The 55,528-nt window shown below is 69.4% G+C and carries 55 protein-coding genes and 1 tRNA gene (1 of these 56 cut by a window edge); 18 read left to right on the top strand and 38 right to left on the bottom strand.

The features are described 5' to 3' along the window. On the bottom strand, positions 1-291 hold the 5' portion of the coding sequence (locus ACWEMY_RS18620; protein ID WP_375930007.1) for an Abi-alpha family protein. 585 nt of this gene lie to the left of the window's left edge; the window shows 291 of its 876 coding nt (coding positions 1-291); the start codon lies at positions 289-291; its stop codon lies beyond the left edge, outside the window. A 285-nt stretch (positions 292-576) separates the two neighbouring features. Between ACWEMY_RS18620 and ACWEMY_RS18615 the strand changes: the two genes are divergently transcribed. Both ACWEMY_RS18615 and ACWEMY_RS18610 read left to right on the top strand, forming a co-directional pair. After that, positions 577-1,944, top strand: coding sequence for a hypothetical protein (locus tag ACWEMY_RS18615; RefSeq protein ID WP_375930008.1), 1,368 nt, complete (start codon positions 577-579; stop codon positions 1,942-1,944). Beyond that, positions 1,935-2,771, top strand: coding sequence for an Abi-alpha family protein (locus tag ACWEMY_RS18610; RefSeq protein WP_452391025.1), 837 nt, complete (start codon positions 1,935-1,937; stop codon positions 2,769-2,771). The genes ACWEMY_RS18615 and ACWEMY_RS18610 overlap by 10 nt, the downstream gene beginning before the upstream one ends. Here the strand turns inward: ACWEMY_RS18610 and ACWEMY_RS18605 are convergent. Next, positions 2,768-4,558: an ABC-F family ATP-binding cassette domain-containing protein gene (locus ACWEMY_RS18605; protein ID WP_452391024.1), complete on the bottom strand. Its 1,791-nt coding sequence runs from the start codon at positions 4,556-4,558 to the stop codon at positions 2,768-2,770. The genes ACWEMY_RS18610 and ACWEMY_RS18605 overlap by 4 nt on opposite strands. A 172-nt stretch (positions 4,559-4,730) precedes the next feature. Continuing rightward, on the bottom strand, positions 4,731-5,666 hold the full coding sequence (locus ACWEMY_RS18600; RefSeq protein WP_452391023.1) for a 4-(cytidine 5'-diphospho)-2-C-methyl-D-erythritol kinase: 936 nt from the start codon (positions 5,664-5,666) through the stop codon (positions 4,731-4,733). A gap of 128 nt (positions 5,667-5,794) precedes the next feature. Between ACWEMY_RS18600 and ACWEMY_RS18595 the strand changes: the two genes are divergently transcribed. Next, entirely contained in the window at positions 5,795-5,998 is a 204-nt protein-coding gene (locus ACWEMY_RS18595) for a heavy-metal-associated domain-containing protein (RefSeq protein WP_452391022.1), read from the top strand. A gap of 361 nt (positions 5,999-6,359) precedes the next feature. Here the strand turns inward: ACWEMY_RS18595 and rsmA are convergent, their stop codons facing one another. From rsmA to ACWEMY_RS18570, 5 genes are all read right to left on the bottom strand, one after another. Continuing rightward, positions 6,360-7,241: a 16S rRNA (adenine(1518)-N(6)/adenine(1519)-N(6))-dimethyltransferase RsmA gene (rsmA, locus tag ACWEMY_RS18590; protein ID WP_452391021.1), complete on the bottom strand. Its 882-nt coding sequence runs from the start codon at positions 7,239-7,241 to the stop codon at positions 6,360-6,362. Positions 7,242-7,275: 34 nt separating this feature from the next. Then, positions 7,276-8,430, bottom strand: a complete 1,155-nt coding sequence (locus ACWEMY_RS18585; RefSeq protein WP_452391020.1) for a lipase family protein — start codon at positions 8,428-8,430, stop codon at positions 7,276-7,278. Positions 8,431-8,498: 68 nt separating this feature from the next. Further along, positions 8,499-9,650, bottom strand: a complete 1,152-nt coding sequence (locus ACWEMY_RS18580; RefSeq protein ID WP_452391019.1) for an alpha/beta fold hydrolase — start codon at positions 9,648-9,650, stop codon at positions 8,499-8,501. A 90-nt stretch (positions 9,651-9,740) separates the two neighbouring features. Then, positions 9,741-10,868, bottom strand: coding sequence for a transglycosylase family protein (locus ACWEMY_RS18575; RefSeq protein ID WP_375930016.1), 1,128 nt, complete (start codon positions 10,866-10,868; stop codon positions 9,741-9,743). Between the two features lie 160 nt (positions 10,869-11,028). Then, the gene (locus ACWEMY_RS18570) at positions 11,029-11,883 is read right to left on the bottom strand and encodes a TatD family hydrolase (protein WP_452391018.1); all 855 of its coding nucleotides are present in this window, start codon (positions 11,881-11,883) and stop codon (positions 11,029-11,031) included. Between the two features lie 81 nt (positions 11,884-11,964). Here ACWEMY_RS18570 and metG point away from each other — a divergent pair, with 81 nt between their 5' ends. Further along, positions 11,965-13,533: a methionine--tRNA ligase gene (gene metG, locus ACWEMY_RS18565; protein ID WP_452391017.1), complete on the top strand. Its 1,569-nt coding sequence runs from the start codon at positions 11,965-11,967 to the stop codon at positions 13,531-13,533. Positions 13,534-13,593: 60 nt separating this feature from the next. Here the strand turns inward: metG and ACWEMY_RS18560 are convergent, their stop codons facing one another. The 4 genes from ACWEMY_RS18560 to rsmI are packed head-to-tail and all read right to left on the bottom strand — an operon-like array spanning position 13,594 to position 16,359. Next, entirely contained in the window at positions 13,594-14,346 is a 753-nt protein-coding gene (locus ACWEMY_RS18560) for an isocitrate lyase/PEP mutase family protein (protein WP_375930019.1), read from the bottom strand. Between the two features lie 48 nt (positions 14,347-14,394). After that, positions 14,395-14,970, bottom strand: coding sequence for a PIN domain-containing protein (locus ACWEMY_RS18555; protein WP_452391016.1), 576 nt, complete (start codon positions 14,968-14,970; stop codon positions 14,395-14,397). After that, a complete protein-coding gene (locus tag ACWEMY_RS18550) occupies positions 14,970-15,488 on the bottom strand; it encodes a helix-turn-helix domain-containing protein (RefSeq protein WP_452391015.1) in 519 nt (172 codons plus the stop codon). Before ACWEMY_RS18550 ends, ACWEMY_RS18555 begins: the two co-directional genes overlap by 1 nt. Positions 15,489-15,531: 43 nt before the next feature. Beyond that, positions 15,532-16,359, bottom strand: coding sequence for a 16S rRNA (cytidine(1402)-2'-O)-methyltransferase (gene rsmI / locus ACWEMY_RS18545; RefSeq protein WP_452391014.1), 828 nt, complete (start codon positions 16,357-16,359; stop codon positions 15,532-15,534). A 181-nt stretch (positions 16,360-16,540) separates the two neighbouring features. Here rsmI and ACWEMY_RS18540 point away from each other — a divergent pair, with 181 nt between their 5' ends. Further along, the gene (locus ACWEMY_RS18540) at positions 16,541-18,139 is read left to right on the top strand and encodes a dolichyl-phosphate-mannose--protein mannosyltransferase (protein ID WP_452391028.1); all 1,599 of its coding nucleotides are present in this window, start codon (positions 16,541-16,543) and stop codon (positions 18,137-18,139) included. Here ACWEMY_RS18540 and ACWEMY_RS18535 read toward each other — a convergent pair. Further along, the gene (locus ACWEMY_RS18535; RefSeq protein ID WP_452391013.1) at positions 18,136-18,492 is read right to left on the bottom strand and encodes a GntR family transcriptional regulator; all 357 of its coding nucleotides are present in this window, start codon (positions 18,490-18,492) and stop codon (positions 18,136-18,138) included. The two genes, ACWEMY_RS18540 and ACWEMY_RS18535, sit on opposite strands and share 4 nt — an antisense overlap. A gap of 4 nt (positions 18,493-18,496) precedes the next feature. Then, on the bottom strand, positions 18,497-19,738 hold the full coding sequence (gene arcA, locus ACWEMY_RS18530) for an arginine deiminase (RefSeq protein ID WP_452391012.1): 1,242 nt from the start codon (positions 19,736-19,738) through the stop codon (positions 18,497-18,499). 129 nt (positions 19,739-19,867) lie between these two features. On the opposite strand from arcA, the gene soxR reads away from it, so the two are divergent. Beyond that, positions 19,868-20,353, top strand: coding sequence for a redox-sensitive transcriptional activator SoxR (soxR, locus tag ACWEMY_RS18525; RefSeq protein ID WP_375930025.1), 486 nt, complete (start codon positions 19,868-19,870; stop codon positions 20,351-20,353). Positions 20,354-20,357: 4 nt separating this feature from the next. On the opposite strand, the gene ACWEMY_RS18520 is transcribed toward soxR, so the two are convergent. The 7 genes from ACWEMY_RS18520 to ACWEMY_RS18490 form a co-directional block, all read right to left on the bottom strand. Continuing rightward, entirely contained in the window at positions 20,358-20,945 is a 588-nt protein-coding gene (locus ACWEMY_RS18520; RefSeq protein WP_452391011.1) for a hypothetical protein, read from the bottom strand. Next, a complete protein-coding gene (locus ACWEMY_RS18515) occupies positions 20,926-22,263 on the bottom strand; it encodes a WXG100 family type VII secretion target (RefSeq protein ID WP_452391010.1) in 1,338 nt (445 codons plus the stop codon). The genes ACWEMY_RS18520 and ACWEMY_RS18515 overlap by 20 nt, the downstream gene beginning before the upstream one ends. Positions 22,264-22,343: 80 nt before the next feature. After that, positions 22,344-23,333 carry a GAF domain-containing protein gene (locus ACWEMY_RS18510; protein WP_452391009.1) on the bottom strand — a complete coding sequence of 330 codons (990 nt, stop codon included), beginning with the start codon at positions 23,331-23,333 and terminating at the stop codon, positions 22,344-22,346. Between the two features lie 8 nt (positions 23,334-23,341). Beyond that, the gene (locus ACWEMY_RS18505) at positions 23,342-25,159 is read right to left on the bottom strand and encodes a putative bifunctional diguanylate cyclase/phosphodiesterase (RefSeq protein ID WP_375935466.1); all 1,818 of its coding nucleotides are present in this window, start codon (positions 25,157-25,159) and stop codon (positions 23,342-23,344) included. 68 nt (positions 25,160-25,227) lie between these two features. Continuing rightward, a complete protein-coding gene (locus ACWEMY_RS18500) occupies positions 25,228-27,378 on the bottom strand; it encodes an Rv1355c family protein (protein ID WP_452391008.1) in 2,151 nt (716 codons plus the stop codon). A 310-nt stretch (positions 27,379-27,688) separates the two neighbouring features. Beyond that, entirely contained in the window at positions 27,689-28,129 is a 441-nt protein-coding gene (locus ACWEMY_RS18495) for an AraC family transcriptional regulator (RefSeq protein ID WP_452391007.1), read from the bottom strand. After that, positions 28,126-28,569 (bottom strand): GyrI-like domain-containing protein, encoded by a 444-nt coding sequence (locus ACWEMY_RS18490; protein ID WP_189025953.1) that lies wholly within the window; start codon positions 28,567-28,569, stop codon positions 28,126-28,128. The genes ACWEMY_RS18495 and ACWEMY_RS18490 overlap by 4 nt, the downstream gene beginning before the upstream one ends. A 175-nt stretch (positions 28,570-28,744) precedes the next feature. Here ACWEMY_RS18490 and ACWEMY_RS18485 point away from each other — a divergent pair, with 175 nt between their 5' ends. Beyond that, entirely contained in the window at positions 28,745-30,964 is a 2,220-nt protein-coding gene (locus ACWEMY_RS18485; protein ID WP_452391006.1) for a hypothetical protein, read from the top strand. Here the strand turns inward: ACWEMY_RS18485 and ACWEMY_RS18480 are convergent. Beyond that, entirely contained in the window at positions 30,957-31,859 is a 903-nt protein-coding gene (locus ACWEMY_RS18480; RefSeq protein ID WP_452391005.1) for an alpha/beta hydrolase, read from the bottom strand. The two genes, ACWEMY_RS18485 and ACWEMY_RS18480, sit on opposite strands and share 8 nt — an antisense overlap. A gap of 356 nt (positions 31,860-32,215) precedes the next feature. On the opposite strand from ACWEMY_RS18480, the gene ACWEMY_RS18475 reads away from it, so the two are divergent. After that, the gene (locus tag ACWEMY_RS18475; RefSeq protein ID WP_452391004.1) at positions 32,216-33,700 is read left to right on the top strand and encodes an MDR family MFS transporter; all 1,485 of its coding nucleotides are present in this window, start codon (positions 32,216-32,218) and stop codon (positions 33,698-33,700) included. A 62-nt stretch (positions 33,701-33,762) separates the two neighbouring features. Here ACWEMY_RS18475 and ACWEMY_RS18470 read toward each other — a convergent pair whose 3' ends face one another. From ACWEMY_RS18470 to ACWEMY_RS18440, 7 genes are all read right to left on the bottom strand, one after another. Further along, on the bottom strand, positions 33,763-34,254 hold the full coding sequence (locus tag ACWEMY_RS18470; protein WP_452391003.1) for a nitroreductase/quinone reductase family protein: 492 nt from the start codon (positions 34,252-34,254) through the stop codon (positions 33,763-33,765). Next, positions 34,251-34,724: a flavodoxin family protein gene (locus tag ACWEMY_RS18465; protein ID WP_375930038.1), complete on the bottom strand. Its 474-nt coding sequence runs from the start codon at positions 34,722-34,724 to the stop codon at positions 34,251-34,253. The genes ACWEMY_RS18470 and ACWEMY_RS18465 overlap by 4 nt, the downstream gene beginning before the upstream one ends. A gap of 177 nt (positions 34,725-34,901) precedes the next feature. After that, a tRNA-Ala gene (locus ACWEMY_RS18460) sits at positions 34,902-34,974 on the bottom strand. A 97-nt stretch (positions 34,975-35,071) separates the two neighbouring features. Further along, positions 35,072-36,073 carry a divisome protein SepX/GlpR gene (sepX, locus tag ACWEMY_RS18455; protein ID WP_452391002.1) on the bottom strand — a complete coding sequence of 334 codons (1,002 nt, stop codon included), beginning with the start codon at positions 36,071-36,073 and terminating at the stop codon, positions 35,072-35,074. 136 nt (positions 36,074-36,209) lie between these two features. After that, the gene (locus ACWEMY_RS18450; RefSeq protein WP_375930040.1) at positions 36,210-36,860 is read right to left on the bottom strand and encodes a GNAT family N-acetyltransferase; all 651 of its coding nucleotides are present in this window, start codon (positions 36,858-36,860) and stop codon (positions 36,210-36,212) included. A gap of 12 nt (positions 36,861-36,872) precedes the next feature. Further along, positions 36,873-38,132, bottom strand: a complete 1,260-nt coding sequence (gene glp, locus ACWEMY_RS18445; protein ID WP_375930041.1) for a molybdotransferase-like divisome protein Glp — start codon at positions 38,130-38,132, stop codon at positions 36,873-36,875. Then, the gene (locus ACWEMY_RS18440; protein ID WP_452391001.1) at positions 38,133-39,059 is read right to left on the bottom strand and encodes a UTP--glucose-1-phosphate uridylyltransferase; all 927 of its coding nucleotides are present in this window, start codon (positions 39,057-39,059) and stop codon (positions 38,133-38,135) included. It lies immediately after the preceding gene. Positions 39,060-39,147: 88 nt separating this feature from the next. On the opposite strand from ACWEMY_RS18440, the gene ACWEMY_RS18435 reads away from it, so the two are divergent. The 4 genes from ACWEMY_RS18435 (at position 39,148) to mscL (ending at position 41,465) form a co-directional block, all read left to right on the top strand. Next, positions 39,148-39,747: a 5-formyltetrahydrofolate cyclo-ligase gene (locus ACWEMY_RS18435; protein WP_452391027.1), complete on the top strand. Its 600-nt coding sequence runs from the start codon at positions 39,148-39,150 to the stop codon at positions 39,745-39,747. Between the two features lie 69 nt (positions 39,748-39,816). Next, a complete protein-coding gene (locus ACWEMY_RS18430) occupies positions 39,817-40,098 on the top strand; it encodes an FmdB family zinc ribbon protein (protein ID WP_375930043.1) in 282 nt (93 codons plus the stop codon). Positions 40,099-40,185: 87 nt separating this feature from the next. Then, a complete protein-coding gene (locus tag ACWEMY_RS18425) occupies positions 40,186-40,857 on the top strand; it encodes an SAF domain-containing protein (RefSeq protein WP_452391000.1) in 672 nt (223 codons plus the stop codon). Positions 40,858-41,015: 158 nt separating this feature from the next. Beyond that, positions 41,016-41,465: a large conductance mechanosensitive channel protein MscL gene (gene mscL, locus ACWEMY_RS18420; RefSeq protein ID WP_452390999.1), complete on the top strand. Its 450-nt coding sequence runs from the start codon at positions 41,016-41,018 to the stop codon at positions 41,463-41,465. A 63-nt stretch (positions 41,466-41,528) separates the two neighbouring features. Here the strand turns inward: mscL and ACWEMY_RS18415 are convergent, their stop codons facing one another. From ACWEMY_RS18415 to ACWEMY_RS18375, 9 genes are all read right to left on the bottom strand, one after another. Beyond that, positions 41,529-42,155, bottom strand: coding sequence for an MspA family porin (locus ACWEMY_RS18415; RefSeq protein ID WP_452390998.1), 627 nt, complete (start codon positions 42,153-42,155; stop codon positions 41,529-41,531). Positions 42,156-42,236: 81 nt separating this feature from the next. Further along, positions 42,237-42,908, bottom strand: a complete 672-nt coding sequence (locus tag ACWEMY_RS18410; protein WP_375930047.1) for an MspA family porin — start codon at positions 42,906-42,908, stop codon at positions 42,237-42,239. A gap of 269 nt (positions 42,909-43,177) precedes the next feature. After that, positions 43,178-43,837, bottom strand: coding sequence for an MspA family porin (locus tag ACWEMY_RS18405; RefSeq protein WP_452390997.1), 660 nt, complete (start codon positions 43,835-43,837; stop codon positions 43,178-43,180). Positions 43,838-43,902: 65 nt separating this feature from the next. After that, positions 43,903-44,583 carry an MspA family porin gene (locus tag ACWEMY_RS18400; protein WP_375930049.1) on the bottom strand — a complete coding sequence of 227 codons (681 nt, stop codon included), beginning with the start codon at positions 44,581-44,583 and terminating at the stop codon, positions 43,903-43,905. A gap of 522 nt (positions 44,584-45,105) precedes the next feature. Next, positions 45,106-45,294 carry a hypothetical protein gene (locus tag ACWEMY_RS18395; protein WP_452390996.1) on the bottom strand — a complete coding sequence of 63 codons (189 nt, stop codon included), beginning with the start codon at positions 45,292-45,294 and terminating at the stop codon, positions 45,106-45,108. A gap of 5 nt (positions 45,295-45,299) precedes the next feature. Beyond that, the gene (locus tag ACWEMY_RS18390) at positions 45,300-45,845 is read right to left on the bottom strand and encodes a MogA/MoaB family molybdenum cofactor biosynthesis protein (RefSeq protein WP_375930051.1); all 546 of its coding nucleotides are present in this window, start codon (positions 45,843-45,845) and stop codon (positions 45,300-45,302) included. Beyond that, the gene (locus ACWEMY_RS18385; protein ID WP_452390995.1) at positions 45,842-47,221 is read right to left on the bottom strand and encodes a trypsin-like peptidase domain-containing protein; all 1,380 of its coding nucleotides are present in this window, start codon (positions 47,219-47,221) and stop codon (positions 45,842-45,844) included. Before ACWEMY_RS18385 ends, ACWEMY_RS18390 begins: the two co-directional genes overlap by 4 nt. 97 nt (positions 47,222-47,318) lie before the next feature. Then, positions 47,319-48,773 (bottom strand): ATP-binding protein, encoded by a 1,455-nt coding sequence (locus ACWEMY_RS18380; RefSeq protein ID WP_375930053.1) that lies wholly within the window; start codon positions 48,771-48,773, stop codon positions 47,319-47,321. A gap of 9 nt (positions 48,774-48,782) precedes the next feature. Continuing rightward, a complete protein-coding gene (locus tag ACWEMY_RS18375) occupies positions 48,783-49,469 on the bottom strand; it encodes a response regulator transcription factor (RefSeq protein ID WP_375930054.1) in 687 nt (228 codons plus the stop codon). 303 nt (positions 49,470-49,772) lie between these two features. Here ACWEMY_RS18375 and ACWEMY_RS18370 point away from each other — a divergent pair, with 303 nt between their 5' ends. The 6 genes from ACWEMY_RS18370 to ACWEMY_RS18345 all read left to right on the top strand — a co-directional run bounded on the left by ACWEMY_RS18370 (position 49,773) and on the right by ACWEMY_RS18345 (position 55,368). Continuing rightward, positions 49,773-52,547, top strand: coding sequence for an ATP-binding protein (locus tag ACWEMY_RS18370; protein ID WP_452390994.1), 2,775 nt, complete (start codon positions 49,773-49,775; stop codon positions 52,545-52,547). Then, a complete protein-coding gene (locus ACWEMY_RS18365) occupies positions 52,544-52,948 on the top strand; it encodes a roadblock/LC7 domain-containing protein (RefSeq protein WP_019049250.1) in 405 nt (134 codons plus the stop codon). The genes ACWEMY_RS18370 and ACWEMY_RS18365 overlap by 4 nt, the downstream gene beginning before the upstream one ends. Positions 52,949-52,954: 6 nt before the next feature. After that, on the top strand, positions 52,955-53,326 hold the full coding sequence (locus ACWEMY_RS18360) for a DUF742 domain-containing protein (protein WP_452390993.1): 372 nt from the start codon (positions 52,955-52,957) through the stop codon (positions 53,324-53,326). Positions 53,327-53,330: 4 nt separating this feature from the next. Then, positions 53,331-53,930, top strand: coding sequence for a GTP-binding protein (locus tag ACWEMY_RS18355; protein ID WP_278261890.1), 600 nt, complete (start codon positions 53,331-53,333; stop codon positions 53,928-53,930). Next, a complete protein-coding gene (locus tag ACWEMY_RS18350) occupies positions 53,923-54,675 on the top strand; it encodes an MHYT domain-containing protein (RefSeq protein WP_452390992.1) in 753 nt (250 codons plus the stop codon). Before ACWEMY_RS18355 ends, ACWEMY_RS18350 begins: the two co-directional genes overlap by 8 nt. 468 nt (positions 54,676-55,143) lie before the next feature. Further along, positions 55,144-55,368, top strand: coding sequence for a hypothetical protein (locus ACWEMY_RS18345; protein ID WP_336084385.1), 225 nt, complete (start codon positions 55,144-55,146; stop codon positions 55,366-55,368). Positions 55,369-55,528: the final 160 nt, after the last annotated feature.

Raw genomic sequence — 55,528 nt, 5'->3', positions numbered from 1 at the left:
GAGCGCGCTGCGCGCGATGGACCGCAGCGCGTTGCCGGTGCGCTCGGCGATATCGGCCGAGGACTCACCGTCCAGCGCTGCCTGGGCCAGTTCCTTGGTCACCTCGTAGGTGGTGCCGACCGCCCACTGGCTGCCGCGCACCGCGGTTCCGGCGGCCAGACCGGCGGCGCGGAACACACCCCTGATCAACCGCGCTTCGTTGCTGATCTGTCGCTGCTCGACGTCCGAGCTGCGCTCGACGGCACGGGTACCGGCGCGGGCCAGGTCCTGTCCGGTCCTGTCGTCTGTCACGTCCTACTCCGAAGTCTCGCCAGGTGAACTTCTCGCCCACAGATTATTGCCCGACCACGCCCCAGGCACAGTGCGGACGATACGGCGCCCCCTGCGGCGCCGATTGTCATCTGCCACGAATTGTGGTGACCGTCATTGTTCCGACTCCGCACGGCGAGTACGGCATTCGGGACACGTTCTGTGACTGATGTCTCAGACACTACCCTGTGGCCTGGGGCACGACGAATGGACCTAGTTCCTCACCTCACAGTAGGGTCACCTCGCCGCGGGGGTGCTAATTTTTGGATGCCGGTGAAGGCGGTGGTCACCGGGTATCGACAGGAGGGTGTCGTGCTGGAGAGTGTGTTCGGGTTACATCCGACCCTTCTGCTGGAAATTGTGACCATTCCTCTTTTCACAGGAATTATCGGTTACATCACCAACTGGACCGGCATTCTGATGCTGTTCCAGCCGATCAAATTCCACGGCATCAAGCTGCCCGGCCTGCGCGCCCTGTTCCCCTTCCTGCCGAAGCGGATCCAGGTGTTGCCGCTGCTCAGCTATGACGGGCGCATCGGCTGGCAGGGCATCGTGCCCTCCCGGGCGGACAAGATGGCCTCCATCGCCGTGGACAAGGGACTGTCCAAACTGGGCAGCGTCTCGGACTTCTATCGCGAGCTCGATCCGGAGAAACTGGCCGAACATCTGGCCGAGGTGGCCGACGCGCAGATCCGCGACATCGTCGAGGTGATCCTGCGCCGCGAACACCCCCAGCTCTGGTACAACCTGCCCGTCCAGGTGCGCGAGATGATCCACCAGCGGGTGCGCTCGCAGCTGCCGGAGATCCTGCGCGAACTCACCGCCGAGCTGGGCACCAATATCGACCAGCTGCTGGATGTGAAGCAGATGGTGATCCGCTATTTCCAGGCCCGCCCGCAGCTGCTCAACCAGCTGTTCCAGGTGCTCGGCGCCAAGGAACTGCGGTTCATGCAGAACTTCGGCTTCTACTTCGGCGCGCCCTGCGGTCTGCTGCTGGTGCTGGCGCTGCACGTCACCGGGCTCTCGCCGCTGATCATCCTGCCGGTGGGCGGCATCATCATCGGCTGGGTGGTGAACTGGGTGGGCATCAACATGATCTTCGCGCCCGCCACCCCGAAGTGGTGGTGCCCGTGGCGCCAGGGTCTGCTGATCAAGCGTCAGCCCGAGATCACCGCGGGGTACGCGGCGCTGGTGTCCACCGAGGTGGTCACCGTGGCCAATATCGGTGACGAGCTGCTCAACGGCCCGCGCTCGGACCGCACGCTGCAGATGCTCGAGGACACCCTGCGCCCGGCCGCCGACCGCGCGCTCGGCCCGGCCCGGCCCGCGGTGAAGTTCATGCTGGGCAGCCGCGAATACGACTCGCTGCAGTCCACGCTCACCGCCGAGGCGATGACGATCGCGCCGATGGCCTTCGCCGACCCGGAGTTCAACGTCCAGCAGGGCAGACAGGTCAACGAATACATCGCCCGGCAAATGTCCGCACTTTCCCCGCACGACTTCGTGGACATGCTGCGTTCGGCGATCAAACAGGACGAATGGTTGCTTTTCGTCCATGGCGGCGCGCTGGGGCTGCTGGCCGGATACGCTCACATCCTGGTCTTCGGAACGGGAGTAGCGACGACATGGATGTAGACGGGACCCCGTCCGCGGAGGTGGTGCGGCGGACGGTGGCGGCACTCGACACCACCACGGACAAGCGCGGCGTGCTGCCGATGTCCCCGGCCCGTACGGTCCGCGCGGCGACCGGCGTGGCCAGGGTGGCGCTCACCGCCGCCTCCGGCATGACGCTGTGGACCCTGGACACCGCGCTCGGCGTCACCGTCACCGTGCTGCGCGGCAGTCTGGCGGGCAACCCGCCAGAGGAGGTGCTCGCCGAGGCGGAAACCGAAGTGCGCGACCGGCTCCGGCACGCGCTCGGCCTGCCCACCAGCACCGACTACCACCGCGAGGCGATGCCGACGCTGCGCGAACAGGGCGCCCAGCTGCTGCGCCTGTCGGCCAGCACGCACGCCGCCCAGCCCGACACCCATCCCGCCTATCCCGGCATCCTGACCGAGATCACCCCCGACGAGGCACGCATCCTGCGTTTCCTGCACGTCGACGGACCGCAGCCCTCCATCGACGTGCGCACCGGACGCCAGCGCGCGTTCGGCGGCGAACGCCTGATCAGTGGGCTGACCATGCTGGGCGAGCACGCGGGCCTGCGGTTCCCGAACCGCGTGCCGCAGTATCTGCCGAACCTGCGCAGGCTCGGGCTCATCGAGTTCACCCGCGAGCCGGTCGACAATCCGAGCCGCTACCAGCTCATCGAGGCCCAGGAACAGGTCCGCGACGCGCTCAAGCGCGGCTTCGGCACCAAGGTGAGCTACCGCAGCATCCTGCTCACCGAGTTCGGTGCCGATTTCGTGCAGACCTGTCTGCCCACCGTCATCAGCGACGGCAGCCAGACCGCCACCTAGGACTCGGCCAGCTCCGCGAGTTCCATCCAGCGCTCTTCGGCCGCTTCCTTCTCCGCGACGACCTCTTTGAGCTCGGCGCCGAGGGTCACCAGTTTGTCCGGGTCGGTGGCGGCGTCGGCGAGGGCGGCGTGCAGCTTCTGCTCGCGGTCGTCGAGCTTGGCGATGCCGCGTTCCAGCCGTGAGAGTTCCTTGCGGGCGGCGCGGCGATCGGCCGAATCCGTCGAGGACGCGGGCGCTTTCGCGGCGGCGGGTTTGCCCGCGGTGGCCTGGCTCGCGCGCCGGGTGAGGTACTGGTCGATGCCGCCGGGCAGGTTGGTGAGCTTGCCGTCGCCGAACAGGGCCCAGGTCGTGTCGCAGATGCGCTCGACCAGGTAGCGGTCGTGGCTGATGACCACCAGGGTGCCCGCCCAGTTGTCGAGCAGGTCCTCGAGCTGCTGGAGGGTGTCGATGTCGAGGTCGTTGGTCGGCTCGTCGAGCAGCAGCACATTGGGCTCGGCCATCAGGATGCGGGTCAGCTGCAGGCGGCGGCGCTCGCCACCGGAGAGGTCACCGACGGGGGTGCGCTGGCGGGCCGGGGTGAAACCGAGCCGTTCGGCGAGCTGGCCCGCGGAGATCTCCTTGTCGCCGAGCATGATCCGGTTGGCGATCTGCTGGACGGCCTCGAGCACGCGCATGTCGGTGGGCAGGTCGTCGAGTTCCTGGCGCAGCCAGCCGATCTGGACGGTCTGGCCCTGGATGCGCTTGCCCGTCACCGGTTCCACGTCACCGGCAAGCGCGCGCAGCAGCGTGGTCTTGCCGGAGCCGTTGACCCCGACCAGACCCACCCGCTCGCCGGGGGCCAGCCGCCAGGTGAGATCGCCGACCAGTTCGCGGCCGTCGGGGGTGGCCAGGGTGGCGTCCTCGAGTTCGATCACCACGCGGCCCAGCCGCTTGCGCGCGAAGGCGGCCAGTGAGACCGCGTCGCGCGGCGGGGGCACATCGGCGATGAGCGCCTCGGCGGCCTCGACGCGGTAGCGCGGCTTGGAGGTGCGGGCCTTGGCGCCGCGGCGCAGCCAGGCCAGTTCCTTGCGGGCCAGGTTCTGGCGGCGGGCCTCGGTGGCGTCGGCCTGGCGGGCGCGTTCGGCGCGGGCGAAGATCCAGTCGCCGTAGCCGCCCTCGTAGGTCTCCACCTTGCCGCCGACGACCTCCCAGGTGCGGGTGGCGACGGTGTCGAGGAACCAGCGATCGTGGGTGACGACGACCAGCGCGGTGCGCCGGGCGATCAGGTGCTGGGCCAGCCACTGCACGCCCTCGATGTCGAGATGGTTGGTCGGCTCGTCGAGGACGAGCAGGTCCAGCTCGCGCACCAGCGCGGCGGCCAGGGCGACGCGGCGGCGCTCGCCACCGGAGAGATTGGTGACCGGGGTGTCCAGGCCGAGGTCGGCGATGCCGATGCCGTCGAGCACCGAGCGGATGCGCGCGTCGGCGGCCCACTCGTGTTCGGCGATGTCGGCGGTGGACAGGTCGTCGGAGAGTCCGGCCAGCACGACCGAGCCGATCGTGGCCCCTTCCGGCAGCACGCCACGCTGGGTGACCACGGCCATCCGCAGCCCACCGACCCGGCTGACGCGACCGCTGTCGGGTTCCTCCAGCCCGGTCAGCACCTCGAGCAGGGTGGTCTTCCCGCCACCGTTGAGGCCGACGACCCCGATCCGCTCCCCCGCGTGCACGCCGAGGGAGACGTCATCCAACAGCGGCTTGACGCCGAAGCTCTTGGAGACCTGTTCCAGGTTGATCAGGTTCGACATATCCGCCTCTCCGCGACTTCTGGCCAGACATAGGTGCGGTATTGCGGCGCGTCGGCGGCCGGCGGGGAACAACTGGGCCGGTCAGCCCGTCCCCGATGAGTTACCCATGTTCGTACGAGATCTGTTGGTACGAATCGTAGAGGATCTGGTGTTCGCGGTTCCGGCCGGGCGTTCAGGATTTGCCGTGCGCTTCCGGGTCGAGCACGCGGGCGCCGGGGACCGGCCCGCTGGCGGTGCGCACGCTGCGGCTGACACCGGCGCCGGCGAGTTCGGCGGCCACCGCGACGGCGGCCTGTTCGTTCTCGCACAGGAAGGCGCAGGTGGGGCCGGAGCCGGAGACCAGCCCGGCCAGGGCACCCGCGCTCACCCCGGCGCGCAGGGTGCGGCGCAGCTCCGGCTTCAGCGACAGCGCGGCGGCCTGCAGGTCGTTGCCGAGCAGCGGGGCGAGGAGACGTGGGTCGCCCGAGGCCAGGGCCTGCATGAGTTTCTGGGGATCGCCCAGACGCGGCGGGTCGCCCTCGGCGCGCAGGCGGTCGAGTTCGCGGAACACCGCGGGGGTGGACAGGCCGTCCTTGGCCAGCGCGAGTACCCAGTGAAAGGTGTTGCGCGACAGCACCGGAAGCAGCCGTTCGCCACGGCCGGTGCCCAGCGCGGTGCCACCATGCAGCGAGAACGGGACGTCGCTGCCGAGTTCGGCGGCGATGGCCGACAGTTCCTCGCGGCCCAGGCCGAGGTCCCACAGTTCGTTGAGGCCGACCAGCGCGGCGGCGGCGTCGGCGCTGCCGCCCGCCATGCCGCCCGCGACGGGGATGCCCTTGGCGATGGCGATCTCCACCAGTGGCGCGCGCCCGGCCAGATGGGCCAGCCGGACCGCGGCCTTCCAGACGAGATTGGTGCGGTCGGTGGGCACCTCGGCGGCGCCCTCGCCGGTGACCCGCACCGCGAGCGAGGCCGAGGGCGCCAATTCCACGTCGTCGGCGAGGGACAGGGCTTGGAACACTGTGGTCAGGTCGTGGAAGCCGTCCGGGCGCAGATCACCGACGCCGAGATGCAGATTCACCTTGGACGGGGCCCGCGCGACGACCGGGCTGGGCACAACTGACAGCACGGTCACCAAGCCTAACCGGTGCCACCGACGAGTTCGCGCCGCGAAGCTTGCGTCGGATACCCATGGGGGGTATCTTCGTTCGTGTCGGGCACCAACCCGAGCACCGCATGAACGAGAAGGAGTCGGCCATGGCCACCACCACGTACACCGTCACGGGGATGACCTGCGGGCACTGCGCGAGTTCGGTCAAAGAGGAGATCGGCAAGATCGACGGCGTCACCAGTGTGGATGTCGACCTGGCGAGTGGGCTGGTCAAGGTGGACAGCGCCGCCGACCTCGCTCGCACCGATGTCGCCGCCGCCGTGGACGAAGCGGGCTACGAGCTCAGTTGACGGCGGCTGGCGCCGCGGGGTTTTCGGCCCTGTGAGCCTCGCATCCGAGGGGCGATACTCCGGCTGCGCCGTGACGTCTCGCCCCTCGGATGCGAGGCGGCCGAAAACCGTGGTGGATCCGTCCTCGTTCACCGCTGGTTCACCCGCGGACCACGCACGACGAATCATCCACAGCGTCATCCACATCCACGCACAGCGCTGATGCGCGCGCATCATCCGATGTGGTCCGCGTCATCCCCCGGCGACCATGATCAACACCGGCCGCTGCGAAAACCGGTTGTCCACAATCGCTTTCACAGCCATCCGGTATGAACGGCCGGTGTACGCCGGGTTCCCCTGGGTAAACCGGGGATTCGCGAGGTCAGCCCTGTTCGGCCAGCCGCACGAACGCGGCGGTGTCGAGGGTCTCGCCGCGGGCGGTGGGGTCGATGCCCGCGGCCACCAGCCTGCGCTCGGCCTCGGCGGGCGAGCCCGCCCAGCCGGACAGGGCCGCGCGCAGGGTCTTGCGGCGCTGCGCGAAGGCGGCGTCGATCACCTCGAAGACGCGGCGGCGGTGCGCGTCGTCCATGGGCCAGGGCGCCTCGGCGTAGCGGTCGATGCGCACCAGGCCCGATTCGACGCGGGGCACCGGCCAGAACACCTGGGTGCCCACCGCGCCCGCGCGGCGCACCTTGCCGAAGAAACCGGCCTTGACGCTGGGAACGCCGTACACGCGGTTGCCGGGTTCGGCGGCGAGACGGTCGGCCACCTCGGCCTGCACCATCACCAGCGACACCTGGATGCTCGGCAGCTCGGCCAGCAGGTGCAGCAGCACGGGGACGGCCACGTTGTAGGGCAGGTTCGCCACCAGCGCGGTCGGGGTGGCGGGCAGCTGGTCGGCGCGCACCCGCAGGGCGTCGGCCTCGACCACGCGCAGGCGCCCGGCCAGGCCGGGGGCCCGGTCGGCGACGGTTTCGGGCAGGTAGTTGGCCAGCACCGGGTCGATCTCGACGGCGACCACCTGGTCGACCACGTCGAGCAGCGCCAGCGTCAGCGAGCCGAGACCGGGACCGACCTCGAGCACGGTGTCCGCGGCACCGACGCCCGCGGCGGCGACGATGCGCCGCACGGTGTTGCCGTCGTGCACGAAATTCTGCCCGAGCTGTTTGGTCGGCCGGACGCCGAAGCGTTCGGCCAGCGTCCGCACCTCGGCGGGACCGAGCAGTGCGGCGCTACCGCGCGCGGGGATCTCTGGTTCGGGCACTGCTAGAACCTACCAACCCGGCCGATCGGGCAGCTCAGCGCTGCGGCGGGGCGGCGTGGACCCGCGCGTGGAACTCGGCGATGGCGGTGCGCATCTGCGGGGAGGTGGTGCCGTGTTCGCCGGTGCCGGGGATCACCTGCTGGTCGACACCGTTGGCCGCGAACTGCGCGACCAGGGCGCCGTGCAGCGGCGAGGGCACGACCACGTCGGTGACGTTCACCGTCAGCAGGATCGGCGCGTCGTAACCGCTCGTCGGCAGGGTCATGTACTGGGCGAGCACCCCGCGCAGCGGGGCCAGCGGCTTGGCCAGCAGGTCGGACGGGTTGACGCCCTGCGCGCCCGCGAAGATCTCGCCCAGGCACTGATGCCCCGCCGCGTCGACGAGCGAGCGGCCCAGCGGGGTCAGGTAGGAGTCGACATCGGCTTCCGGGTGGGTGGCGCGCAGGCCGGCGAGAATGCTGACGACGAACGACGACGTGGCCCCGGACAGGCCCGGGATCTGTGGCAGGCCCGGCGCGGCCAGGGGCAGTACCTTCTCCACATCGGAGGCCGGGTCGACGGCGACCGTGCCGCGGAAGTCGAGTTCGGGCGCGTACCAGGACTGCACGTGCGCGGTGCTGAGCGCGGCGTGCCCGCCCTGCGAGACGCCGAAGACGCTCCACGTCCGCGACAGGTCGGGGTCGGCCGCGCGGGCGGCGCGGACCAGGTCGATGGTGGCGGTGGCCTCGCTGCGGACCTCGAGGTAGGGGTGCGGGCCGGTGTCGAAGCGGCCCAGGCCCAGGTAGTCGGGGGCGACGACCGCGTAGCCCTGGTCGACCAGGCCCTTGATCAGCGCGTCCTCGGCGCCGCGGAAGCGCGGCAGGACGGAGCTGGGATCGGACTGGCCGCCGCAGCCCGGACCCGAGCCGGAGGTGCCGTGGTCGTAGGCGATGATCGGCCAGCCCGTCGCGGGCGCGTCGCCTTCGGGGACGAAGACCGCGCCGCTGGCCGGGCGCGCGACGCCCGCCGAGTCGGTCATCCAGTAGTCGACGACCCTGCCGTTGGCCATGCCACGCCAGCCCGCGGGCTCGTCCCGCACCGAGATGACCGAGCCCGGTGCCTCGGCGGTGGCGGGAGCGAAGCCCGCGAACAGCAGGGCCGGGGCGGTCAGGGCGGCGACGACCGTCGCGCGGATGGGGGTCTTCAGCACGGATTCATCTCTCCACCAGGCGGCCATGATCCTGGACGAGTGTACAGATCAGCGCCGCGGCCGCCGGGTCAAACGTGGCCGCGGGTCGCCAGGAATTCGTCCATCGCCGCGAACATCGCGGGGTTGAGTTCGCAGTGGCTACCGGTGCCGACGACCGGACGGAAGTCGACCCCACCGGCGACGAACTGCGCGGCCAGTGCGGCGTGCAGGGGCGAGGGCACGGTGCGGTCGGTGGCATTGACCAGCAACAGGATCGGCGCGTCGTAGCCGCTGGTCGGCACGGTCATGTAGTCGGCCATCACCGAGCGCAGCGGTTCCTCGCCCAGCGGACGCGCCAGCAGCGCGCCCAGGGTGAGGTCGGCGACCCTGTCGTCGATCGCGTCCTGGCACAGGCTGCCGATCTCGTCGAGGATCTGCCTGCCGAGCGGAGTGAGGTAGCTGTCGACCTGCGCGTCCGGGCGGGCGGCACGCAGACCGGCCAGAATGCTCACCGAGAAACCGAGGATGCCGCCGCTGACCCGATCCGGATTGCCCGGGCCGAGCAGCACCGCGACCTTCTCCACATCCGATTCCGGGTCGACGGCGATCGTGCCGCGGAAATCCAGTTCCGGCGCGTAACTCGTCTGCAGATGCCCGGTGCCCAGCGCGGCCTGTCCGCCCTGTGACATGCCCGCCGCGATCCAGACCGGTGACAGGTCCGGGCGAACCGAGCGCGCGGCCCGCAGCATGTCGATGGTGGCCGTGGCCTCGGTCTCGATCCCCAGGTACGGGTGCGGGCCGGTGTCGAAGCGGCCCAGTCCGAGATAGTCCGGCGCGACGACCGCGAAGCCCTTGCCCACCAGATACCGCAGGAACTCGTCCTGTTTCAATTGCGATTCCGGCCAGGGCGCGCCCGCCGGGTCCGACTGTCCGCCGCAGCCCGCGCCGAGTCCGGTCGTGCCGTGGTCGTAGGTGATCACCGGCCAGCCGCCCGGCGGCGCCTCACCCGTCGGCAGATACAGCGCCCCGCTGGCCGGTTGCGTCACGCCCCCGACGCCCCGGGTCCAGTACTCGATGACCTGCGCGCCCGACATGCCGTGGAATCCGTCGGCCTGCGGGATCACCTGGATCACCGCACCCGGCTCGGCAGCCTGCGCCCCCACCGCGGGCACCGTGACCCCGAGCCCCACCGCCAGCGCCACCGCGGCGACCGCACTCCGCCAGACCGAAACCTTGCGCATCACAACCACCCGTCGACTCGTCACAGCGAACTAGGCGAACCGAGAGCACGCTACCCCGGCGGGCGGACGAAACGCGGCAGCGCGGCGAACTCAGCTCACGCCGAGACGGCTGGTGCAGGCGGGCCAGGCGCCCCAGCCCTGGCGGGCGCGGGTGACCTCGGCGATGGCGATCTGCTCTTCGCGGGTGGCCAGGTCGGCGCGCGGGGCGTACTTGAGGCCGCCCTGGCGTTCCCAGGTGCTCTGGTCGAACTGGATGCCGCCGTAGTAGCCGTTACCGGTGTTGATGGCCCAGTTGCCGGTGGACTCGCAGCGGGCCAGCGCGTCCCACAGGTCGCCGTCGCGGACCTCGGGGACCTCGGTGCCGGGCTTGGCGCCCTTGCGGATGGTCTTGGGTTCGGCGGGGGTGATCACCTTCGAGTTCACCTGCACGCGCGCGGCTTCCACGCCGTTGACCATCGTCACCGCGAAGGTGGCCTCGTGCAGGCCGGGGGCGCCGGGGTTCTCGACGACGGTGCGGCTCATGTTCATGGTGACGTCCTCGATCACCGTCTCGGTGGGTTCGAGGGGCAGCACCTCGGTGCGCTGTTCGGTGTGCCTGCGGGTGACGGTGACCGTCATCCCCTCGCGCAACGGGGAGTCGGCGGCGGGCTCGGCGAAGTCCTCGGCCTGCAGCGGAATCCCGGCGGCGGTGAGGAACTCGCCGACGGTCGCGGCGGCCAGGCGCACGTCGACCGGCGCGGCGACGCCGTCGACCAGCGAGATCGTGCGCGGGGTGTAGACGCTGAGCGCGGCACCGGCCAGCGGCAGGCGCTCGTCGCGGCCCGGCAGCACGTGGGTGTCGGACGGGATCTGCATCTGGGCGAGCGCGTCGCCCGCGGTGGTGCCGGTGGTCCACACCGTGCGCTCCACGCCGTCGACGGTCACGGTGATCTCGCGACCGCGGTTGAGCGTGATGGTGGCGCCGTCGCCGACCTTGCTGCCCGCGGCCGGGATCACCTCGTCGTGCTCGGAGATCTCGTAGCCCGCGTCGGCCAGCACGGCGCGCACGTCCCGCGACATGGTGGTGAGCTCGGTGCGCTCACCGTCGACGACCAGGGCGACCGTCTTGTGGTTGACGATGGCCAGCGAGGCGCCGACGAGGAGAACCAGCAGCATGGCCGCCACCGCCGCGTACAGCAGCGGCGAGCGTGACGAGTTGATCCGCGCGAAAGCCGACATGGTTACAGAACGATAACGACCAACCCCGCGCCGGACAACACCGAGCGCTCCGATCAGGGGCTACGCGGATCACGGTCCGGCAACGTAGTCGCAGGTACGTCACAAGATAGACAAATAAATGTGAGGCGGATCACGTTTGCTGTCCAGTCCCCTACCTGGGCTACCGGATCCGGTAGAGCCTGCGGGCGTTGGCGGTGGTGATCTCGGCCAGCTCCTGCGGGTCCTGCTCGCGGACCTCGGCCAGCGCCCGCACGGTATACGGCAGGCAGTACGACTCGTTCGGGGCGCCGCGATAGGGATGCGGGGTGAGATAGGGCGCGTCGGTCTCCACCAGGATCTGGTCGTCGGGCACCAGCTTGGCGGCCTCGCGCAGCTCGTGCGCGTTCTTGAAACTGACCGTCCCGGAGAAGCTGAGCACGTAGCCCTCGGCCACACACGCCTCGGCCATGGTGGCGTCGGAGGAGAAGCAGTGGAAGATCACCGTGTCCGGGGCGCCCTCGTCGAGCAGCACGGTGAGCAGGTCGTGGTCGGCCTCGCGGTTGTGGATCATCAGCGGCTTGCGGACCCGTTTGGCCAGGTCGATGTGCCAGCGGAAACCCTCGATCTGGGTCTCGATGTCGGCACAGCCGTCGAGCTTGCCGGGCCAGTAGTAGTCCAGGCCGGTCTCGCCGACGGCGACCACCCGCGGGTCGGTGGCCAGGTGCTCCAGCTCGGCCTTGGCCTTGTCGTCGAGGGCGTTGGCCCTGGTCGGATGCAGGGCGACGGCCGCGTAGACGCGCGGGTCCCACTGCGCCGCCCGGACCGCCCACTGCGCCGCGGCGAGGTCGTCGGCCACGGTCACCACCTGCCCGACGCCCGCCGCCGCGGCCCGGTCCACGATCACCGTGGTCGAGGCGGCATCGGTTGCGCCACAGGCGTCGAGGTGGGTGTGCGCGTCGATCAGCGGCGCGAGCGGCGGCGGAAGGGGTGGAGCCGGACGATTTTGGTTTGCCACGCGGATTACAGTAGTTCGCATCATGAGCGAGCGAAGCGAGCGATCAATGGGCACGGCCGCATCTGCGGTCACGACTGGGCCGAGCGCTAGCGAGGCACAGGCGTGAGCGCACTTGAAGGCGCCGAGGCGCCCGCCTTCTACATCACCACGGCCATCGCGTACCCCAACGGTGCGCCGCACATCGGGCACGCGTACGAGTACATCTCGACCGACGCGCTGGCCCGGTTCAAGCGACTCGACGGTTACGACGTCTTCTTCATGACGGGCACCGACGAGCACGGCCAGAAGATGCAGCAGACCGCCGCCACCGAGGGCATCCCGGTGCAGGAGCTGGCGGCGCGCAACTCCGATGTCTTCGAGGCGATGGACAAGGCGCTCGACATCTCCTTCGACCGCTTCATCCGCACCACCGACGAGGACCACAAGGCCGCCAGCATCGCCATCTGGCAGCGGATGCTCGCCAACGGCGACATCTACCTGGGCAACTACTCCGGCTGGTACTCCGTCCGCGACGAGGCCTTCTACACCGAGGAGGAGACCACCCTCCTCGACGACGGCACCCGCGTCTCGACCGAGACACAGACCCCCGTCACCTGGACCGAGGAGTCGAACTACTTCTTCAAGCTCTCCGAGTACCAGGACAAGCTGCTGGCCCTCTACGAGGAGCACCCCGAGTTCATCGCGCCCGCCACCCGGCGCAACGAGATCGTCAGCTACGTCAAGGCCGGGCTGAAGGACCTGTCGATCTCGCGCACCACCTTCGACTGGGGCGTTCCGGTGCCGAGCCAGCCCGACCACGTGATGTACGTGTGGGTCGACGCGCTCACCAACTACCTCACCGGCGTCGGCTTCCCGGACACCGAGTCCGCGGCCTTCCAGAAGTACTGGCCCGCCAACGTGCACATCATCGGCAAGGACATCACCCGTTTCCACACGGTGTACTGGCCCGCGTTCCTGATGTCGGCCGGGATCGCGCCGCCGGACCGGGTGTTCGTGCACGGGTTCCTGTACAACAAGGGCGAGAAGATGTCGAAGTCGACGGGCAATGTCGTCGACCCGCTCGGCCTGGTATCCACCTACGGCCTGGACCAGGTGCGCTTCTTCCTGCTGCGCGAGATCTCCTACGGCCAGGACGGCAGCTACAGCAACGACGCCATCGCGGGGCGGATCAACGCCGACCTGGCCAACGAGTTCGGCAACCTGGTGCAGCGCAGCCTGACCATGGTCAACAAGAACTGCGAGGCGCAGGTGCCCGCGCCGGGTGCGTTCACCGCCGACGACCAGGCCCTGCTCGACCGGGCGGGCGCCCTGCTCGAGCGCTGCCGCGCCGAGTTCGATGTCCAGCAGATGCATCTGGCGCTGGAGGCGATCTGGCTGACCCTCGGCGAGACCAACCGCTACTTCTCCGCCAATGCCCCCTGGGCCCTGCGCAAGTCGGGCACCGAGGAGGATCTGGCGCGGATGGCGACGGTCCTCTACGTCACCCTCGAGGTGGTGCGGATCGTGGCCATCCTGGTGCAGCCGGTGATGCCCGGTTCGGCGGCCAAGATCCTGGATCTGCTCGGCCAGGAGGGCCGGACCTTCGCCGATATCGCCACCCCGCTGGTTCCCGGCACCGCGCTGCCCGCGCCGGAGCCGGTGTTCCCGCGCTACGTGGAACCGAAGGAATAGCCCTGCTCACGACGACGGCGCGCGGTGGCAACCGCGCGCCGTTTCGTCTGTCCGGGACGGTCAGGTCCAGGCGGCGAGCAACCGGCTCGCCTCGGCCCCCAGCGCCGCCTGCAACAGCGGCCCGAAACTGATCCGCGCGACGCCGAGCGAGGCGAAGTGCTCCTTGCCCGGATTCTCCGGCTTGGTCACCACATTGACCGGCAGCGGCAGTTCGCCGGTGAGCCGCAGCAGCACCTCGTCGGAGTGCCAGCCCACCGGGTACAGCACGTCGGCGCCCGCGTCGGCGGCCAGCCGCAGCCGGGCGATCGCCCGGTCGACCCGGTCGGCCTCGTCGCCGTCCTGACGCAGGAACAGGTCGGTGCGCGCGTTCACCACCAGGTGCACGCCCGCCGCGTCGGCCGCCGCGCGCAGCCCACCCACCAGTTCGGCGTGCTCCTCGGGCGAGCGCAGCCGCTTGCCCTCGCTGTGCACGGTGTCCTCGATATTGAGCCCGACCGCCCCCGCCCCGAGCAGCCCCTCGACGATCGCGGCGGGCTCGAGCCCGTACCCCGACTCGACATCCACCGACACCGGCACCTCCACCGCCCCGGTCACCTGCGCGACCCGCGCCAGCAGCTCCTCGAAACTCATCCCCTCCCCATCACTGCGCCCCACCGAGTCCGCCACCGGGTGACTCCCCATCGTCAACCCCGAAAACCCGGCCCCCACAGCCACATTCGCCGACCACGCGTCCCACACCGTCGGCAACACCACCGGATCCCCCGGCCGGTGCAGTTCGAGCAGAGTCTTGGCTTTCGCATCCAGAGAGGTCATACCGCGATGATGCCTCACCGATCGACGCAGTGCCGGAGAAGCCTGGAGTCACATGTCCTCGACCAGGATGGCTTCGACCTCACGTGCGAACCTCGAGGCGTTCGCCGTACCGAGAGCTGCCACGATCTCGTCGACCGTGACCGGTGGGTTCTTCCGCCGACCTGCCATCTCGATCAGGCTGGACAACATCACGCTCGGATTCAGATCGAGCACGTCGAGTAGGAAGTCATCCGAACTCATCGCATGCAAGCCCCACTGACTGAGCACGTCCGCGGGGAAGTGCTTCAAGTTGTCTGTCACGATGGCTTCGGCATTACCCCGCACAGCAGCGGCGACGACATGGCGATCCGCTGCATCGGGCAGTCCGGTCACGCCCTGCTCCAGCGGCTCCCAGCCGACCACACACGCATCTTCGAACGCTGCGTTCATCCCGTCGACACGCCGCGCTATGCGCTCGTCGGTCATCCGAGGATTGACCTTGACGACCGCACGAGAGACCTCATCGAGAATGCGCTCGCTCCACAGAGGACAAAAGGCATGCCTGGTGGCGAGCGTCAGAAGTAGATCCGATTTCACGATGGGAACGAGAACGCATGCATCCAGTACCACGCGAAATCCGGACATCAACCCTCCGAGATTCTCGCGGCTCGCGCCTCCTCGACGGCATTCAGATATGCCTCGGCGGTAGGTTCGTACAAACCGTCCTCCTCGGCGTCTCGGACGAGCTCACTCAAGACCTCGCCCCGTTCCGCCCGCCGACGTTCCTGGTAATCGAGTACATCGCTCAGCAACAACCGCCGATGCCTGCTACCGGAGGGCTTCTCACAGGGAAGCTGCCCTTGCTCCACCAACTTGATCAAGGTCGGGCGACTGATTCCGAGCAGGTCCGCTGCTTGCTGCGTCGTCAGACACTGCTCCACAGGCGCGATGGTCACGGCGCGGCGCCTACGCATCGCACCGACGACCTGGACAAGCACCTCATACACCTCCACCGGAAGCGGAATCTGCTGGCCATCAGGGCCGAGCAGGGCGGCAGGCTCGTTGTGTTGCTCCAGGAATACGGACAGATTCAGCAGTTCACGCAGATCTTCGGGCGGCAGGACGGTGCCCTTCCGCCGAACCTCCCGATGAGCGCCTGTCATAGATACAGCATCAGGTAAATTCGAAAAAATCGCAACCGTATAGTCAGCCGGACGCGCGGGCGGCGAGGACGGCTTCGTAGAGGTCCTTGCGGGAGGCGCCGCGGCCGGCGGAGACTTCGGCGCAGGCGTCTTTGAGGCGCATGCCGCTGGCGACGAGGGTTTCGACCTCGGTGACCAGGTCGGCGGGGTCGGCGCTGGTGGGCTGGGCACCGGCCAGGACGACGGTGATCTCGCCGCGGGCGCCCTCGACCGACCAGGCGGCGAGTTCGGCGAGGGTGCCGCGCACGACTTCCTCGTAGGTCTTGGTGAGTTCGCGGCAGACGGCGGCGCGGCGGTCGGGGCCGAGCACGGCGACGGCGTCGGCCAGGCAGTCGGCCAGGCGGTGCGGCGCCTCGAAGAACACGCAGGCCCGCTGCTCGGCGGCCAAGGTGCGCAACCACTCCCGGCGCTGGCCGCTCTTGCGCGGGGCGAATCCGTCGAAGCAGAAGCGCTCCACCGGCAGCCCCGACAGCGCGAGCGCGGTGGTGACGGCCGACGGCCCCGGCAGACAGGTGACCGGCAACTCCCGTTCCACGGCGGCGGCGACGAGCCGGTAGCCAGGGTCGCTCACCGAGGGCATGCCCGCGTCGGTGACCAGCAGGACGGTGAGTCCGCTCGCGATGTCGTCGAGCAGGGCGGGGATGCGGGCGGTCTCGACGTGATCGTAGAAACTGACCACCCGGCCGGTGATCTCCACGCCCAGCGCCTTGGCCAGCGAACGGGTGCGCCGGGTGTCCTCGGCGGCGACCACATCGGCCGAGCCCAGCGCGTCGCGCAACCGCTGGGACGCGTCGCCGATGTCACCCATCGGGGTAGCCGCTAGGACCAGCACAGTTGGCGTCCCGCCTCTCCGTAGTTCCGCCCGGCTCGATCAGCCCGCGTTCATTCTGTCAGGCGTGAGTATCGCGACCGCCCCGGCCTGTGCGCGGCCACGGGGCGACGGTGTCGAATCGGACTTCGACGGGCGCACCGCCTACGATCGGGGCGTGATCCCGGTGACCGAACCACGCGCGATGTCCTCGTCGCGACCCGTGCCCGGGGTGGTCGCTCCCGGACCACTGCGCCCGGCCCCGGATTTCGGTCCGCTCGATACCGCGCGCGGCTGGGCGGTCACGCTCACGCTCACCCTGATCGCCGCGATCACCCGTTTCGCGAACCTGAACTACCCCACCGACGCGCGCACTCCCGTCTTCGACGAGAAGCACTACGCGCCGCAGGCCTGGCAGATGGTCACCGGTGGCGGTGTGGAGGACAACCCCGCCTACGGCCTGGTGGTGCATCCCCCGGTCGGCAAGCAGTTCATCGCGATCAGCGAGGCGATCTTCGGGTACAACGCCTGGGGCTGGCGCGGCACCGCGGCGCTGGCGGGCACGATCCTGGTGCTGCTGGTGATCCGGATCGTGCGGCGGATGTCGCGCTCGACGCTGATCGGCGCGTTCGCGGGCATCCTGCTCATCGCCGACGGGCTGACCTTCGTGTCCTCCCGGATCGGCATGCTCGACATCTTCATGGCGCTGCTGGTGACCGCCGCGTTCGGCTGTCTGATCGTCGACCGCGACGAGGTGCGACAACGCATGGCCGCGGCCGACCTGGCCGGCCGGGTCGGCCTGTCGGACTGGGGACCGCGGCTGGGCGTGCGCTGGTGGCGTTTCGGCGCGGGTGTGCTGCTCGGCCTGGCCTGTGGCACCAAGTGGTCGGGCATGTACTTCATCATGTTCTTCGGCCTGATGTGTGTGGCCTTCGACGTGAGCGCCCGGCGCGCCTACGGCGTGCGCAAGCCCTGGCTCGGCACCGCGGTGCGCGATATCGGGCCCGCCCTCTACGCGCTGGTCGCCGTCCCGCTGGTCACCTACCTGGCCACCTACTGGGCCTGGTTCGCCAACGAATCCAGCGCCTACCGCTACGCCGTCGACAATCCCGCGCTCACCAAGGAGCCCATCGGCACCGGCGGATTCTGGTCGCACGTGGCCCCCGACGCGCTGCGCTCGCTCTGGTACTACAGCGCCCGCACCCTGGAGTTCCACACCGAGCTCACCAATTCCTCGGGCAATCACCACCCGTGGGAATCCAAGCCGTGGACCTGGCCGATGGGCCTGCGCCCGATGCTCTACTACTACGCCGACGGCTCGGTCACCGGCTGCGGCGAAACCCAGTGCGTGAAGGCCGTGATGGCGGTGGGCACGCCCGCGCTGTGGTGGCTGGCGCTGCCCGCGCTGGGCTGGATGATCTGGCGCACCATCGTGCGCCGCGACTGGCGCTACGCCGCGGTGCTGGTCGGTTACGGCGCCGGTCTGCTGCCCTGGTTCCTCACCCTGGACCGCCAGATGTACTTCTTCTACGCGGTGGTGCTCGCCCCGTTCCTGGCCATGGGCGTGGCCATGATCCTGGGCGACATTCTCGGCCCGGCCCGCCCCGCGGGCATCCCCCGCGGCCCCACCGGCACCTACCTGCCCGCCCCCGTCAACGAGCGCTACGCCCTCGGCCTGCTCATCGCCAGCATCTATCTGGCCCTGGTCATCGCCAATTTCGTCTGGCTCTGGCCCATCCTCACCGCCCAGCCGATCAGCCCCGCCACCTGGCAGGACCACCTCTGGCTCCCCAGCTGGCGCTAGTCCAGGGCGCGGTGGACGAAGTCGACGGCGTCGGCGTCGGTGAGGCCGAGGCGGCGGATGGTGGCGATGTATTCGACGGCGGCGCGGCCCGCGATGTCGCGGGTGGGGTCGCCGGAGGAGGCGATGAAAGAGCCCTGGCGGCCGCGGGTTTCGAGGATGCCGTCGGCTTCGAGTTCGCGGTAGGCGCGGGCGACGGTGTTGGGGGCGATACCGAGGTCGGCGGCCAGGGCGCGGACGGTGGGGATCTTGGTGCCCGCGGTGAGCGTGCCTGCGCGGACCTGTTCGATCACCGCCATGCGCAGCTGTTCGTAGGGCGGCCGGCTGGAGTCGGTGGACAGCTCGACGTGGAACACGCGCTCAGACCTCGTCTCTGGACAGCGGGCAGGACATGCAACGCGGACCACCGCGCCCGGACCCCAGCTCCGAACCGGAGATGGTGAGCACCTCGATCCCGGCGTCGGCCAGGCGCGAATTGGTCATCTCGTTGCGCTCGTAGGCGACCACCACGCCCGGCGCCAGCGCCAGGGTGTTGTTGCCGTCGTCCCATTGTTCCCGTTCGGCGGTGACACCGTCGCGTCCGGTGTCGATCACCCGCAGCTTGGGAATCCCCATGGCGGCCGCTGCCGCGGGCAGGAACGGTTCGGGGCCGCTGATGCTGATCCGGTCCAGTTCGGTGCGCGCGGCGACACCGTCCTCGCGGCGGATCGTGAACGCGCGCAAGCTGTCCCGCACACCCGGATACATCACCACCGCGTCGGTGTCGACCATGGTGCACACGGTGTCCAGGTGCATGGTGGCCCGGTTCTGCGCGATCGGCACCACCAGCACGGTGTGGGCCAGATCGTCGTCGAAGAGACTGCGCGCCAACGCTTCCGCGCCCGCCGGAGAGGTGCGCTCCCCCACCCCGACCGCCACCACGCCCGGCGCGAGCAGCAGCACGTCACCGCCCTCGATCGGCGCGGTGTGAGATTCGTAGGCGCGCCGCACGCCCAAGAATCGCGGATGGAAGGCGTAGATCAGGTCGGTGATCGAGGTCTCGCGGATGCGCGCGGGCAGCGCCAGCGAGGTGATCGCCACCTTGGGCCCGATCCAGAACGAGGAATCGCGGGTGAACAGCAGATTCGGCAGCGGATCGATGACGAAATCGGCACCGTGGTGCATCCGCCGCACCAGCGAGGTGGTGTCGGGGCCGAAGGGCAGCTCGTCGAAGGTCATGCCCGCCATCAAGATGTCGGCGAGTTCGCGGGCCTCCACCTTGCGCAGTTCGGCGGCCAGCTGGTCGGCCAGGCCGTGGCCGAGCCTGCGGGCGTCGACGGCCGCGGAGATGCCCTGGATGCGCGCGGCCCCGCTCACGGCCAGGGTCTCGGCGAGCAGGTCGGCCAGCAGCAGCACCTCCACGCCGCGCTCGCGCAGCACCGCGGCGAACGCGTCGTGCTCGGCCTGGGCGCGCTCGACCCACGGGATGCCGTCGAAGAGCAGTTGATCGTTGTTGCTGGGGGTGAGCCTGCGCAGTTCGTCACCGGGGCGGTGCAGCAGCACCGTGCGCAGCGTGCCGACCTCGGAGGTGACGGCCAGGCGCGTATCGGGCGTGGTTCCCATGCGCAAACGGTAATCCGAACCGCGCGGGTCGGCACGGAAGACCCGCAGACCAGCGGTGCCGAGTCCGCCCGTTTTCGTACACGCGACGAAGACCTCAAGTATTGTTTAGGTGAAGTGGGAGGAGCAGGAATGACGACGGCCGATTGGCAAACGAAGGAGCTGACCCCCGGGCAGCTTTCCGATCGTAGTGGAGTTGCAGTGTCCGCGTTGCACTTCTACGAACGTGAAGGTCTCATATCGAGTCGTCGAACCAGTGGCAATCAACGCCGCTACGCTCGGGAAACGCTGCGCCGGGTCGCCTTCATCCGCATCTCCCAGCGCGTCGGCATCCCACTCAGCGAGATCCGCTCCGCCCTGGACCGCCTCCCCGAAGGCCGCACCCCCACCCGCCGCGACTGGGAAACCCTGTCCACCACCTGGCGCGAAGACCTCGACGACCGCATCACCCAACTCACCCGCCTCCGCGACAACCTCACCGGCTGCATCGGCTGCGGATGCCTGTCCCTCGGCTCCTGCAAACTGGTCAACGAACAGGACCACCTCGGCGCCGAGGGCCCCGGCGCCCGAGTGCTGGACGTGCACCTGAACTGCCCGACCCGCCCGGTTTGCGGGTGAACGGTCACCTGAAGTAGTACCAATAGCCACCGAGATCGACATAGCGGGTGTCGATAGTGCTGGTGGGAATTGTTCCATCCGGCAGATAAATGAAACCGCTGACGCTACCCGGATAATATCGGGAGAGGTAGAACTTGCATTCTCCGTCGGGACCACCCCCGATATGATGAAACTGGTAATCTCCGATGGTTTCACTACGGTACGGAGTACCGAACCTTCCGCTTTCCAGAGAGTCGCAGGAAATGGCCGCTCGGGCCATTTCACTTTGCGACATCATCCAACCCACCCGTCCCGGTACATTGTATTCCGACAGCACCATCGTGGCGATGATCAACCCGGGCATCAGCAAACCCCAACGCCACCAGTTCGCATACTTGACACCGGCGAGGATCACCAATACCAACCAGGCCGATACCGGAACGACGAGTGCAGGAACGACGAACAGCACAGCGTCCACGTCATCGAACACCCGCACACTGGCCCACAGATACCAAACGCAGCTCAACAGTGCTGCCGCAACCGCGACCGACATCACCATTTTCCACGCGGTCGGCAGTGGCGACCTGACCCGCTCAGACACTTCCGTCGTCACGCCGGTACTCGGTGTTCCCATTCGCGCGGTCCTCGTTCACCAACGTATAACGCAGCGACACATCGTCGCCGGTGAATTTTCCGAGTGCCGAAACACCCATGTCAGCAGTGAAGCGACTCCAGTCCTCAGGAGGCATCGTCTGACACCCCGCACTCGCGACATCACCTTCTCGGCCACAATGCCAGTTCATGGTTTGCCCACCCACACCCCTGGCATTGTCGTTGAACAGTCCATCTCGATTCGTGTCATATTCAGCTTCGGCTTCGACACCCACGGGCATTCCGAAAATGTTTCCATCACCCACTGAACCATGCTTGTCCCGGTCCCATCGGTGCTCGAACTCATAAGAACCCGCGGGGAGTCTGCCCAATTCCTTGACGCCATCACCGTTCACGTCTTCGGTCGCATTCTCATCGTTGAGATACCGATTCGTCGGGTCGGTATTCGCCTTGTACTCGCTGACGTGCTTGATCCCCTGCTCGTCGACCCAGAGCAGGACCGCCTTGTCGTCGTACACGCCGTTGCCCCCGTTGGCCGCGGTGTTGGTCTCCTTGCGGATAGCGAGCAGGTTCTTCTGGTCGGCGCCCGAGTCGAAGGTACCGCCGTTTCGTTCGATCATGGCCTTGTAATAGTCGTACTTGGCGTCGATGTCCTTCTGCGCACGCGACGTCTGGCCCGGGGCCTGGATATCGGGGTCCGAGATGTTCTTCGGGCTGGCCAGCAAGGTGGTGGAATCGCCGTCGGGCAGGTTCGCGAACGCCTTCTCGATCGCGGCATGCACCGAGGACGCCGCCGTGCGCGCGTTCTCCAGGGCCTGTTTCACCGCAGTGGTCGACGCGTCCGCGTCCACCTGGAGCGCACCGGCCGCCACCGTGTACGAGGACGCGTCGGGCAACTGTGACAGCAGTGTCTGGTGCGTGCTCGCGGAGATCGTGGTGGTGCCGTCGGCACCTACCTCGTAGCCCTTGGCCTCTGCCGACTTCACCGCGTTCGTGACCGCGGTCTTGGCCGCGTCGAGTGTTCCCGCGCCCGCTTCGGCCGCGGCGGCGCCGTCTTGCAACGAGGTGATGAATGTCTTCGCCTTGGTGCGGGTTTCGTCGTGGGCGGTGCGCATGGCGTCCGCCGCGCTGCCGGTCCAGAAGTCGCGCCCGGCGTCGACCGCGCGGTACATGCCGTCGTCGAAAGCCGTGAGTTGGGTGGCCTGGGTCGACCACGTGTTCGCCCGGGTGGCCAGCGTGGCCGGTTCCCAGGCCAGCACCTGCGCCACCGTCAGTGTCTGGCCGAGTGCGGCGGACTCGTCTGCCCCGAGTGTCGTCATGAACCCCCCGATTTCCCTTGTCGGACTTCGCGGGTCACGGTAGCACCGGTTCCCGACAGCCGGGTCGGTCATGGAACCGGTTATGAGACCGGCTGATCGGAGTCGGTCCAGACGCGGAGGAGGCCGTGGCCGGTGGTGCCGGTGGTGATGGTGAGGACTTCGGCGTGGGCGTGGATCCAGTCGGATTCGGCGAACCGGACACGCAGGGGGAGGCGACGGGGGGTGCCGGGGGTGCGGGCGACCTCGGCGCAGGCGGCACGCAGGGCGGCGTGGTCGGCGGGGGCGATGGTGGGGCGTTCGACGGCCCAGCGGTCGAGGGGCGGTGGGGGTTCGCCTGCCCATTCGTAGATGACGGCACTGGAGAGCAGGATGAAGCCGACGCCGACGCCGGTGCGCTGGGAGACCGCGCGCAGCATGAGGACGTCGGGGTCGACGGCGGCCGCGTCGGCGTCGCGTTCGGGGATGGCGTGCATGAGCGCGCTGACGCGGCGCAGGCGCGGGCGGGTGCGGGTGATCATCTGGAAGCGGCGCACGCAGTCGTCGTCGCCGGCCATGTCGACCTCGCCCTGCCAGTGCCCGCCGGGGGCGAGTTCGGTGGCCACCGCGAAGTAGTCGACCCGGCCGTCGAAGCGCACCATCCGGCCGAACGCGTCGGGTGGTGTGCGCACCACCTGGACCTCGTCGGGGTCGCGGGCGAAGACCAGTTCCTCCAGACCCGGTCCGTGATAGGCGAGTTCGGAGTCGGCCTCCCAGTCCCAGGCCGCTACCCGCCGCCGCGCGCGCACCGGGGCATCGGCGGGGCCGAGCCAGACCTGGACGCCGTGGATGCCGTCGAACGCGCAGCGCACCGGCTCGGTCACCACCAGCGTGTCGCCGACGACCTGTCGTCCGGGCTCCCCGGTCCGGCCCCGGCGCACCGCGTCGAGCAGCAGCCGGGCGTGGCCGGGACCGAGCGCGCGTGACCAGCGCGGAGCCGGAATCCATTGTCTGGCATGGGAATCCGTGGCGACCAGGGTGGGAGTGAGATCCTCGGTGAGGGTCTCCACCAATAACCAGCCGTCGCCCGACATCGCCGCCGTCAGCTCGGCGCCACGCCGCGTCCCGCGCGGGGTAGGTCGAGGTCGAGGGGGATGCGGCCCTCACGCAGCTGCGCCTCGACATCCTCGGCGGGCATCGGACGGGCGATCAGGAAGCCTTGGGCGCGATAGCAACCCAGGCCGACGAGGGTGCGCGCGGCCATCGGCGTCTCCACGCCCTCGCCGACCACGCCGAGACCGAAGGACCCGGCCAGGCCGATGATCGACTTCACGATGGCCAGATCGTCGTTGCTGTCGCCGAGGCGCTGCACGAAACCGCGGTCGATCTTCACCGCGTCCACCGGCAGGGCCTTGAGGTGCGAGAGCGAGCTGTAGCCGGTGCCGAAATCGTCGATGGCGATCTGCACGCCCATGCGCTTGAGGCCGCGCAGGGTGAGCCGGGTGCGCACGAGATCCTGTACGACGACGTGTTCGGTGATCTCCAGGCAGACCGAGCTGCCGTCGATGCCGAACAGCCGCAGGATGTCCTCGATGCGCTCCACGAAATCGGCGCTGACCAGCTGCACCGGCGAGACATTGATCCGGATGACGACATTGGCCGCCAGCCCCCGCCTGCGCCAGTCGGCGAATTGCGAACAGGCCGAACGGATCACCCAGCGGCCGAGCTCACCGGCCAGATTGGTGGCCTCGGCGACGGAGACGAACGCGCCCGGCGGCAGCAGGCCGCGGGTGGGATGCTGCCAGCGCACCAGCGCTTCCAGGGCGACGATCCGGCCGGTGCGCAGATCGACCTCGGGCTGGTAGTGCAGCACCAGCGAACCGTCGGAGACGGCGCTGCGCAGGTTGAGCTCCACGTCGTCCTGGAGTTCGAACTGCGCGCGCATGGCGTCGGTGAACACCGCGACGCCGTTGCCGCCGCCGGACTTGGCCGACAGCAGCGCGTGATCGGCGCGGCGCAGCACGTCCGAGACCGAGGTCTCCCCCGGAATGCCCACCGCCACACCGACACTCACGCCCCGGCTCACCGATTCCTGGCCGACCGAGACGCGGCGCCCGATCAGCTGCTGGATGCGGGTGGCCTCGAGTTCGGCGGCGACGGCGTCCATCGGGGCGGCGGGCACGATGACGAACTCGTCACCGCCGAGCCGGGCGATCATGTCGCCGGGCTCGAGGTTCTGTTTGAGGCGCCGGGCCAGCGTGCGGATGAAGTTGTCGCCCGCGCTGTGGCCGAGGAAATCGTTGAGGGCCTTGAGCCGGTCGAGATCGAGGAAGAAGGTGGCGACGGGGCCCGGGTTGTCGGGGTGCAGCCGGTCTTCCATGTATTCGAGCAGGGCGCGGCGGTTGGCCAGGCCGGTGAGGTCGTCGTGCAGGGCGATGTAGCGCAGTTTCTCCTCGGCCACGACGCGGGCCTGGAGCTGGGCGAACAGCGCCGAGATGGCCTTGAGGACATTGAGCTCACGTTGCGACCAGGCGCGATCGCCCATCTTCACGAAGCCGAGCACGCCGGTGGACTCCCCGCGCGAGACCAGCGGCACGCAGGCCATGGCCACCTCGGGGATGCCCGAACCCTGGCGGATCGTCTCCTGGTAGTCGGCGCTGTCGTTGCCGGGGCGCACGATCAGCGGCTCGACGGCGAATTCGAGGGCGCGGAACACCGAATCGGCGTGCTCGAACTCGACCACGTGCAGCGGGTCGGGGTCGGGCACGTCCAGCCGGCGCGGCCACTCGGCGACCAGCACGGTCGCGCGGCGGGCGCGGTCGGTGTGGCGCAGATAGCTGAAATCGACGTCGAAGTGCTCCACCAGGGAGGCGAGTACCCGCTCGCTCGCCGCCACCATGGTCGTGGCGTCGACACCCATCAACTCGGAGGCGACCTGGGTCACCAGTGAGTCGAGCGTTTGCCGAGGCACGTTGTCTCCGATCCGCGCTATCCGTCGTTCCTACTGCCGGGCACCGGCAACCGTCGACTGCGAACGCTCGCAGGCGCGGCGTAGCTCAGACGAAGAACCAATGCCACGTTCTCATCTTCAGGGATTCCCAGCACGTCCAGGAAACGCCTCTGAATGCTCGCAAGTGTATCTGTGAACTCGGGAGAAACGCTGCGCAAATCCTCGGGCCGGTCGGCGTAGAGGAACACCGGCGACACCGGCTGCACCGCCAGCCCCAGCAGTTGGGCCCGCAACCACACCCGTTCCACCGCGGCGCCCGCGCGCGCGTAACCGGCCAGATCCGGGCCGTCACCGGCGCTCGGCCGGAACGACACGGCGATCAGCGCCGAGCTGGCGCGCACCCGGTCGACGGTGAATTCGCCCAGCGCGCTGCCGCCGGACCACTCGCGCAGCCGGTCCATCACATCGGAGCGTCTGCCGACCTGGAGCTTGGCCAGTTCGTCGGGGGCCGGATCGAGGGTGCGCACGTCGATGCCGGTGCGCAGATCCTCGCCGGGCCAGCGCAGTTCGGCGTAGAGCTCGTCGTGCAGCTGGGGGGTGAGGTAGCGGACGCGGTCGCTGGCGCCGAGCAGCCGGGCGGCCTCGGCCAGCGCGTCCACCGAGGTGATGGCGTGCACGCTCGCCTGCTCGGCCGCGGCGGCGCTGCGCAGGGCGGGCACCACCGTGGCCGACAGGACGCGGGGCACGCCAAGGCGGCGGTTGGTGTGCCGGGTGAGGGCGAGGGGGTAGTCGGCGGCCAGGTCGGGATCGCGGCCCGCGCGCAGGGGCAGGCGGGCGATCAGCGGGGCGGCGGGGTCGTCGACGCGCAGCCGCGGCTCCCCCAGCAACCCGTGAGCAGCCGCGGCGACGCGGGCGTTGTGCAGGGCCGCGCCGACGGCCACGGCGCTGCCGCGCAGCCGGATATCCATCGCGGTCGCGGCGGTGGGATCGAGGGCGATCTCGATCAGCTCGGTGTCGCCGCGCAGACGCCACGGCTGCACATTGCCGCCCGAGGGCGCGCGCTGGGCGCAGGCCAGGATGGCGGCGACGGCGTCGGCCGGGGGTTGTTCCTCGGCGGGTTCGGGCGCGGGGTCGACGGGGTCGTCGTCGAGACAGCCGGGTTCGGCGAGGGAGTCCAGGGCGGCCTCCAGGTCGACCCGGGTGCGGCCCGAGGACAGTTTGGCGCCGAGCCCGATCCGGCGTACCGCCGCGGTGACGATCGCCGCGCCCAGCTGCACGTCACTGCCCAGTTGCGGCCAGGTGGTGATGGTTTCGCCGATCTCGGCCAGGCTGGCCGCCATCCGCGCCGACAACCGGCCGGGGTCGAGGATGCGCAGCACGTGCGGGGCCTTGGCCTTGGTGTCCAGACCGCGCAGCTGGGCGCCGGTGGTGGCGCCGAGCAGGCCGTGGAAGGGTTCGCGGCCGGGTTCGAGGTCGTAGCGTTCGACGTCGAACAGGCCGCGGTCGCTGGTCTCCATCAGCAGCGGGATGCGGCGGCGGCGGGCGGCCTCGCGCACCGCGAACTTGATGTCGAGCGAATCGCATTCCTCCACGACCAGCGAGAGGCCGTCGAGGAATTCGTCGGCGGTGTCGTCGAGCACGCCGGACTGCCAGATCTCGACGGGGAGGTAGGGGTCGAGTTCGGCGATGCGGCGCGCGGTCACCACCGATTTGTTGACGCCCACGTCGAAGAGCCCGCCGGGCACCCGGTTCAGGTTCGACAGCTCGATGGTGTCGAAATCGGCCAGCCGCAGCAGCCCGCACGAGCCCTCCAGCGCCAGCGCGTAGGCCACCGAATGGCCCACGCTCTGGCCGACGACGCCGACCGAGAGCCCGGCCAGGCGCTGCTGTTCGTCGCGGGTGAGCTTGTTGCGGTTGCGGTCGGAGCGGATGGCCCGGAACGCGGCGGGCCCGAGGACGGCCACCAGCGCGCGCCGCCACGGGTAGTAGACCCAGCGTTCCTCGTGCGGGTCGATCCCGGACGGCAGGCCGACCAGGCGGTCCAGCTCGGCGCGCAGACCCTCGCGCAGGTCGGTGTGTTCGATCCAAGCGGTGGCCAGCAGCTGCCGCAGGGTTGCCGCGTCGGCCGCGTCGGCCGGATCGAGGACCAGGGGGCGGTAGGGCGCCGCGGAATCGTCGAATGCGGTCATCTACCGGGCCGACCGACGCGCTCCGGTGACCGCGGCCCGCTCGGCCCGTCGGTGAATATGCCGCAAACCCGCCTCGTTGCGCGTCGACTCGACAGCCATCGTGTTCCTACTCAAGTGCTCCACGCCCGCGCGCGGTCGGCGTCCTGCCGATGCCGACAGGTGCAGTATCCGTCATCGAACCCGATTCCACCAGGCGAGTGGCTATTTTTCCGGAAACCTTCTGAGTCAGGTGAAATAACCGCAGGTCAAACGGGGTGAGCGTGATGGGGCCGGAAAAACCGAGACCGGACGGTTTGAATCCGGCTACCAGTCAGCTATCAACGGTGATCGACACGAACAGCTCGACGGTGTCGGGACCGTGCCAGACCTCGATCTCCTCGGCGTAGGCGCGCGAGATCTCCGCCGAGGCGGTCGCGTCGTCGACCTGGGCCCACACGTCCTCGACCGGGTCGTGATAGTCGCCGTTGGGCGCGAACCGCGCGTAGATGCCCTTGGGCACACGCACCATCAGATCGCCCACCGGGACCTCGTCGGGCGCGGCGTATTCGCGGGCGACCAGTGCGTTCCAGTTGCCCGCGGCATCGGGGACGTAGACGGTGTGCAGCGGCTCGGTGCCGCCGGGACGGTCGCGCAGGCGGTCCTTGAGGAACTCGATGAGATCGCTGTTGCTGACCTTGAAGCTGGGATGTACGCGCGGCACGGCCAAGCCGCCGTAGAGTGCGGCGCCGCGCACCACGATCGTGTACGTCATCGCGGATCGACCGCCAGGTACAGGTCGATCTTGTACGCGTGCGGGTAGCACTCGAAATCGCCGGTGAACGTGCGCTTGATCTGGTTGTGCTCCTCGGCGTAGGCGATCTGGGTCCACAGATCCGTCATCACCTGCGGGAAATTACCCACCGAGGAGAAGCGCGCGTAGGTGCCGCGCGGCAGGCGGGCGGCGAGATGACCGCGGGTCACCTGGTCGAGCGAATCGCACTGGTACCCGACGATCTGGGTGTTGTAGGTGCTCAGCTCGCCGGTGTAATCGGTATAGGCGCTGGCGAGGGGGCCGCCGAGGTCCTGGTGCAGGACCGCCGACCACGCGGCTTCGAGATCCCGGTCGCGCAGCTCACCGAGTGCGCGCTTGGGACTGCGGACCGGCAAACCGGCCACCCAGGTCTCGTCCCGCTCGACGATTTCGAACTGCATTGATGACTCTCTCGAAGGGTCGGCTCGGTTGCGCCATGCTATCAACATCGGACGCCGACGGCGGTGACACACCGAGTTGGTCGTCCACCCAACCTAGCCCAGTTGAGCTGGTCAAACGTCCATCATGGACCGGGCCATTGTCCGATTCCCCGTGATGGCTTAAGCTCCGGCGCTCGTGGGGATACGCGCGGCACTCGCACCGCGAAAACACGTCACACCGTGGGCGACCGGGGTCGCCGCCGCCGTGCTGACCGGGTATATCGCTGTCCTGCTGGCGAATCCGCGACATTTCTACACCGACGACACCGAGGCGCAGTACGCGCCCATGTGGCAGTTGCTCGGCACCGAACTGCGCGCGGGCCGCTTCCCGGCCATGGTGCCGTGGGAGTGGATGGCGGGCAACTACAGCCTCGAGGAAGCCGGGCTCTACAACCCGCCGCAACTGCTGGTGTATCTACTGGCGCCGTCCTTCGACAATCTGGCGCTCTACGCGACCGCGGTCAAGCTGGTGTTCTCCGTGATCGCCGCGCTCGGGGTGTTCCGGATCTGCCTGGCCTACGGCGCCCGTGCGCCCTGGGCGGCGGTGGCGGGCGTGGCGTTCCCGTTCAGCGGGTGGTTCCTGTTCTTCGACGAGGCCAGCTGGTTCACCTCCCACACCGGCACCGCGTGGCTGGTGCACGCCTGGGCCTCGGCGGTGCTCTACGCGCGCGGCAAGGCCGGGCCGATCCCGCTGTTCGTGTTCCTGTATCTGGCGCTGACCATCCAATACGCCTTCCCCGCAGTCGAATCCGGGCTGATGATCGCGGCGGTGGCGGCCGGGGAGTACCTGTACCGGCGGCAGTGGGCGCCGGTGCTGCGGCTGCTCGGGGTCGCCTCGCTGGCGGTGCTCGCGTCGATGATCGCGAATCTGCCGATCCTGCTGTCCTCGCAGGTCACCTGGCGCGGTGACGTGTCCTCGATCTACAACGATCCGTTCCTGACCGTGCCGTGGTCGGAATCGCTGAATGCCTCACTGCCCAGCACGGTTCCGGCGTTCACGGCGTGGTGGGGCCATGTGCAGCCGCTGCCGATGGTGTACATCGCGTGGTTCCTGATCCCGGCGCTGGCCTTCGTCGACTGGCGCGCCGCCGCCCGCGCGGCCGCCGAGTGGAGCGGGATCGCGCTGTTCGCGGTCGCGGCGCTGATGTGGACCGCCGGGCCCGGCGCGATCGGGCCGCTGCGCTGGCCCGCCCGGGTGCTGCCCATGCTGGCGATCGCGCTGCTGGTGCTGGTGTGCGTGCTGATCAGCCGGTACGGGGTGTTCAGCGGGTCGCGGCGGTACACCGCGGCTGCCGCGCTGATCGCGCTGCTGTTCCTGCGATCGTTCTCCGCCGCACCGAAACTCGTCGAACGGCATGTGCTCGCGGTGGCGGTCGTCGCCGCGCTCGGGGCCGGTGTGGTGTGGCTGGCCCGGCACCGGGGCGTCACCGCGGCCGCCACGCTGACCATCCTGGCGACCTTCCCGATCGCCTACACCCAGGTGGCGATCGCCCCGCCGACACCCATGTCGTACAACTTCCCCGAGCGCCGCTCGGAGATGGCCGCCGCGTTCCCCGATTTCGGCGGCCGCACGCTGCAATTGGCCGATCGCGTCATGGTGCGCACCGAGGACCGGACCCTCGCGGGCGCGTACGGGTCGATCGCGCTGGGCAGTTACGCCAAGAACCTCGGGCTGAAGTACGTCAACGGCTACACCCCCGTCGGGCACGCGGCCTTCGCCGGGCTGCTGTGCATGGCCTGGGACGGCGGCACCTGCCCCGACGCGTACCGGCGGGCCTTCGCTGTCGAGCCGTCCTCGGACACGCGCGTCGTCGATCTGATGATGCTGGACCGGGTCGTCCTGCAACGTTCGCAGTACCCCGACGCGGGCAACCAGCCCGCGCCCACCGGCTGGAAATTCGTCACCTATCCCGGGCACGAGAACCGCATCTGGGTCCTCGAACGCACCGAACCGCTGCCCCACCCCGGTGACCTCATCGCCCACGAATCCGGCGTGAAGGCGTCCGTCATGCCCGAGGGCGGCCTGACCAACACCACCACCGTGTCCTCCGGCACCGGCGGTCGCGTCGTCTTCTCCCGGCTGGCCTGGCCCGGCTACACCGCCACCCTGAACAACCGCGAACTCCCCACCCGGGCGGTGGCCGACACCTTCCTCGCGGTCGACATCCCGCCCGGTACCCACAACGCCACCCTCACCCTCACCTGGCGTCCACCCGGCCTGCCGGTCAGCCTGACCTGCGCGCTGCTCGCGCTGCTCGGGGTCGGCGGGCTGCACTGGTGGTACCGCCGCACCCGCGCGGCGAGCGCGGTGACGCCCGCGACCGGTGGAGTCGAGGTCACGCCACCGGTCAGCTGATGGCGGCGGCCAGGTGCGGCCAGGCCTCGTGCAGATCGGTCTCGAACTGTCCCCAGGTGTGCGAACCGGTCGGCCGGTGGACGTGGGTGGCCGGAATCCCCAACTGCGCCAGCCGCCCCGCGAACGCCGCCGTGCAGGCCCCCGCGATCGTCTCGAGCGGCGGGAACGGCAATCCACGGTCACTTGCCCCCGGCACCCCGGTGGCCGCCGCGAGGAACACCGTCTTGCCCGCCAACCGGCCCGCGTTGGCGAACACATCGTGCTCCCGCCACCCCGGTCCGCCCGGAATACCCCACATGTTGCCCGGGTTGCCACCGCCGCGCACCGCCTGCGCACTGGCCATCGCGATGCCCGCCGGGTCGGCGGCCCACGGGCAGCCGCTCAACGCCGCCACGGCGGAGAACCGCGAGCTGCGGATGGTGAGGTCCAGCGCCGAGGACGCGCTCATCGACACTCCAGCGATGGCATTGCGTCCGCTGGCCCCGAGCGCGCTGTCGATCACGCCGGGCAGTTCCTCGGTCAGATAGGTCTCCCACCGCACCCGGCCGACGCCGGGATCGTCGGAGACCCAGTCGGTGTAGAGGGTGAACGCGCCGCCCACCGGCATCACCACATTGACGAACTTGTCGTCGAAGAACCGCCGCACATCGGTGTTGTCCCACCAGGAGATCCCGTCGGCGCCGCCGCCCGCGCCGGTCAGCAGATACAGCGTCGGCGCGCCCGGCCCCGCAGCCCTGAGCACCCGGTTCTGGATCACCCGGCCCATCGCCGGGGAGTACACATCGAACTGGGCGGCCCGGCCACCCAGCGCCGCCTCCCCCGCCACGTACGCCCCCGGATCGGCCTGCGCCCCGGAGACTCCCAGCCCCAGCGACGCGACGATCGCACACACCACAGCAAGCCACCGTCTCGATGTAGTCACCCTCCGGGTATACCCCGTGGCCCCAGCCGACACACCACGTCACACGCGCCCCAGCGGAATCGTCATCCGCGCGGGGCGTGACCAGGCTCACTTTCGGCTTCCGCCGGCCGGGCGATACCGCGACGACCTGGCGATTCCCCTCCCGCCGTAGTTCCGCCTACGGCGAAAACCAGATGATTCGTGTCGGTGGCAGCCGGAATACTGGCCCGCGCCCGATGAGTTGGTCCCTGCGACACCGTCTCTTCTGTTGTGGTGCCGATCGCGTCCCGCGTGACCCGGCATCGGGCCGCCGCCCGCCGTTCCCCCATTGTTTCCGGAGGTATACCCCGATGTCAGCCGACCTATCCGCACCTGTGTCGACGGGGCGGACACCGACCGTCATCCGGGTACTGGTGCTCGCGACGTTCGTCGTGATCCTCAACGAGACCATCATGATCAACGCGATCCCGCGGTTGATGAGCGATCTGCACGTCACCGAGGTCGCCGCGCAGTGGGTCTCCACCGCGTTCATGCTCACGATGGCCGCCATCATCCCCACCACCGGCTGGTTCCTGCAGCGCGTCACCACCCGCCAGGCCTACGCGGCCGCGATGGGCGTGTTCTTCACCGGCACCGTGATCTCGGCGCTCGCGCCGACCTTCGCGGTGCTGCTGATCGGCCGGATCATCCAGGCGGGCGGCACCGCGGTGATGATGCCCCTGCTCATGACCACCCTGATGACCGTGGTCGCCGAACAGGACCGCGGCCGGGTGATGGGCAACGTCACGCTGGCCATCTCCGTCGCGCCCGCCATGGGCCCGGTCATCTCCGGTCTGATCCTGCAGGTGCACGTGCCCGGGATCGACTCGTGGCGGCTGCTGTTCGTGGTGATGCTGCCGATCGCGGCCGTGGTCACCTGGCTGGGTCTGCGTCAGCTGCGCAACGTCGGTGAGCCGCAGCCCGGTGTGCTGGACCTGCCCAGCGTGGCGCTGGCCGCGCTCGGCTTCGGTGGTCTGGTGTTCGGCCTGAGCAAGTTCCACAGCGACGGCTACACCGTCCCGGCGCTGTACGTGGCCGCCGGTATCGCGCTGATCGCCGCGTTCGCGCTGCGTCAGGTGCGCCTGCAGCGCACCGGTACCCCGCTGCTCGACCTGCGCGTGCTGCTGGTGGGCACCTACGCCAAGGCGCTGGTGCTGATGTCGATCGCCTTCCTGGCGATGATGGGCTCGATGATCCTGCTGCCGCTGTACCTGCAGAACCTGCGCGGCCTCTCGCCGCTGCAGACCGGTCTGCTGGTGATGCCGGGTGGTCTGGCGATGGGTCTGCTCGGCCCGACCGTGGGCAAGCTGTTCGACAAGTTCGGCGGCCGCACGCTGGTGATCCCCGGTGCCATCGGCATCGCGGTCTCGCTGGCCGGGTTCACCCAGATCTCGCTGACCATGCCGTACTGGCAGCTGCTGGCCCTGCACATCCTGCTGATGGTCTCGCTGGCCGCCGCCTTCACCCCGGTGTTCACCCTGGGTCTGGGCTCGCTGCCGATGAACCTGTACTCGCACGGCAGCTCGATGCTGGGCACCTTGCAGCAGGTGGCCGCGGCCTTCGGCACCGCGCTGGTGGTGACGGTGATGTCTTCGCGCAGCACCTCGCTGATCGCCGAGGGCACCGACCCCGCCACCGCCACCCTGGACGGCATGCGGCTGGCCTTCCTGGTCTCGGCGGTGCTGGCGCTGATCGTCATCGCGATGGCGATCCTGCTCCCCAACCGCTCGGCCAACCCGCACGGCGCGCACCCCGCCGCCGACGAGGAGCAGGCCCCGCAGCTGGTCAAGCACTGATCGATCCCCTCGAAACCCCCGGTCGCCCGTCGCGCCCGGGGGTTTCGCGTTCCGCGCCCTGGTCAGGACCGGGGACGCAGGATGACGAACGGAATCTCCCGCTCACCCGCCCACGATTCGTAGTTGTCGAAATTGACGAACGCGTGCGAAATGCGGGGACGAAGCTTCTCCCGCTGCCGCGGGTCGGCCACGACCGCGCGCACGGCCAGCCGCCTGCGGCCGATCCGGATGTGCGTATCGGGCTCGGCGAGCAGGTTGTGATACCACTGCGGGTGCCGCGCCAACCCACCCTGCGACGCGGCGACGACCAGGTCGGACCCGTCCTCGATGTACCCCAGCGGGGCGGTGTGGATCGCCCCGGTCTTGCGCCCCCGATGTTCGAGCAGCAGCACCGGCGCCGGATTGCGCCCGGCCGCGCCGACCCGGTACGTGCGGCCGAGCACCCCACCGGTGGCGCGGTAGAGCCACACGTGCGCCAGCCCCATGTACTTCATGATCTTCGGCAGGACCGGCGAGTCGTAGTACGACGGGCGAGGTGCCGGCGTACCGCTCATGAGGAGGCGGCGATGCGGGTGCGCAGTCCCTCGGCGAAGGTCCGGGCGGCCGCCAGGTCCTCGGCGTTCGGGCGGCCCTTGCGCACGCCACCGACGATCAGGAACGGCAGGTAGGTGTCGTAGCCGTAGCAGGAGAACGAGTCGACGACCCGGAACCCCTTCTGCTCCAGCAGGGCGACGAAGTTGCGCTGGTAACGGCGGAATCCCGGCTCGGGAAAGCCGCTGGTGTGCAGCACGAAGGCGCGGCCGCGCTGCCCTTCCGGCAGTGCCTTGACGAACTTGCGCAGCTCCGGATAGAAGTCCATGTTGCGCACCCCCGAGCCGAATCCCACGAGGTCGTAGGTGGCGAGCTCGGCCGCATCGATCTCGTCGGGATCGACGATGCGGGCCCCCAGCACCTCACCGATCACCTCGGCGACCTTCCTGGTATTGCCATGGGATACCGACTTGCACACGATGACGGTCTTCATGCCAATGCTCCTTGATTTCTCGAATCATGGTGATGTTGACCAACTCCGGCCACCATTCCAACCTAGCCACGCGGGCGAGGCGGGGAAATCATCCGATCGACCGCCGCACTACCCCTTTCGATCCTCCGCCCCCCGACGACGAAGAAGGGCCCGGTCGGTGACCGGGCCCTTCTTTTGTGGAGCTAAGGGGAATCGAACCCCTGACCTTCTCGATGCGAACGAGACGCGCTACCAACTGCGCTATAGCCCCGTGCGGCTCTGGTGAACCGCGCTGTGACACTGTATCAGGCGGTGCGCCCGGATACCGAATCGGTACTCTGACCTGCTGTTCTGCGGGGATTCACCAGTTACTCGCCGACTGCGCGACCGAGGTCTTCGACCCGGTGGCGGAGCGCGCGTGACGTGGCCGGATCGAAGGCTTCGAGGTACTCGAACATCGGGTCCTCGTCGTCGGTGTCGAGCAGGGTGGAGCGGCGGCGCAGGGCGCGCGCGGTGTCGCGGTCCATGGTGCGACGGGTGGTCGCGGCCTCCGGGGTGACCTCGGCGTCCTCGCGCCGCTTGCCGCGGGTGAGGCGGGCCGCGCGACGGCGCCGGATCTCCTCCTCCACGTGCACCTGCTTGCGCAGGTAGGCCAGGTAGCCGGTGAGCACGGCCGCCGAGAGCCCGCACGCCCACCAGAACATCGAGTTCAGCAGCAGGCCGAAGGCGGCGAACAGGATCACCGCGATGATCAGGCCGAGCACGGCGCGCTGCCGGAAGCTGTAGCGCGCGGCGCGCGCGATGGCGTCGGCCTCCGGGTCGTAGCCGCCACGGCCGCGGCGGGAGGGCACGAAGTCGTCGTCCTCATCGAGGCCGGCGGGCTCCTCGGCGGGCTCGACGTCCTCGAGCCGGGCGGGTGGGGCGGGTGGGATGCGGGCCGAGACCGTGTCCTCGTCGGCCGGGACCTCTTCGGGTGCTTCGTCTTCGGTGTCCACGTCGGCGAGATCGGTTGTCCCGTCCGGTTCTTCGGCGGTGGCGGTACCGGAGTCCGGCGCCGCTTCGAGTTCGCCTACCGCGGTGGTCTTTTCGTCGTCATCTTCGGTGACGGTCTCATCGGTCGTCATCCGATCCTCCGAATCAGTTCGGTGGGGGCGCTTGCTCAGCACACGGGGGCGGTAGTCGGGATCGGTCTCGTGATCGCCCGCTGCCCCGATGCGGATCCGGCGTTCGGCCCCGCCACGGTGCAGCACACGGGTGGCGAGCGCGGCATCGGTGGTTCGGCGGATCCGGGGATGCCGGTCCGCCATGATCGGGAACAGGACGAAGACCCACAGCACGACCAGTCCGATCCACAGGATCGAATTCGGCATCGCGGTCATCACCTCCCGTCCCCGCCTGCGTGTTGTCCGTTCGTGGACGCACCACCGACGTCCGTAGGTTAATTCGGGCGCACGCACCCGTGTGGCAGGCGCGCCGTGCACACCTGCCACATGAGTAACAGAATTTTCACGGCAGCGCCGCTCGACCCTCCCTGACCAGGCGGTCCGACACGGTGCCCATGACCTCTTCGACTGTGAGACCGACCAGCATGTGATCGCGCCAGGCGCCGTCCACATCGAGGTAACGGCGCAGCAGGCCCTCTTCGCGGAACCCGACATTGCGCAGCACCGCCTGGCTGGCCAGGTTCTCCGGCCGCACCGTCGCCTCCACCCGATGCAGGCCGACCGGCCCGAAGCAGTGGTCCAGGCCCAGCGCCAGCGCGGCGGTCGCGACACCCTGACCACCCAGATCCTTGGCCACCCAGTAGCCGATCCAGGCCGAGCGCAGCGCGCCACGCACGATATTGCCGATCGTGAGCTGCCCGCTGAACTGCCCGTCGACCTCGATGACCAGTGGGATCATCGCGCCGCGGCGGGCCTCGGCCTTCAGGCTCGTCCACAGCGAGGGCCAGTTCGACGCGTGATTACGCGCCTCCCAGCTGCCCCGGCCGGTCGGCTCCCACGGCTCGAGGTGGTCGCGGTCGCGCAGCCGGATGCGACTCCAGGCCGCGGCGTCGCGAAAACGCACGGGGCGCAACGTCACCTGGCCACCGGCCACGATCAGTGGACCGAGCCGGGCGGGCCATCCGGGATGCTGACCGGCCCGGAACACGTTCATCGACTCCACGTTTCAGCCGCGCTGCGCCAGGAACGCGACCCGCACCTCGTCACCGGTGCGGAAATCGGTGTCGTCGGGCTCCACCACGATCAGGCTGTTGGCCTCGGCCAGGGTGGCCAGCAGGTGCGAGGACCCGCTGTTGCCGTTGCCCAGCGGCTGCACCAGATAGTCGCCGGTAGCCTCGTCGCGCAGCAGCTGCGCGCGCAGATAGCCCTTGCGGCCCGGCATCGACGACACCGGAGTGATGGTGCGCGCGTTGACGATCCGGCGCATCGGCTGACGGCGGCCCAGCGCGATCCGGATCAGCGGACGCACCATCACCTCGAACACCACCAGCGCGCTGACCGGGTTCGACGGCAGCAGGAAGGTCGGTACCTCGTCGCGGCCCAGCCGCCCGAAGCCCTGCACCGAACCGGGATGCATGGCGACCCGGTCGACCTCGAGTTCCCCGAGTCCGTCGAGCGCCTCGCGCACCTGCTCGGAGGCCCAGCCGCCGACCGCGCCCGCGATCACCACGACCTCCGAACGCACCAGCTGGCCCTCGACCACATCGCGCAGCCGGCGCGGATCGGCGCTGACGATGCCGACCCGGTTCACATCCGCGCCCGCGTCGCGCGCGGCGGCGGCCAGCGCGTAGGAGTTCACGTCGTAGACCTGGCCGGGGCCGGGGGTGCGGTCGATGTCGATCAGCTCGCCACCGATCGAGATCACCGACAGGCGCGGGCGCGGATGCACGAGCACCTTGTCCTGGCCGACGGCGGCCAGCAGGCCCACCTGGGCGGCGCCGATGATGGTGCCCGCGCGCACGGCGACGTCACCGGGCTGCACGTCGTCACCGACGCGGCGCACGTAGTCGCCCGAGCGGACCGGCTCGAAGACCTTGATCCGCGCGCGGCCGCCGTCGGTGAAGTCCAGCGGCAGCACCGCGTCGGCCAGGGTGGGCAGCGGGGCACCGGTGTCGACGCGCACGGTCTGGCGCGGCTGCAACCGGATGGGCTGGCGCGAACCGGCCACCACCTCGCCGACCACCGGCAGGGTGAGGTCGATGAGCTCGCCCTCTTCGTCACGGACATCGGTGCCCGCGGCGGTGACATCGACGCTGCGCACGGCATAGCCGTCGACAGCGGCCTGATCGAAGCCGGGCAGCGGACGTTCGGTGATGACGTCCTCCGCGCACAGCAGTCCCTGGGCCTCGGAAATCGCCACCCGGACCGGCCGGGGCGCGACCGCTGCCGCGGTGACCTTGATCAGCTGATCCTCAACCGAGCGCAATCAAGCTCCTGTGTTGTTCGGGTCCCACTCCGGGCTGAGCCGGAAATTCAGCCACTCGCGCAGCTGCGGGCCGTATTCCTCCCGCTCGAGGGCGAAATCGACGGCAGCTCGAAGATAACCGCCCGGGTTGCCCAAATCGTGGCGCGACCCACGGTGGACCACGACATGGACCGGGTGGCCCTCGGCGATCAGCAGCGCGATGGCATCGGTGATCTGCAGTTCTCCACCCGCACCGGGCTCGATGCGGCGCAGTGCGTCGAAGATCACGCGGTCGAGCAGGTAGCGGCCCGCGGCGGCCAGGGTCGACGGCGCGTCGGCCAGGGCCGGCTTCTCGACCATGCCGCGCACGCGCAGCACGTCAGCCTCGGCGCCCTCGTCGAGGGCCTCCACGTCGAAGACACCGTAGGCGCTGACCTGGTCCTTGGGCACGTCGATGGCGCACAGCACCGAGCCGCCGCGCTCGCGCCGGACCCGGCTCATCGTCTCGAGCACCCCGCACGGGAGCACCAGGTCGTCGGGCAGCAGCACCGCGATGGCGTCCTCGTCGGCGTCGAGCACGGCCTCGGCCTGCGCGACGGCGTGACCGAGGCCAAGCGGTTCCTCCTGCACGACCGAGGTGACGTCGAGCAGCGCGGGCGCCTTGCGCACCTTCTCCAGCAGCGCGAACTTGCCGCGCTCGGCCAGCGTGCTCTCCAGCACCAGGTCCTCGACGAAATGCGCGACCACCCCGTCCTTGCCCGGCGAGGTCACGATCACCAGCCGGTCGGCGCCGGATTCGGCGGCCTCGGCGGCGACCAGCTCGATGCCGGGGGTGTCGACCACCGGCAGCAACTCCTTGGGCACCGTCTTGGTGGCAGGCAGAAACCGCGTTCCGAGCCCGGCCGCGGGGACCACCGCAGTGCGGAATCCGGAGGTCTTGTCTGTCATGCGCATACCCTATCCATTCTTGTGCCGTCCGATCGCCGACGTCGCGACGATCCGGCGTCGGCAAGAGCTTAGGGTGGTCGCTGTGGAGATGCCCGGTGAGCGCACCAAATATGCGTGGCGGACCCGGATCCTGGCCGACCGGGCCCAGCTCGCAGCCGCCGAACACGCCGCCGAAGCGGCCGCGCTCGCCGCGCTGACGCCCACGCTGGCCGGGGCCGACGAGGTGGTGTGCGCCTACGTGCCGATCCGCGGCGAGCCCGGCGATCTGCGCATGCTCGACGCGCTGCGCGCCGGTGACGCCACAGTGTTGCTGCCGGTCACCGGGGAGCCCGGTCCGCTGAGCTGGGCGCGCTACGAGGGCCCCGATTCCCTGCGCAAGGCCCGCTACGGCCTGCTCGAACCGACCACACCCACGCTGCCCCCGGAGACGGTGTCCGAGGCCACGACGATCCTGGTCCCGGCGCTGGCGGTGGACCGGCGCGGCGTGCGTCTCGGGCGCGGCGCGGGCTACTACGACCGCACGCTGGGGGCGGCGCGGGCGAGTACGCGGCTCATCGCGGTCGTGCGGGATACTGAACTGGTCGACCGGCTGCCCGAGGAAGCGCACGACCGGCGGATGGGGTGGGCGCTGACACCGCGCGGCGGACTGTGCGAATTGGGCCGTGACCTTCCCGTTCGCCCGGAATGAAAAGGCGATTCGCGACGTTGGCAGTGTCGGCGGTAGAGTGCTAGATCGACGAGACTTGCGGAGGATCCTGTGCCAACTTATTCGTACGCGTGCACCGAGTGTGACAACCGCTTCGACATCGTTCAGTCCTTCTCCGACGACACACTGACGGAATGCCCGCAGTGCTCCGGGAAGCTGCGCAAGCTGTTCAACTCGGTCGGCATCGTCTTCAAGGGCAGCGGTTTCTACCGCACCGACAGCCGGGGTGGCGCGTCCACCGCGAGCGAGCCCGCCAAGACCTCCTCCGACAGCAACGGCAGCTCGGCCGCGTCGAGCGCCGGGACCAGCTCCACACCGGCCGCTGCCAGCTGATTCACCAGTTGTCCACAGCCCCGGAGTTATCCACAGGCGGGGCTTTTCGGGGGGTTCCGGGTCGGCGCCGCTGCCTACGCTTCGGGCATGACTCGCAGTCTTGCCGATCTGGGGCGTGGCAGCTCCTGGCGCTTCGCCCTCGGTAATCGCCCGGCCTGGGCCGATGCCCTGCTCGTGCGCCGCGTGCTCGCGGCCCTGCTGGCCGTGACGGCCCTGGTGCTGTTCGTGCGCGGCGATCCGGGCGCCCAGCGCCACGACGTGGTGGTGGCCGCCCACGATCTCGCGCCCGGCAGGCTGCTCACCGCCGAGGATCTGCGCGTCGACCAGCACGAATCCCGCGCGCTGCCCAGCGGTTCGGTCGCCGATACCGCCGCCCTGCTCGGCGCCACTCTCACCGGGGCGATGCGCGCGGGCGAGCCCTTCACCGATCTGCGGGTGGTCGGCCCGCGCCTGGCCGCCGCCGCGGCGGGCAGCGCCGACGCCAGGATCGTGCCGATCCGGCTGGCCGATCCGGCGGTGGCCGAAGTGTTGCGCGCGGGCGATCGGGTCGATGTCGTCGGGGTGGAGGATGCCGGGGCGCCCGGTGCCGCCCGGCCGGCGCGCACGCTGGCCACCGATGCCGCGGTACTGCTGGTCACCGCCACCGGCGAGCGTCGTTCCGGGGCGGAACGGGTGGTCCTGGTCGCGCTGGCGCACGAATACGCCGCGGCCGTCGCCGGTGCGTCGCTGCGGACGGCGCTCACCGTCGTCTTACATTGAGACCCGGACCGCCGGGGCTCGACCGCCCCGGCGATAGTTCGCGAGAAATTTGCCGCAACTGTCGTTAGCATCACTCAAAGACCAGCACCACCGTTTCGCATCATTCGACAATGGAGCGCAGCGCCCCGGGCCGGCTCCGGTACGAAGGAGACATCGGCATGCTCAAAGGTTTCAAGGATTTCCTGCTCCGCGGCAATGTGGTCGACCTGGCTGTCGCGGTGGTCCTGGGTACGGCCTTCGTCGCGATCGTCACCGCGTTCACCAACGGGATCATCAATCCGCTGCTCGCCCTGCTGGGCGGGACCGATGAGCTGGGCTGGGGCATCCAGCTGGACCCGGACAAGCCCGCCACCTTCATCGCGCTCGGCCCCATCATCACCGCCGCGATCAATTTCCTGATGATCGCGCTGATCCTGTACTTCGTGCTGGTGCTGCCCGCGACCATGGCCAAGAAGCGGTTCTCCACCGCCGACGAGAAACTGACCGAGAACGAGCTGCTCATCCAGATCCGTGACCTGCTGGCCGCCGACCGGGGTGCCGCCTCCAACGGCAAGCACAGCTTCGTCACCGAGCCCGAGCCGACCTCCGACGGCAAGCGCGGCAGCTGAATCCACTTCGCGCACAGAAGATCCGGGGCCTGATCACCGTGGCGACCAGGCCCCGGGATGCCCTCAGCCGAGGCTGAAGGGCTGGCCCCACAGGGTGACCCAGCTGATCACGTTGTCGGTCTCCACCTCGACGCTGACGAACGAGCGCGCCTGCGCGTAGCCGCCGCAGCCGGACAGGCCGATGGTCTCGTCGGCCCAGGTCACCGAGCCGGACCCGCCCTGGAAGGCATTGCGGGTCTTGTGGGATTCGTTGCCGTAATCGTCGGGCATCTCGAGATCGAGGACGTAGAAGGATTTGGACTGGCCGGGACCCAGCGTCAGCGAACCGCCGCCGAGACCGACCGCGCTGTCGGCGTCGAAGCCGCCCTCGGCCGAGGGGCCGCCGCCGGCGATATTGACCTGGCAGCCCACGGTGTAGCCGGGAAAGATCTTGCCGCCCCCGTCGCCCGATACCGTCACCTGGGCACTGCCCGAGACCCACGCATTGCGGTGTACGGGTGTCGATCCCATCGACGGATTGATGTTCGCGGACTCCCCGACCATGCTGATGTCGACGACGGTGCCGTCGGACAGGGTCTTGGTGATGTGTCCGCCCGGCAGCGGAACGAAGGTGTCGGCGTGTGCCGCACCGGTGGAGAACAGGCCCAGCGCCACGGTCGCCGCGGCGGCGAGACCGGCCACGCGCGCCATGCTTGCAACATTGCTGATCACAGTTGACCCCTCGAGGGTGAATTCGATTGAGCGAGCGAGAATGTCGTGACCCGGCCGGGCTCAGCCGATGCTGAACGGCGCGCCGTAGAGGGTCGTCTTCGAGTAGTGGTCACCGATGATCTCGACCACCGTGTACGCCCGGGCCTGGGCGTAGCCCGCGCACCCCTGGATCTGGATCTCGGCATCCTGATAGTCCACCGAGTAGACACCGGGCTTGAGGATGTCCTTGGAGCTGATCTGGACGAAGGCCACCTCGCCGGGCCCGAGATTCAGGCCGATCGAGGCCTCGCCCAGCGGACCGTCCATGGTGTCCGCGCCGACCGCGGCCTGCGCGCTGATCGCCTCGTCGCCGATGCTGACCTGGCATCCGACGATGTAGCCCGTATTCAGCTGCGACGCACCGTGAGTCGAGGAATTGTTGGAACCGGAACGGTTGGACGGCCCGTTCCACGGACCCACCTCGCCTTCCGGCGTGACCTGCACATCGGCGCGCGCGCTGCCCGAGACCCAGACCACGCGGCCCGCGCCGTTGGCGGCCAGCGACGGGGAGATGACGGCGTGCTCACCGGTACGGCTCACGGTGACACCGGGGCCTGCCTTCTGGCCGTCCGGCAACGGCACGAAGGTATCCGCGTTGGCTGCACCGGCCGACAACAGGCCGATCGTCACGGCCACCGCGGCGCTCGCGCCCCAGGCACCGCGACGCACGCGGTTGGTGCGGTTCTCGCTCATTCTTCCCCTCGAGGTGTACGCAAAATCCGACCTCGACCATCGAGGCCGATATCTGTGTGCTGCGCCCGGTCCCAGCTGGGTTGTGCCACAAGGCAATCACCGCTGGCAACAGAGCAGAGCGCTCTGCCGGGAGGTGGATCGAGAAAGCTGAAAGCCGCCACAAACATAATGAGCCGACCGGCCGATGTCCAGCGCCTTGGAAATCGCGGACAGCAAAACGGGCCGGTCGCTCGCGCGACCGGCCCGTGATGTGTTCGGGATAAGGCGAATCAGCCGAGGCTGAAAGGCTGACCCCACAGCGTGACCCAGCTGATCACATTGTCGGTTTCCACCTCGACGCTGACGAACGCGCGCGCCTGCGCGTAGCCGGCGCAGCCCGACAGGCCGATGGTGGTGTCGGACCAGGTCACCGAGCCGGAGCCGTTCGTGAACTTGTTCGACTTGCCGTGCGACTCCGAGCCGTAGTCGTCGGCCTTCTCGATGTCGAGCACGTAGAACGAGGAGGACTGGCCGGGGCCCAGCGAGAGCTCGCCGCCGGTGCTCACGCCCGCGTCGACGTTGCCCTCCCAGTCGCTGCCCAGATCGCCACCGCCGGAGACGCCGCCGCCGGAGATGTTGACCTGGCAGCCCACGGTGTAACCGGGGAAGATCTTGCCCGAGCCGCCGTCGGAGACGGTGACCTGCGCGCTACCCGAGACCCACGCGTTGCGGTGGACGGGGGTCGAGCCCAGGGACGGGTTGATGTTGGCCGACTCGCCGACCAGGCTGATGTCGACGACGGTGCCGTCGGAGAGAACCTTGGTGATGTGTCCGCCCGGCAGCGGAACGAAGGTGTCGGCGTTGGCCGCACCCGTGGAGAACAGGCCGACGGCCACGGTGGCCGCGGCCCCGACGCCGGCCGCCTTCGCCAGGTACTTACGGTTGATCATTGATTTGTCCCTCGAGGAGTGAGTTCGCCGCAGCGAGAAGAAGATTCGTACCGGTTCGACAGACGTCAGCCGATGCTGAACGGCATCCCGTAGAGGGTGGTCTTCGAGTAGTGGTCGCCGATGATCTCGACCACGGTGTACGCGCGGGCCTGCGCGTAACCGGCGCAGCCCTGGATCTCGATCTCCGCGTCCTGGTAATCGATGGCGTAGGTGCCCGCCTTCAGGATGTCCTTCGAGCTGATCTGGACGAACTTGACCTCGCCCGGGCCCAGGTTGACGCCGATCGAGCCACCCGCGGTCACGCCGCCGGTGCTGATGCCGCCGGACACGCCGGCGCCGATCGCGTCGTCGGCGATGCTCACCTGGCAACCGACGATGTAGCCGGTGTTCAGCTGGGAGGTGCCGTGGGTGGAGGAGTTGTTGGAGCCGGGGCGGCCCGACGGACCGTTCCAGGGGCCGACCTCGCCCTCGGGGGTGTCGGCGACCTCGGCGATGGCGGTGCCCGAGACCCAGACGACGCGGCCCGCGCCGTTGGCGGCCATCGACGGGGAGATCAGGGCGTGCTCGGCGGTGCGGGTGATGGTCACTCCGGCCGGGCTGACCTTCTGACCGTCCGGCAACGGTACGAAGGTATCGGCGTTGGCGGCACCGGTCGACAGCAGGCCGAAGGCCACGGCGGCCGCGGCAGCGCCGACGCTCGCGGCGCGGGCGCCACGACGCACACCAGTGGTGCGGTTCTCGCTCATACTTCCCCTCATCAGGTGTCTAACAGCCGGTCTCGACTTTCGAGACCGAACGGGTGGACCTCACAGGCCCAGCTCAGTGTGTCGCCCCTTTGTTGCCGTTGCGTAACCAACTGTTATTTCGGCGATACGGCCGGGGCTGTGTGTGGAACCCGAGCCAGGGTTCCACCGGGGGTTCGATCGACTCACGGAAGCGGGGCTGTGAGGGCCGGTAGTTGATGGCCCGATGGCGAACATTAAACGCTCGTGCGTCTTTACGCCAAGGAAAGAGTTCGTAAATTTCAGCGCCGTCGCAGGCACAGGTGCGCACATCGCCACATGCTTTGACGTGCATTTATGCATCCCTTACTGGCACCGTCAACCGGGATCGACGCGACCGGATCGAACCGGACAAAGGGTGCTTATACGACAAAAGACCACGCTAACGCGTGGTCTCGGGGAATTTGTCACCGCTTCGCAATCACAGCGAATGCGGCATTGTCGTGAGGGTTTATTACCGGCGGGTTACGCCGGATAACGGTACGGTCACCCGTGATGCGGCGGAACTTGCGAACGCAGCCATTCATCGCTGTCGCCGGAGTGGCCGGAACCACGTTCGTCGCGGGTGGTTTCGGGCAGCACCTCACCGAAGATCCGGGCCAGGCGCAATGCCTCGGCGGCCTTGCGCCGGGCCGCCTCCTGCCGCTCCGGTGAGGTGCCTTCCGAGGTCGTCATCGAACTCACTCGTCCAATCCGGAGAGTTCGCCGATCACCTTGCTGGCCAGCGGGCCCAGCGTGGCCATGCCGTCGCGGATCGCCGCGCGGGTGCCCGGCAGATTCACCACCAGGGTGCTGCCGGAGATGCCCGCGACACCGCGCGAGAGGCCCGCGTCCAGCGAACCGGCGACGCGGCCGGACGCGCGCAGCGCCTCGGTGATGCCCGGCAGGTCGCGGTCGAGCACCTGGGTGGTGGCCTCGGGGGTGACATCGCGCGGGGACATACCGGTGCCGCCCACCGAGATCACCAGGTCGACGCCACCGATCACCGCGGTGTTGAGCGCGTTGCGGATCTCGACCTCCTCGGCCTGCACGCTCACCGAGGCGTCGACCAGGAAGCCCGCCTCGTTGAGCAGTTCGGTGACGAGAGGGCCGAGCGAATCCACGCCGCCATGCGCCGTCCGATCGTCGACGACAACAACCAGTGCACGCCCTGCCACGGGAGCATCGATGTCCATGCTCATCACCGTAGCGCCTACACACGACAGCGCAGCGCTCGAACGCATCATCGGCCCCCCTCCACCGCGGCGGCGGTGAGCGTGACCTCGACGGTCTTGGCGTTGCCGCCCTGCTCGTCGGTGTAGGTGAGCTTCACCTTGTCGCCCGGCTGGTGCGAGCGGACCGCGGCGATGAGCGCGTCACCGGAGTCGATGGGCCGGTCGTCGAGGCGGGTGACGACCGCGCCCGCCGGGATGCCCGCCGCGGCGGCGGGACTGTCGGGGGTCACCTCGAGCACGCGCGCGGCCGAGTCCTGGGGGCGCAGTTTGATGCCGATCTGGGCATAGGTGGCGTGGCCGGTCTTGATCAGTTCGTCGGCGACGCGGCGGGCCTGGTCGACCGGGATGGCGAAACCGAGCCCGATGGAACCGCTCTGGGCCCCGGCCGCCTCGCCGCCGAGGCTGGCGATGGCGGTGTTGATGCCGATCAGCTTGCCCTGCCCGTCGACGAGCGCGCCGCCGGAGTTGCCGGGGTTGATCGCGGCGTCGGTCTGGATGGCGTCGATCACCGGGTTGACCCCGCTGGGCACGCCCTCGCCGCTGGTGGAGACCGGGCGGTTGAGCGCCGAGACGATGCCGGTGGTGACGGTGCCCGCCAGGCCGAGGGGGGAACCGATGGCGATCACCGGCTGACCCACGGCGAGCCCGTCGGAGGTGCCCAGCTCGATCGGAGTGAGCCCGGTCTTGCCGCTGACCTTGATGACGGCCAGATCCGAGACCGGATCGGCGCCGATCATGGTGGCCGGGGCGGTGCTGCCGTCGCTGAAGACGACCTCCATCTTGGCGCCGCTGCCCGCGCCCGCGGCCACGTGATTGTTGGTGAGGATCAGCCCGTCCGAGGACAGCACCACCCCGGAACCCTCGCCCGAGGCGCGATTACCGGCGACCTTGATCATCACCACGCTCGGCAGCACCCGCTGCGCGACCGCCTGGGTGGACCCGGCCGGCGCGTTGGCCACATTGTTGACCGCGGGCTTGGGCGCCTCGAGGGCGTTGGTGACGGTGGCGGAGTCCGAACCGGTCGCCAGCACGCCTACCGCGCCACCGATACCACCGCTGACCAGCGCGATCGCCGTCGCACCCGCGATCAGACCCAGCCGCATCGGCTTACGCGGCGCCATCGGGGCGGGTGCGTAGGGGCCCGGATGACCTCCCTGCACCGGTCCGCCGAAGGACTGCGGCGGGACCGTGTAGCCCTGGCCGGTGTAGCCCTGGCCGGTGAAGCCCTGGTCGCCGCGCGGCGGTGGGGTGAACCCCTGGCCGGGTGCCGGGTGGGCGGCATCCGGGCCGTGGGGCGGCGGGGTGTGCGCACCGGGGTGCGAATGATCCGCGCCACCCGCTCCGGCACCGGGCTGGTCAGCGGGTCGCTGCTGGGGATCGTCGGTCATGGTTTCAGTCTCCTCACGCTTGCCGACCAGCTTCGCGACGGCTACTGAGAGGCGCCTGAGATCGTGCCGTCAGTTTTCCGAGACTCCGCTTCCGCGCTCAGATCGCCGCGGAGTCGTCGGGGAACACCGGGGCCTCACCGGGCAGCACGATCCGCACCAGCGCGCCGCCGCGCGGGGAGGTGTCCACCACGATGGTGCCCCCGTGCTTGGTGACCACCTGTTTGACGATGGCCAGCCCGAGCCCGGAACCGGGCATCGACCGCGAGGCCGTGGTCCGGTAGAAGCGCTCGAAGACCAGCTCCCGCTCCCCCGGCGGGATGCCGGGACCCGCGTCGCCGACCGAGAGCTCCAGCAGACCCTCGCCCACCGGCCGCATGGCGATCCGGACCTCGCCCTCGGGCGGACTCCACTTGGCCGCGTTGTCGAGCACATTGAGCACCGCGCGTTCGAGCCCGGCCTCGTGCCCGTAGACGAACCAGGGCCGCAGCTCGGCGGTGAAGGTGATGCCGGTGCCGCGCCTGCGGGCGCGTTCCAGCGCGCGCTCGGCCACGTCGCCCAGATCCACCCGGTCGTAGACCGTTTCGGGGGCGTCCTCGCGGGCCAGGTCGACCAGGTCGCCGACCAGGGTCGACAGCTCCTCGATCTGGGCCACCACGTCGGCGCGCAGCTCGGCCATGTCCTCGTCGGGCAGTTGCGGCGCGCCCGGCCTGCCCGAGGCGATGAGCAGTTCCATATTGGTGCGCAGCGAGGTCAGCGGGGTGCGCAGCTCGTGGCCCGCGTCGGCGACCAGACGGCGCTGACGGTCCCGCGATTCGGCCAGCGCGCGCAGCATGGTGTTGAAACTCTCGGTGAGCCGGGCCAGTTCGTCGTCACCGGTGACCGGGATCGGGGTGAGGTCGTCGGTGCGCGCGACCCGCTCGGTGGCGGCGGTGAGCCGGGCGATCGGGCGCAGGCCGGTGCGGCCCACCGCGGTGCCCGCCGCGGCGGCCAGCACCACGCCGCAGGCACCGACCACGAACAGCAGCCAGGCCAGCCGGTCGAGCACCTCGCGGGTGCGGTAGAGCTTCTGGGAGATGATCAGGGTGGCGCCGCTGTGCGTGCGCGCGGCCAGTACCCGCTGGTCACCGACGGTGCGCAGCGAGGAGTTGAGCTTGCCGTCGGCGACGGCGAGCTCCTGGGTGCCGACCGGCGGAATGGTCTGCTGGGGCGGCATGTAGGGCTTGTGGTCGGCGTAGATCAGCGCCACGCCGACATCGTTGGAGAACAGCCCGGCCAGCACGATCGACTGGAAGCCGAGCGTCTCGAAGTTGTTGTTGATCATCGTGGCCGCGCGCGCCTCGAGCTGGGCGTCGACATCGTCGTAGAGCGAGCGCGCCACCAGCGCGTAGGCGGCGATCGAGGTCACCGCGACGGCGATGAGTACCACCGAGGCGGCCAGCAACGTCACCCGCCAGCGCAGCGAGACCGAGCGCGTCAGCGGCATCGGCGGACGCATCTCGCCCGCGTCGGGTGGCCGGCGCAGAGCCGCGACCGCGGGCTCCTTGGGTGCCATGCCCGCCGCCTACGGAGGGGTCTCGCGCAGCACGTAGCCCACGCCACGCACGGTGTGGATCAGCCGCTGCTCGCCATCGGCCTCGGTCTTGCGGCGCAGATAGCCGATGTAGACCTCCAGCGCGTTGCCGGAGGTGGGAAAGTCGTAACCCCACACCTCCTCGAGGATGCGGCCACGGGTCAGCACCCGGCGCGGATTGGCCATCAGCATCTCCAGGAGGGAGAACTCGGTGCGGGTGAGACTGATGGCGCGTTCGCCGCGCGCGACCTCCCTGGTGACCGGATCCAGCGACAGATCGGCGAACACCATCGCCTCCGACGCCTCGCCCGGATCGGGGGTTCGCCTGCGCAGCAGCGCGCGTAAACGCGCCAGCAATTCCTCCAACGCGAATGGCTTCGGCAAATAATCGTCGGCACCGGCGTCGAGACCGGCCACCCGTTCGGAGACCGAATCGCGCGCGGTCAAAACGAGAATCGGCAGATCGTCGCCGGTGCTGCGCAGCCTGCGGCACACTTCCAGGCCGTCCAGGCGCGGCATCATCACGTCGAGCACGAGGGCATCTGGCCTGGCAGCGGTCACTTTTTCGAGTGCGTCCATGCCGTCGACAGCCAGGTCGACCGTGTAGCCGTTGAAGCTCAGTGACCGGCGCAGGGATTCCCGCACGGCACGGTCGTCGTCGACTACCAGAATGCGCATACGCCCAGTTTGCCGTGACCGACTGAGAACGCACTGAGAGGGTACGCCGCGACGGCGGGCCGACCGGTTCCGCGGCGGCCCGGCGCCGAACGTTGGAGCTCTTGACAAAGCCGCGCGAATCGTCTTTGTGGCAGCGCATATTCGGCGAATTTCCGGGGGTGTGGCCCGGATTGCCGTTGATCACCCAGCACGGTATCTTTCCTGCGGTATAACAAGACCTCCAGTTGGTTCTGCGCTCGCATCGCTCCGCGACCTCCCCGCGCGGGCCGGAGTCACACGTGGAAGCAGAGGCAACGCACGCGGATGGAACCTGCATCGCGCTCCTGGCAATTCAGCCTGTCCAACTGGTCGGTAACGCGCAAGGTCGGTGTGGTGCTGGTGCTGCCGGTGATGCTGGCGACCGCCTTCGCCGTGCTGCGCATCAACAACGAGCTGCAGACCATGACCCAGCTCGGCGCCGCCACCGAACAGGCCACCGTCCTGCGTCCGGTCGTCAAGTTCGCCACCGCGACCGAGCAACTCGCCGTCGCCGCGACCGCCAACTGGGGCGCGATCGCCGACCCCCAGACCGACGCCGCCCTGACCACCTACGACCAAGCCCTCGCCGAGGTCCAGAACGCCCTGCGCTCGGCGCGCATCGACCCCGCCGTCGCCGCCGACCTCACCGCCGCGACGGCCACCGGTGCCACCCTGCGCAACACCGTGCGCGGCGGCTCGCCGGCGATGGTCAGCGAGCAGACCGACGAGATCGCCGACCGCATCGGCAACGCGCTGGCCAAGACCCCCGTGGTCGAGGACTTCGTCGTGCAGCGCTACTTCCTGCAGCTGACCGCGCTGCACCAGGCCCGCCGGGTGCTCACCCGCGAGCGCACGATGGTGGTCTCGCCGGAGGCCACCAGCACCCCGAGCGCGCGGGCCAAGATGCTGATCGAGCTCGGCTCCGAGTCGACCATGATCAAGACCTACGGCATGATCCTGCCGGAGAACGCAGGCGCGATGGCCTCGCTGCTCGACGCCGTGCAGACCCGGATCAGCGTGTTCAGCCAGAACAACGGCGACCCGACGACCAATGCCGCGGTGCTCAACACCCTGCAGGTCAGCGCCGACACCTACGCCTCCACCATCAACACCCTGCTCGACACCGTCGACCGCACCCTCGACGCCAACACCGCCACCGCCCAGACCGCCGCGCTGCGCGAGACCACGCTGGTGCTCGGCATGCTGCTGGCCGGTCTGGCCCTGGCCCTGGCGGTGGCGCGCACGCTGGTCGTGCCGGTGCGCAGGCTGCGCCGCGACGCGCTCGAGGTCGCGCACGTGAAGCTGCCCGACGAGCTGGCGGTGGTGCGCAGCGGCGGGGCGACCCCCGAGATCGCCCCGGTCGGCGTGCATTCCACCGACGAGGTCGGCCAGCTGGCCCGCGCGGTCGACGAGATCCACGAGCAGGCGCTGAATCTGGCCGCCGACCAGGCCCGCCTGCGCCTGCAGATCGGCAACATGTTCGAGACGCTCTCGCGGCGCAGCCAGTCGCTGGTGGAGCAGCAGCTCGCGCTCATCGAGGAACTCGAGCACGAAGAAGACAACCCGTCGCGCCTGCAGACCCTGTTCCGGCTCGACCACCTCGCCACCCGCATGCGCCGCAACGGCGACAACCTGCTCGTGCTCGCCGGTACCGCGCTGCGCCGCGGGCACCTGCCGCCGGTGCCGCTGTCGGACATGCTCTGGAGCGCGGTCTCGCAGGTGGAGGACTACCAGCGCGTCGAGATCGGCAATGTGCCCGACGGCGTGGTGGCCGGTGAGTCCGCGGTCGACATCGAGCACCTGCTCGCCGAGCTCATCGACAACGCCCTGCGCTACTCACCGCCGAGCACCTCGGTGGCCGTCATCGTCGGCCGCGCGGTCGACGGCGGGTACCTGATCGAGATCACCGACCGTGGTCTTGGCATGTCGGCCGAGGACCTGCAGACCACCAACGACCGGCTCGCCTCCGGTGGTGAGGTCACCATCGAGACCGCCCGCCGGATGGGTCTTTTCGTGGTCGGCCGGCTGGCCAAGCGCCACACCATCACCGTCAGCCTGCGGCGTACCGCCGGGCAGCCCGCGCAGCCGGGCATCACCGCCAGCGTGCATCTGCCCAGCGCGCTCGTCGCGCCCACGCCCGCGTCCTCGGGGCCGCCGACCGGCCCCAACCCGATCGTCACCGGCCCGAACCCGCTGGTGCCCGGCGCGATCGGCCCGCACGCGCTGACCCCCGCCGACATCACCGGCCCGAACCCGATCATCGCGCCCGACCCGGCCGCGCTGCTCCCGTCGGCGGCCACCGGCCCGCACCCGCTGGTGCCCCCGGCCGCCCCCGGCGCGCACCCGCTGGTGCCGACCGGTCCGCATCCGCTCGTCCCGACCGGCCCGACGCTGGTCCCCCTCGACGCGAACGCCCCGCGTACCGAAGCCGGTCTGCCGCAGCGCCGTCCGGCCGCGGTGCCGCCGCCCCCGCCCGAGCCGGTGGCCGTCGAGTCCGAGGAACCCACCGGTCTGTGGGCCGAGCACGAACACGACACCGACGATCTGCCCGTCCCGCCCGCCGACCCGGAGCCGCTCGCACCGCGCACCGTCACCCTGCCGCAACGTCTCACGGCGCCCGCGCCCGTCGAACCGGAACCGGAACCGGAACCCGAACCGCGGCGCCCTGAAGCCGAGCCGAACCCGACGAGCACCCGGTTGCAGCCGGTCACCGGTGAGGCGCCGACGCCCATCTACCAGCGGATGGTCTCGGAGTGGCTGGTCGAACCCGCCACCGCCGCCACCGAATCCGGCGGCACCGGCGGCGCCTCCTGGAGCGCGCCCGGAGACGACGGCTGGTCCGCGGCCGCCAGCGCGGGCACCCCGCCCACCTCCTCCCGTACCGTCGGCGGCCTGCCGATCCGCAAACCGGGCGCCCAGCTGGTGCCCGGCGGACTCTCCCCCGCCGAGGAAGCGGGCGCGCGCGATCCCGAGGAGATCCGAAGCAACTTGACCCGACATCTCAGCGGCGTCCGCAGTGGCCGCGCCGAGATCCAGCACAACGACGGAGGCCTCGAATGAGCAACGCGCATCCCACGGACGAGAATCTGAACTGGCTGGTCGCCCGCTTCACCCGGGACGTGCCCGGTGTCTCGCACGCGGTGCTCGTCTCCGCCGACGGTCTGCTGCAGGCGACGAGCCCGCACCTGCCCTCCGATCGGGCCGAGCAGCTGGCCGCGGTGACCGCGGGCCTGGCGAGCCTGTCGATGGGCGCGGCGCATCTGTTCGACGGCGGCAAGGTGATGCAGTCGATCGTGGAGATGCAGCGCGGCTACCTGCTGGTGATGAGCGTCGGAAACGGCTCGCACCTGGCGGTTCTGGCCAACAAGAGCCACGACATCGGCCGGATCGGCTACGAGATGGCGTTGCTCGTCGACCGGGTGGGCTCGGCGGTCACCGCCACCGCCCGCTCCGCCGGCTGAGGTGAGATGTCGAGCCCCTACGGATCTGAATACCGGCCGACGACACGGGTCAGGCCCTATGCCCTGACCTCCGGCCGCACCGAGCCCGCGATCGCGCTGCCGCTGGAGGCGGTGATCGAAACGGTCTCATATACCGCACACTTGGAGTGGCCCGCAGGCGATCTGCGGACCGAAATCGTGCGTCTCGGCACACATCGGCTCTCGGTCGCCGAAATAGCGGCATACCTCGGGCGCCCACTGGGTATGGTCCGGGTGATGATCGGTGATCTCGTAGTAGGCGGGATTCTTCGAGTGCATTCGACGCTGACCGAGCAGGCGAGCTACGACGAACGCCGATCACTGATGGAGAGGACTTTGCGTGGACTCCGTGGCCTCTGATGGCATGCGCCCACCGACACCGGACCAGCGCGTCGCGTCGACGAAGATCGTCGTGGCGGGCGGATTCGGTGCAGGCAAGACCACTTTCGTGGGGGCGGTGTCGGAGATCGTGCCACTGCGTACCGAAGCGATGGTGACCCATTTCTCCGACGGCATCGACGATCTCGCCGAGACGCCGGAGAAGGAGACCACCACCGTCGCCATGGACTTCGGCCGCATCGTGCTGCCGGGCAACCTGGTGCTGTACCTGTTCGGTACGCCGGGCCAGAAGCGTTTCTGGTTCATGTGGGACGACCTGATCCGCGGCGCCATCGGCGCGGTGGTGCTGATCGATACCCGCAGGCTGGAGGACAGTTTCGCCGCCGTCGACTTCTTCGAGGCGCGCGGGCTGCCGTTCCTGATCGCGGTCAACCGCTTCCCGAACGCCCCGCGCTTCCCGATCGCCGAACTGCGCGAAGCACTCTCGGTGCGCGAGGGCATCCCGATCGTCGACATCGACGCGCGCAACGCCGTCGAGGTCCGTCAGGCACTGGCGGCGGTGACCGAATACGCCATCGCCCAGCTCGAGCCGCAGCAGTTCGAGGGGGCGGGCAGGCGTGGTTGACACGCTCGCCGCGACCGGGGCCGACGCGTTCGGGCGTGGCGGCGGGGTCGCCTGGCTCGCCCCGGCGCTGTCGATGCTCGGCGCGCTGGTGGCCTTCGCCTGTGTGCGTCATGCCAGGTACTCGATCAAGTTCCGGCTGCTGTGGCTGACGATGGCGGCGGTCTCGCTCGGCGGAGTCGGGCTGTGGCTGGCGAATTCGGTGGCGCTGCTCGGCGTGCAGGTGCACGACAGCCCGGTGCGCTACAGCGGAGCGATCGGCACCTCGGCGCTGGCCATCGCGGTCGTCGGGGTGCTGGCGGGCCTGCTGATCGGCGGGCGGGCACCGCATCTGCCGCGGGTGATCGTCGGCGGGCTGACGATGGGCCTGAGCATCGGCCTGTCGACCTATCTGACCCTCGACGCCCTCACAGTGCAGGGCGATGTCGAGGAGTCCCTCGGGCTGACCGGCCTGGCGATGCTGGCCGCGATGGCACTGTGCACCGCGATGCTCTGGGCGTTCCAGTCGGTGCGCCTGATCGGGCTGCGGGTGCTGGCCTCGGCGCTGTTCGCGCTCGGCGTGGCCGGGGTGTACCACCTGGGTGTCTCGGCGCTGGAGTTCTCGATCGACCCCGGTACCCGCGCACCGGTCGGGCTGCAATTGTTCGATCTGGTGTTCCCGATGTTCGTGATCGGCGCGCTGGGCCTGACGGTGCCGATCACCGCGGTGCTGGTGGCACCGGACCGGCGGGACGTCACGACCAGCTAACGTCCGGTTTGCCGGAAAATTTGTGGACGCGCGCCCCATTCGCGAAATCCCGCGCGGCAGGCCGGATTCGGCCGGAAAACCACCCCTGAAGTGGCGATGAGCGGGTTCTCCGTCACCGGAGAACCCGCCCTCGTGCACGAGAGTACATACCCGCCCAGGACTCCGCATCAGGTGTTCCGGAATTCTCTTGTGCCAGAAAACAAACCGTAAGTCCGCAATCGCTTCGCCAGCAATCTCCCGGCAAGCTCATCGACCCTCTCTCGCCAAGTGGCATGCGTCACAGCGTTAACCTGCGGATTGCCCCACTCCCATCGCGGGCCCCTGAGCAGGCACGACAGTGCACCAGCAACCCCCCTGGACAGCACCCGGCGCGTTCGCGCCCCACGCCCGGCCCGGCGGGACTATGGTCGCGGATGGGCGCTGTCCGTCTCGCCCAGTACATCCCCGGGTTCGTTCGAAGGAGTTCGCATGGCCGTCAACGTGGTACTCGACAAAGTTCTCGACAAGGAATTCGAAAACAAGACGCTCGCGGAGATCCTCGCCGCGCCCCCGTCGGCGCTGGCCGGGCTGACCGAGGCGCACGACAAGCAACTGCTCGAGGCACTCAAGATCAAGACCATCGCCGACCTGGGCAACAACAAGTTCTTCCAGCTCGCCGCGACCCTCGTAGCGCTCGCCGAACGCGAGGGCTGAGACATCAGCGGCTGGCGCCGCGGGTTTGCGGCCCCCTTAGGCCTCGCGTCCGAGGGGCGATACTTCGGCTTCGCCGGTAAGTGAGGCCCCACGGAGGCGGGGCGGGGCGCCATACCGTGTGGGGGTGGCGGGTTGGGCAAGGCCGGCCAGGGGTTAGCGA

Source organism: Nocardia sp. NPDC004415 (assembly GCF_053602435.1).
Note: the sequence above shows the minus strand (reverse complement) of the source record. Positions and strands in the feature narration are given on the sequence as shown.

What these genes read in the sequence shown, in the direction of transcription:
- soxR (WP_375930025.1), top strand. Translation starts at nt 19,868, where the DNA reads ATGACGACGGCCGATTGGCAAACGAAGGAGCTGACCCCCGGGCAGCTT.
- ACWEMY_RS18615 (WP_375930008.1), top strand. Translation starts at nt 577, where the DNA reads ATGCCGGTGAAGGCGGTGGTCACCGGGTATCGACAGGAGGGTGTCGTG.
- ACWEMY_RS18540 (WP_452391028.1), top strand. Translation starts at nt 16,541, where the DNA reads ATGTCCTCGTCGCGACCCGTGCCCGGGGTGGTCGCTCCCGGACCACTG.
- ACWEMY_RS18555 (WP_452391016.1), bottom strand. Translation starts at nt 14,970, where the DNA reads ATGTCCGGATTTCGCGTGGTACTGGATGCATGCGTTCTCGTTCCCATC.
- ACWEMY_RS18610 (WP_452391025.1), top strand. Translation starts at nt 1,935, where the DNA reads ATGGATGTAGACGGGACCCCGTCCGCGGAGGTGGTGCGGCGGACGGTG.
- ACWEMY_RS18405 (WP_452390997.1), bottom strand. Translation starts at nt 43,837, where the DNA reads ATGATCAACCGTAAGTACCTGGCGAAGGCGGCCGGCGTCGGGGCCGCG.
- ACWEMY_RS18410 (WP_375930047.1), bottom strand. Translation starts at nt 42,908, where the DNA reads ATGAGCGAGAACCGCACCAACCGCGTGCGTCGCGGTGCCTGGGGCGCG.
- ACWEMY_RS18355 (WP_278261890.1), top strand. Translation starts at nt 53,331, where the DNA reads ATGCGCCCACCGACACCGGACCAGCGCGTCGCGTCGACGAAGATCGTC.
- ACWEMY_RS18490 (WP_189025953.1), bottom strand. Translation starts at nt 28,569, where the DNA reads ATGCAGTTCGAAATCGTCGAGCGGGACGAGACCTGGGTGGCCGGTTTG.
- ACWEMY_RS18515 (WP_452391010.1), bottom strand. Translation starts at nt 22,263, where the DNA reads ATGACGACACTCGGGGCAGACGAGTCCGCCGCACTCGGCCAGACACTG.
- ACWEMY_RS18560 (WP_375930019.1), bottom strand. Translation starts at nt 14,346, where the DNA reads ATGACCTCTCTGGATGCGAAAGCCAAGACTCTGCTCGAACTGCACCGG.
- ACWEMY_RS18580 (WP_452391019.1), bottom strand. Translation starts at nt 9,650, where the DNA reads ATGCGCAAGGTTTCGGTCTGGCGGAGTGCGGTCGCCGCGGTGGCGCTG.
- ACWEMY_RS18505 (WP_375935466.1), bottom strand. Translation starts at nt 25,159, where the DNA reads ATGGGTGTCGACGCCACGACCATGGTGGCGGCGAGCGAGCGGGTACTC.
- ACWEMY_RS18500 (WP_452391008.1), bottom strand. Translation starts at nt 27,378, where the DNA reads ATGACCGCATTCGACGATTCCGCGGCGCCCTACCGCCCCCTGGTCCTC.
- ACWEMY_RS18475 (WP_452391004.1), top strand. Translation starts at nt 32,216, where the DNA reads ATGTCAGCCGACCTATCCGCACCTGTGTCGACGGGGCGGACACCGACC.
- ACWEMY_RS18345 (WP_336084385.1), top strand. Translation starts at nt 55,144, where the DNA reads ATGGCCGTCAACGTGGTACTCGACAAAGTTCTCGACAAGGAATTCGAA.
- ACWEMY_RS18425 (WP_452391000.1), top strand. Translation starts at nt 40,186, where the DNA reads ATGACTCGCAGTCTTGCCGATCTGGGGCGTGGCAGCTCCTGGCGCTTC.
- ACWEMY_RS18450 (WP_375930040.1), bottom strand. Translation starts at nt 36,860, where the DNA reads ATGAACGTGTTCCGGGCCGGTCAGCATCCCGGATGGCCCGCCCGGCTC.
- mscL (WP_452390999.1), top strand. Translation starts at nt 41,016, where the DNA reads ATGCTCAAAGGTTTCAAGGATTTCCTGCTCCGCGGCAATGTGGTCGAC.
- ACWEMY_RS18575 (WP_375930016.1), bottom strand. Translation starts at nt 10,868, where the DNA reads ATGTCGGCTTTCGCGCGGATCAACTCGTCACGCTCGCCGCTGCTGTAC.
- ACWEMY_RS18595 (WP_452391022.1), top strand. Translation starts at nt 5,795, where the DNA reads ATGGCCACCACCACGTACACCGTCACGGGGATGACCTGCGGGCACTGC.
- ACWEMY_RS18360 (WP_452390993.1), top strand. Translation starts at nt 52,955, where the DNA reads ATGTCGAGCCCCTACGGATCTGAATACCGGCCGACGACACGGGTCAGG.
- ACWEMY_RS18365 (WP_019049250.1), top strand. Translation starts at nt 52,544, where the DNA reads ATGAGCAACGCGCATCCCACGGACGAGAATCTGAACTGGCTGGTCGCC.
- ACWEMY_RS18605 (WP_452391024.1), bottom strand. Translation starts at nt 4,558, where the DNA reads ATGTCGAACCTGATCAACCTGGAACAGGTCTCCAAGAGCTTCGGCGTC.
- ACWEMY_RS18465 (WP_375930038.1), bottom strand. Translation starts at nt 34,724, where the DNA reads ATGAAGACCGTCATCGTGTGCAAGTCGGTATCCCATGGCAATACCAGG.
- arcA (WP_452391012.1), bottom strand. Translation starts at nt 19,738, where the DNA reads ATGGGAACCACGCCCGATACGCGCCTGGCCGTCACCTCCGAGGTCGGC.
- ACWEMY_RS18435 (WP_452391027.1), top strand. Translation starts at nt 39,148, where the DNA reads ATGCCCGGTGAGCGCACCAAATATGCGTGGCGGACCCGGATCCTGGCC.
- ACWEMY_RS18385 (WP_452390995.1), bottom strand. Translation starts at nt 47,221, where the DNA reads ATGACCGACGATCCCCAGCAGCGACCCGCTGACCAGCCCGGTGCCGGA.
- ACWEMY_RS18380 (WP_375930053.1), bottom strand. Translation starts at nt 48,773, where the DNA reads ATGGCACCCAAGGAGCCCGCGGTCGCGGCTCTGCGCCGGCCACCCGAC.
- ACWEMY_RS18510 (WP_452391009.1), bottom strand. Translation starts at nt 23,333, where the DNA reads ATGTCGGGCGACGGCTGGTTATTGGTGGAGACCCTCACCGAGGATCTC.
- ACWEMY_RS18440 (WP_452391001.1), bottom strand. Translation starts at nt 39,059, where the DNA reads ATGACAGACAAGACCTCCGGATTCCGCACTGCGGTGGTCCCCGCGGCC.
- ACWEMY_RS18400 (WP_375930049.1), bottom strand. Translation starts at nt 44,583, where the DNA reads ATGAGCGAGAACCGCACCACTGGTGTGCGTCGTGGCGCCCGCGCCGCG.
- ACWEMY_RS18550 (WP_452391015.1), bottom strand. Translation starts at nt 15,488, where the DNA reads ATGACAGGCGCTCATCGGGAGGTTCGGCGGAAGGGCACCGTCCTGCCG.
- ACWEMY_RS18375 (WP_375930054.1), bottom strand. Translation starts at nt 49,469, where the DNA reads ATGCGCATTCTGGTAGTCGACGACGACCGTGCCGTGCGGGAATCCCTG.
- ACWEMY_RS18415 (WP_452390998.1), bottom strand. Translation starts at nt 42,155, where the DNA reads ATGGCGCGCGTGGCCGGTCTCGCCGCCGCGGCGACCGTGGCGCTGGGC.
- ACWEMY_RS18395 (WP_452390996.1), bottom strand. Translation starts at nt 45,294, where the DNA reads ATGACGACCTCGGAAGGCACCTCACCGGAGCGGCAGGAGGCGGCCCGG.
- ACWEMY_RS18370 (WP_452390994.1), top strand. Translation starts at nt 49,773, where the DNA reads ATGGAACCTGCATCGCGCTCCTGGCAATTCAGCCTGTCCAACTGGTCG.
- sepX (WP_452391002.1), bottom strand. Translation starts at nt 36,073, where the DNA reads ATGCCGAATTCGATCCTGTGGATCGGACTGGTCGTGCTGTGGGTCTTC.
- ACWEMY_RS18570 (WP_452391018.1), bottom strand. Translation starts at nt 11,883, where the DNA reads ATGCGAACTACTGTAATCCGCGTGGCAAACCAAAATCGTCCGGCTCCA.
- ACWEMY_RS18495 (WP_452391007.1), bottom strand. Translation starts at nt 28,129, where the DNA reads ATGACGTACACGATCGTGGTGCGCGGCGCCGCACTCTACGGCGGCTTG.
- ACWEMY_RS18390 (WP_375930051.1), bottom strand. Translation starts at nt 45,845, where the DNA reads ATGATGCGTTCGAGCGCTGCGCTGTCGTGTGTAGGCGCTACGGTGATG.
- ACWEMY_RS18470 (WP_452391003.1), bottom strand. Translation starts at nt 34,254, where the DNA reads ATGAGCGGTACGCCGGCACCTCGCCCGTCGTACTACGACTCGCCGGTC.